This window comes from Pinibacter aurantiacus (genome assembly GCF_019130065.1).
GTDB lineage: Bacteria > Bacteroidota > Bacteroidia > Chitinophagales > Chitinophagaceae > Pinibacter > Pinibacter aurantiacus.
In genome coordinates this window covers 57,672-115,342 of record NZ_JAHSPG010000011.1, presented here as the reverse complement: position 1 = coordinate 115,342, position 57,671 = coordinate 57,672, and the positions used below count along the sequence as shown (strand labels likewise).

General features: G+C 41.5%; 38 protein-coding genes and 1 riboswitch (2 of these 39 cut by a window edge). Of the genes, 25 read left to right on the top strand and 13 right to left on the bottom strand.

From position 1 onward, the window contains the following. Positions 1-564 carry the 5' end (the start) of a sensor histidine kinase gene (locus KTO63_RS13865; protein WP_217791925.1) on the bottom strand. The gene continues 810 nt to the left of window position 1, outside the view, so the window shows 564 of its 1,374 coding nt (coding positions 1-564); it begins with the start codon at positions 562-564; its stop codon lies off the left edge, out of view. Between the two features lie 4 nt (positions 565-568). Continuing rightward, positions 569-1,246, bottom strand: a complete 678-nt coding sequence (locus KTO63_RS13860; protein ID WP_217791924.1) for a response regulator transcription factor — start codon at positions 1,244-1,246, stop codon at positions 569-571. Between the two features lie 303 nt (positions 1,247-1,549). Between KTO63_RS13860 and KTO63_RS13855 the strand changes: the two genes are divergently transcribed. Further along, positions 1,550-3,277 (top strand): tetratricopeptide repeat protein, encoded by a 1,728-nt coding sequence (locus KTO63_RS13855; protein WP_217791923.1) that lies wholly within the window; start codon positions 1,550-1,552, stop codon positions 3,275-3,277. A 71-nt stretch (positions 3,278-3,348) separates the two neighbouring features. On the opposite strand, the gene KTO63_RS13850 is transcribed toward KTO63_RS13855, so the two are convergent. The 6 genes from KTO63_RS13850 to KTO63_RS13825 all read right to left on the bottom strand — a co-directional run bounded on the left by KTO63_RS13850 (position 3,349) and on the right by KTO63_RS13825 (position 10,417). Further along, on the bottom strand, positions 3,349-4,095 hold the full coding sequence (locus KTO63_RS13850; protein WP_217791922.1) for a hypothetical protein: 747 nt from the start codon (positions 4,093-4,095) through the stop codon (positions 3,349-3,351). A gap of 66 nt (positions 4,096-4,161) precedes the next feature. Beyond that, positions 4,162-4,923, bottom strand: a complete 762-nt coding sequence (gene map, locus KTO63_RS13845; RefSeq protein WP_217791921.1) for a type I methionyl aminopeptidase — start codon at positions 4,921-4,923, stop codon at positions 4,162-4,164. Positions 4,924-5,160: 237 nt separating this feature from the next. Further along, positions 5,161-6,423, bottom strand: a complete 1,263-nt coding sequence (locus KTO63_RS13840) for a DUF4861 domain-containing protein (protein WP_217791920.1) — start codon at positions 6,421-6,423, stop codon at positions 5,161-5,163. 307 nt (positions 6,424-6,730) lie between these two features. Further along, positions 6,731-8,098, bottom strand: a complete 1,368-nt coding sequence (gene glmM / locus KTO63_RS13835) for a phosphoglucosamine mutase (RefSeq protein WP_217791919.1) — start codon at positions 8,096-8,098, stop codon at positions 6,731-6,733. Positions 8,099-8,193: 95 nt separating this feature from the next. Further along, complete coding sequence (locus KTO63_RS13830; RefSeq protein ID WP_217791918.1) at positions 8,194-9,111, bottom strand: sugar phosphate nucleotidyltransferase; 918 nt, start codon at positions 9,109-9,111, stop codon at positions 8,194-8,196. Between the two features lie 7 nt (positions 9,112-9,118). Next, positions 9,119-10,417 carry a sugar MFS transporter gene (locus tag KTO63_RS13825; RefSeq protein WP_217791917.1) on the bottom strand — a complete coding sequence of 433 codons (1,299 nt, stop codon included), beginning with the start codon at positions 10,415-10,417 and terminating at the stop codon, positions 9,119-9,121. A gap of 214 nt (positions 10,418-10,631) precedes the next feature. Between KTO63_RS13825 and KTO63_RS13820 the strand changes: the two genes are divergently transcribed. From KTO63_RS13820 to KTO63_RS13800, 5 genes are all read left to right on the top strand, one after another. Further along, positions 10,632-11,288 (top strand): carbohydrate-binding family 9-like protein, encoded by a 657-nt coding sequence (locus tag KTO63_RS13820; protein WP_217791916.1) that lies wholly within the window; start codon positions 10,632-10,634, stop codon positions 11,286-11,288. Positions 11,289-11,394: 106 nt separating this feature from the next. Continuing rightward, positions 11,395-12,942 carry a sulfatase family protein gene (locus KTO63_RS13815; RefSeq protein WP_232373175.1) on the top strand — a complete coding sequence of 516 codons (1,548 nt, stop codon included), beginning with the start codon at positions 11,395-11,397 and terminating at the stop codon, positions 12,940-12,942. Positions 12,943-13,041: 99 nt separating this feature from the next. Next, complete coding sequence (locus KTO63_RS13810; protein WP_217791915.1) at positions 13,042-15,207, top strand: polysaccharide lyase 8 family protein; 2,166 nt, start codon at positions 13,042-13,044, stop codon at positions 15,205-15,207. 227 nt (positions 15,208-15,434) lie between these two features. Continuing rightward, complete coding sequence (galB, locus tag KTO63_RS13805; RefSeq protein WP_217791914.1) at positions 15,435-17,984, top strand: beta-galactosidase GalB; 2,550 nt, start codon at positions 15,435-15,437, stop codon at positions 17,982-17,984. A gap of 112 nt (positions 17,985-18,096) precedes the next feature. Continuing rightward, positions 18,097-19,944 carry a glycoside hydrolase family 97 protein gene (locus KTO63_RS13800; RefSeq protein ID WP_232373174.1) on the top strand — a complete coding sequence of 616 codons (1,848 nt, stop codon included), beginning with the start codon at positions 18,097-18,099 and terminating at the stop codon, positions 19,942-19,944. Positions 19,945-20,014: 70 nt separating this feature from the next. On the opposite strand, the gene KTO63_RS13795 is transcribed toward KTO63_RS13800, so the two are convergent. Next, positions 20,015-22,477, bottom strand: coding sequence for an arylsulfatase (locus KTO63_RS13795; protein ID WP_232373173.1), 2,463 nt, complete (start codon positions 22,475-22,477; stop codon positions 20,015-20,017). Positions 22,478-22,778: 301 nt separating this feature from the next. Beyond that, positions 22,779-22,986, top strand: a riboswitch (cobalamin riboswitch). Between the two features lie 145 nt (positions 22,987-23,131). On the opposite strand from KTO63_RS13795, the gene KTO63_RS13790 reads away from it, so the two are divergent. The 10 genes from KTO63_RS13790 (at position 23,132) to KTO63_RS13745 (ending at position 33,468) form a co-directional block, all read left to right on the top strand. Further along, positions 23,132-23,722, top strand: a complete 591-nt coding sequence (locus tag KTO63_RS13790; protein ID WP_217791913.1) for a DUF6580 family putative transport protein — start codon at positions 23,132-23,134, stop codon at positions 23,720-23,722. A gap of 128 nt (positions 23,723-23,850) precedes the next feature. Continuing rightward, positions 23,851-24,357 (top strand): bifunctional adenosylcobinamide kinase/adenosylcobinamide-phosphate guanylyltransferase, encoded by a 507-nt coding sequence (locus KTO63_RS13785; protein WP_217791912.1) that lies wholly within the window; start codon positions 23,851-23,853, stop codon positions 24,355-24,357. A 49-nt stretch (positions 24,358-24,406) separates the two neighbouring features. Continuing rightward, the gene (gene cobT, locus KTO63_RS13780; RefSeq protein ID WP_217791911.1) at positions 24,407-25,468 is read left to right on the top strand and encodes a nicotinate-nucleotide--dimethylbenzimidazole phosphoribosyltransferase; all 1,062 of its coding nucleotides are present in this window, start codon (positions 24,407-24,409) and stop codon (positions 25,466-25,468) included. 244 nt (positions 25,469-25,712) lie between these two features. Next, positions 25,713-26,504 carry an adenosylcobinamide-GDP ribazoletransferase gene (locus tag KTO63_RS13775; protein WP_217791910.1) on the top strand — a complete coding sequence of 264 codons (792 nt, stop codon included), beginning with the start codon at positions 25,713-25,715 and terminating at the stop codon, positions 26,502-26,504. After that, positions 26,489-27,046 (top strand): alpha-ribazole phosphatase, encoded by a 558-nt coding sequence (gene cobC, locus KTO63_RS13770; protein ID WP_217791909.1) that lies wholly within the window; start codon positions 26,489-26,491, stop codon positions 27,044-27,046. The genes KTO63_RS13775 and cobC overlap by 16 nt, the downstream gene beginning before the upstream one ends. Before the next feature lie 179 nt (positions 27,047-27,225). Continuing rightward, the gene (locus KTO63_RS13765; protein ID WP_217791908.1) at positions 27,226-28,200 is read left to right on the top strand and encodes a phytanoyl-CoA dioxygenase family protein; all 975 of its coding nucleotides are present in this window, start codon (positions 27,226-27,228) and stop codon (positions 28,198-28,200) included. A 127-nt stretch (positions 28,201-28,327) separates the two neighbouring features. After that, positions 28,328-29,515, top strand: coding sequence for a XylR family transcriptional regulator (locus KTO63_RS13760; RefSeq protein ID WP_217791907.1), 1,188 nt, complete (start codon positions 28,328-28,330; stop codon positions 29,513-29,515). A 292-nt stretch (positions 29,516-29,807) separates the two neighbouring features. Beyond that, positions 29,808-30,680: a phytanoyl-CoA dioxygenase family protein gene (locus tag KTO63_RS13755; protein ID WP_217791906.1), complete on the top strand. Its 873-nt coding sequence runs from the start codon at positions 29,808-29,810 to the stop codon at positions 30,678-30,680. 6 nt (positions 30,681-30,686) lie between these two features. Beyond that, on the top strand, positions 30,687-31,502 hold the full coding sequence (locus tag KTO63_RS13750) for a sugar phosphate isomerase/epimerase family protein (protein WP_217791905.1): 816 nt from the start codon (positions 30,687-30,689) through the stop codon (positions 31,500-31,502). 46 nt (positions 31,503-31,548) lie between these two features. After that, entirely contained in the window at positions 31,549-33,468 is a 1,920-nt protein-coding gene (locus KTO63_RS13745; protein ID WP_217791904.1) for a right-handed parallel beta-helix repeat-containing protein, read from the top strand. Positions 33,469-33,607: 139 nt separating this feature from the next. Here the strand turns inward: KTO63_RS13745 and KTO63_RS13740 are convergent, their stop codons facing one another. Continuing rightward, positions 33,608-34,768, bottom strand: a complete 1,161-nt coding sequence (locus KTO63_RS13740; protein ID WP_217791903.1) for an MFS transporter — start codon at positions 34,766-34,768, stop codon at positions 33,608-33,610. Between the two features lie 334 nt (positions 34,769-35,102). Here KTO63_RS13740 and KTO63_RS13735 point away from each other — a divergent pair, with 334 nt between their 5' ends. Continuing rightward, a complete protein-coding gene (locus KTO63_RS13735; protein ID WP_232373172.1) occupies positions 35,103-36,707 on the top strand; it encodes a sulfatase family protein in 1,605 nt (534 codons plus the stop codon). A 136-nt stretch (positions 36,708-36,843) separates the two neighbouring features. On the opposite strand, the gene KTO63_RS13730 is transcribed toward KTO63_RS13735, so the two are convergent. Then, complete coding sequence (locus KTO63_RS13730; protein ID WP_217791902.1) at positions 36,844-37,575, bottom strand: GntR family transcriptional regulator; 732 nt, start codon at positions 37,573-37,575, stop codon at positions 36,844-36,846. Positions 37,576-37,889: 314 nt separating this feature from the next. On the opposite strand from KTO63_RS13730, the gene KTO63_RS13725 reads away from it, so the two are divergent. The 4 genes from KTO63_RS13725 (at position 37,890) to KTO63_RS13710 (ending at position 44,791) form a co-directional block, all read left to right on the top strand. Next, the gene (locus KTO63_RS13725; protein ID WP_217791901.1) at positions 37,890-41,114 is read left to right on the top strand and encodes a SusC/RagA family TonB-linked outer membrane protein; all 3,225 of its coding nucleotides are present in this window, start codon (positions 37,890-37,892) and stop codon (positions 41,112-41,114) included. A 12-nt stretch (positions 41,115-41,126) separates the two neighbouring features. Next, positions 41,127-43,043 carry a RagB/SusD family nutrient uptake outer membrane protein gene (locus tag KTO63_RS13720; RefSeq protein ID WP_217791900.1) on the top strand — a complete coding sequence of 639 codons (1,917 nt, stop codon included), beginning with the start codon at positions 41,127-41,129 and terminating at the stop codon, positions 43,041-43,043. A 13-nt stretch (positions 43,044-43,056) separates the two neighbouring features. Next, positions 43,057-43,839 (top strand): DUF3823 domain-containing protein, encoded by a 783-nt coding sequence (locus KTO63_RS13715; protein ID WP_217791899.1) that lies wholly within the window; start codon positions 43,057-43,059, stop codon positions 43,837-43,839. Positions 43,840-43,954: 115 nt separating this feature from the next. Then, positions 43,955-44,791: an endonuclease/exonuclease/phosphatase family protein gene (locus KTO63_RS13710; protein WP_217791898.1), complete on the top strand. Its 837-nt coding sequence runs from the start codon at positions 43,955-43,957 to the stop codon at positions 44,789-44,791. Positions 44,792-44,844: 53 nt separating this feature from the next. On the opposite strand, the gene KTO63_RS13705 is transcribed toward KTO63_RS13710, so the two are convergent. Together KTO63_RS13705 and KTO63_RS13700 are read right to left on the bottom strand one after the other, a co-directional pair. Next, on the bottom strand, positions 44,845-45,585 hold the full coding sequence (locus KTO63_RS13705; RefSeq protein WP_217791897.1) for an alpha/beta hydrolase: 741 nt from the start codon (positions 45,583-45,585) through the stop codon (positions 44,845-44,847). Between the two features lie 266 nt (positions 45,586-45,851). Next, positions 45,852-49,028 (bottom strand): GH92 family glycosyl hydrolase, encoded by a 3,177-nt coding sequence (locus KTO63_RS13700; protein WP_217791896.1) that lies wholly within the window; start codon positions 49,026-49,028, stop codon positions 45,852-45,854. Between the two features lie 497 nt (positions 49,029-49,525). Here KTO63_RS13700 and KTO63_RS13695 point away from each other — a divergent pair, with 497 nt between their 5' ends. The 4 genes from KTO63_RS13695 to KTO63_RS13680 all read left to right on the top strand — a co-directional run. Further along, positions 49,526-52,420 (top strand): glycoside hydrolase family 38 N-terminal domain-containing protein, encoded by a 2,895-nt coding sequence (locus tag KTO63_RS13695; protein WP_217791895.1) that lies wholly within the window; start codon positions 49,526-49,528, stop codon positions 52,418-52,420. Between the two features lie 174 nt (positions 52,421-52,594). Next, entirely contained in the window at positions 52,595-54,427 is a 1,833-nt protein-coding gene (locus tag KTO63_RS13690) for a class I mannose-6-phosphate isomerase (protein ID WP_217791894.1), read from the top strand. Positions 54,428-54,527: 100 nt separating this feature from the next. Further along, positions 54,528-55,415, top strand: a complete 888-nt coding sequence (locus KTO63_RS13685) for an ROK family protein (protein ID WP_217791893.1) — start codon at positions 54,528-54,530, stop codon at positions 55,413-55,415. Between the two features lie 79 nt (positions 55,416-55,494). Then, a protein-coding gene (locus KTO63_RS13680) for a GH92 family glycosyl hydrolase (RefSeq protein ID WP_232373171.1) crosses the window boundary here: on the top strand, positions 55,495-57,671 show its 5' portion. 166 nt of this gene lie beyond the right edge of the window; the window shows 2,177 of its 2,343 coding nt (coding positions 1-2,177); its start codon is at positions 55,495-55,497; the stop codon falls past the right edge of the window.

The window sequence follows — 57,671 nt, the reverse complement described above, 5'->3', positions numbered from 1 at the left end:
ATTTTGAATGATGTGGCGAATTGGATCTGCCACTTCTTTCGAAATCATTAAGCTCATGATGTACACAACGGCTATGGCCACCAATACGCCTACGATCAGGTTTCGTTTTAATTCAAATAATATGGCAGCTCCTTCCTCATCGCTCGCAGAAAGAACAATGCTATATGGTTTGTTCTGGTGTTCGTACAAAATGGCGTAGTAGTAAACATCTCCTTTTCGAAACTGCACCTTTTTATTTTGCGAGAGCTTAGATCTGAATGCCGCGCCGGAAGGAACACCGATAGAATCAAGCGATCCCAAAGAAGGCAATGCGTTGAAAACAAATTCTTTTTCATCAGGTAATCGCTGTAAATGTTTTTCACGCATTTCATTGTAGAATAGCAGGCTGCTATCGTTTGCTTCGAACTTTGCCCTGCCCGCCACGCCAGCCCTTACTTCCATGCGATGAAAAAAATTGCTTTCCACATACTGCTTCGTGAAAAAATACACGAGCACACTCAGCAGTATAGTGATAGCCGCTGTGAGTGAGGTAAACATGGAGGTGATCTTTCTGCGTATGCTCATATTGCTAATCAGATTTCAATACATAACCCATGCCTACCAAAGTATGTATCATTTTGTTTTCGAAATCTTTATCAATTTTTTTGCGCAGATAATTTACATACACATCCACCACATTGGTGCCCATATTGAAATTGATGCCCCAAACATGCTCGAGTATTTCCATTCGGGAAAGCACACGGTTAGCGTTTTTCATTAAATACTCAAGGAGCTTGTATTCTGTTGCAGTTAATGAGATGGGAGTATTGTTCCTGGTGATAATTTTAGAAACGGTGTTTAACGCCAAACTTCCAATTGAAATAATGCTGTCATCTTTTAATGGAGTGAACCGTCTGCGCGCAAGGGCGCGAATACGTGCGTACAATTCCGATAGCTTGAATGGTTTCGACATATAGTCGTCGGCACCACTATCAAGGCCGGTAATCACGTTCTCGGTGCTGCCCAGCGCCGTTAACATCAGCACGGGAGTATTGATATTTTCTCTTCGCAAGGTCTTACAAACTTCAATGCCATTCATTGCGGGCAGCATAATATCCAGCAGGATAACATCAAACTCATGTTCCCTCGCCATTTGCAAACCAGTTGCTCCATCCAGCGCCACACTTACAGAAAGGTTGTGTTCTGTAAGTCCTCTTTGAATCACCGATATAACTGCCGACTCGTCTTCTACTAATAATATATTCATACGTATAACTTCGAAAAATATAATCAAACAGGGAAACAGACCAACTTATGTTGTTAAAAAAATAAGAAAACGTTTAGAAATGACAGTAGGGTTACAAAGGGAAAATTGAAAGTTGAAAATTGAAAGTTGAAAATGAGGCAAAAGCTTTCTATGCAGCTGCGAGAAAAAAAATCAGCGCAAATCACTCAAATCAGCGTCATCTGCCTGCCCGAAAGAATTTCATTCAGGCGGGTGTGCTCCCTTCCCCCGTTTCGTTTTATAAATTAGCTTTTGTACATTAGATGAAATGCTAAAACTACCAGCATGAGAAAACTCTATTACTGCACCGTAGTGGTCTTGCTTGCCGCAAGTTGTAATGAAGCACCCAAAAAAGTTGACGACAAAGTTGCGTCTGCAAAACAAAACCCCGTTGGTTGTGCCGTCCCGCAAACCACCGACAAAGCCTGGTACACTTCGGGCACGAAAGCTCCCAAACTAAAAGGCCTTGAAGGAATTGATTTTAAAATTTCCACGAACAATAAAGAAGCGCAGGAATACTTCAACCAGGGCATGATGTTGTCTTACGGCTTCAACCATGCGGAAGCTGCAAGGTCATTTTTTGAGGCATCGCGTCTCGACTCCACTTGCGCCATGGCTTATTGGGGCTTTGCGTTGGTGCTTGGTCCAAACTATAATGCGGGCATGGAGGATGATAACTACCAACGGGCTTACAAAGCTTGCCAGAAGGCTGTTTCACTCTCCAACAATAGTACAGAAAAAGAGAAAGCACTTATTCAAGCATTGACCTATCGTTATGCGGTTGAGCCGCCTAAAGATCGGAGACACCTTGATAGTGCTTATTCGGCCGCTATGAAAAAAGTGTATGATAAATATTCCACCGATCCCGATATCAGCGCATTGTATGCAGAATCTGTAATGGACATGCATCCATGGGATCTGTATGATAAGAAAACAAGAGAGCCGAAACCATGGACACCGGAAATTGTTGCTGTACTTGAGAAGCTAATCAAATTATATCCTAAACATCCCGGCGCCCCGCATTTTTATATACATGCTGTCGAAGCGTCGAAACATCCGGAGAGAGGGCTTGCAAGTGCAAACCTGTTAATGACATTGGTACCAGGTTCGGGACACTTAGTGCATATGCCATCTCACATTTACATTTGGACCGGTGATTATCATCTTGGTTCTCTTTCGAATATTGAGGCCGTAAAAGTAGATAGCAATTATGTAACAGCCTGTCATGCCCAAGGGGCTTATCCGCTGGGCTATTATCCGCACAACTGGCATTACCTGGCAGCCACTGCAACGTACGAAGGAAACTCAAAGTTGGCCTGGAACGCTGCGCAAAAGCTGCAGGAAAATACTGCCACCAGCATTATGAAACAACCGGGGTGGGGAACGTTGCAACATTACTATAGCATTCCCTATTTTATTGCGGTCAAGTTTGGCATGTGGGATACTATTCTCAACATAAAACCATTGGATAAAGATCTTGTTTATCCACGTGCTATTTTACAATATGCAAGAGGCATGGCATATCTTGGAAAACGCGACATTGCAAAAGCAGAAAACGAGCTTTCGCAATTAAAGGAATTGGCAAAGGATTCTGTGCTAAAGCAAATTTCAATCTGGAACATTAACAGCGCAGAAGACATTGTGCAAATAGCGCTCAACACTCTTACGGCAGAAGTGTATCGAAGCAAAAAAGAATACGATCAATCGATTGTTGCATTTAAAAAAGCTATTGTATTTGAAGACAACTTGAATTATAACGAACCTCCTGATTGGTTTTTCTCCATCCGCCATCACGTCGGCGCAGCATTACTGGAAGCGGGAAAATATAGCGAAGCAGAAAAAATGTACCTCGAAGATTTGAATGGTTACAAGGAAAATGGCTGGGCCCTTATCGGTCTCTACCAGGCACTTCAAAAGCAGGGAAAAACTGCAGAGGCACAACTTGTAAAAGCGAGGTTTGATAAAGCGTGGAAGTATGCCGATGTGCAAATACAGTCGTCATCGAGTTTGTAGCGAGTTTGATTTTTAAACTGTAAGCAAACTTTCAAATAAAACAAAAGCCGGCAAATAGACTGCCGGCTTCATTATGCGGGGACTTCATGTCTTTTATTCATTAAATTTACCAAGACCATTTCAACGTACTCTTTGCCGTCTACATTAGTTAAATTAAGTCGTTCATCTGGCTGGTTCGCTTCGGCAAATACTGTTCCTTTCAAATAAATTTCTAAAATGGTTTGCGGCGTTTTTCCGCTTGTGTCTTGAACAACCTGCGCTTTTACAAGATCGTTGTAGTCAACAAATCCTAATTTTTTTGTCCATAACCCAGTTGTTGCAAGCTTTAGCGTTGCTGATTTATCGAGCAGCCCTTTTATTCCTGTATAGCCTATAAATATACCTCCCGCAGCCATACTAACTGGGATCAACACACTCTTTGATCCCTTAGTTGCTAACCACACGGAGGCAACAGTAAGGCCGACTCCCATAAGTGTTGAAGTTATTTTTTCTTTTGTTGAAAAGAAATATTCTTCTTCATACTGGCTCGGTTCGGTCATATTTATCTTGGTAGTTGGTACAATGTCTTTGATGTTATGAAAAGTTCCATCGGGCATTTTTAACCAGTTTCTACTGTTACGGGCAAACAGCAAGATGCCGGGAAATAGTGAAGCCATGTAGCCAAAGAACCCATCTCCCTTTGGAAGATAATTTGCAGAAGTTGCCAGATAGGTTAGACTGCAAAGGGAAGCTGACACAGCAATGGGCAACGCATAAACGGATAGCAAGAAGTTTTTCTGTCTTAACGATTTGTCTGTTTCGTCGTTAGTATAAATCATGTTTAAGGGATTGGGATTATGAAGTTAAATATCATAAATGTGGGTTTAGGTTGTTGGCGTATAACATCAATTCCAAACACCATTCCCTTCCGTCAAAATAATCGGCTTGCCATCAGTCACCACAATTGTGTGCTCGTGTTGCGCCATAAAGCCGCCGTTGTTTCCAACCATTGTCCAGCCGTCGCTTAGTGTGTCCGCATAAGAGGAGGTAGTTGAAATAAATGTTTCAATTGCAACAACGGAGTTTTTTCTGAATCTTGTTTGATTGTACTTGTCTTTGTAATTGGCTATTTCACTTGGTGCTTCATGAAGGCTTCTGCCGATGCCATGACCGGTCAGGTTTTTGATCACCTTGAAGCCACGTTTTTTCGCTTCCGTTTCTATTAGGTGTCCCACCTCAGAAATGCGAACACCGCCCTTGATATTGTAAATCGCTTTATGTAAAATCTCTTTTGAAGCGTCCACCAATTTTTGATGTTGATGAATGTCTTTTCCAACCACAAACGAATTACCATTGTCTGACCAAAAGCCGTTGAGTTCTGCTGAAACGTCTATGTTGATCAAATCGCCTTCTTTCAGTATTCTGCTGGATGGAATGCCGTGACAAAACTCATTGTTCACACTTATGCAGGTCCAACCCGGAAAACCATAGGTTTCGTAAGGCGCGGACTTTGCACCGAATTCCGAAAGGATTTTTGCTCCATACTCGTCCAGTTGTTTCGTTGTCATGCCGGGCTGCGCATAGCTGCTCATTGCCTTCAAGGTGTGCGCAACCGCCTCGCTAACTTTTTGCATTCCGGTGAGTTCTTCTTCCTTGGTTATTGACATGGTTTCTTCTGTTTTGATTTACTTGTCCAGACGCCTCGAAAACGTCGTCTACTATCAAATATACGCAATAACCCCAAGCTGGCAGCCTGACCGGGTTAACCCGCAAAGGGCGCAAAGGTTGCGCAAAGGAATCGAAGAATGCACAAAAAACACCCTTCTTTTCTTTGCGCAATCTTTGCGCCCTTTGCGGTTAAATAAGCCCTAGCCCCTCCATTTTCAAATCTTCAGATCTTCAAATTATCTAATTTCAATTGGGCTTCCCATCATCTCCACCTCTTTGTTGAAAAAATCCCTTACGCCTTCCTTCGAAGAAAATGCAGTGTTCGTTTTTTCCCATAGAGCATAAAACCGGAATGAGAGCTTGCCGTTATTAACCGGTTGGCTAACGAGCCATGTATCCTTTATTTCACTTTGCAGCGAGTTGGCATTAGTCATAGAGGTGTGGCTGCTATTTGCCACGCTTACTGCAAGCGCTAGTTTGTCTTTATTCTCGCTTTGTGCACCGTAGGAATAATAAATGTTTTGACTGTTGATTCTAATACTTTCCGCATTGTTCTCGTAAAAGTCAGCCATGCCTGTTACCAGTTCATCTGTGGCGCTAAGTCCCGAAATGGTAACATCCGACTGATAAAAATATTGGCCCTTCCAAATGCTGGTGCGTTCAGTGATCGTGAAAGGTTTGTTGTTGATGACGCAAGAGTATGTCATGTCAAACATAGCACGTAAAGGACCATCACTTACCACATGGAATGTTTCCGATTTTACCATGCTACCACCAACCCTGATAAGTGTGTCGGCATTGGATGATGTTTTGGTGCGAATAGCCAAAGCGCCTGCGCCCAGCGACTTTCCAACGCGTAGAATATCCATTCCCCAATTTGAAAAATTATGGTAGCTGTTTTTGGGATTGGCGCCCACCGTGTCCATTACCATACCGCCAATTCGTTTGCCATAAATGTCTTTGCAATTTCTTGCATCGAAATATAACCTGAACGCAACTTTATCATTCTCCCATGCCGGTCCTTCTGTGAGATATGGCGGCAACGCAACTTTTGAAAAATCTGTCGGAGGATTGTTGAAAGGCATCGTATCCTTTAACACCAGCGGACCGAAACGCTGATCAGCGTTTTTATGTTTTTGTCTTACATGAGCAAAAACGGGTTGTTGGTAGTCCGGTAGATTTTTGGAAGCCTGCAGTTGGAGCTTAATGCTCTCTTTAGCTGCGAAAGAAACAATCAATACTGCCTCATCCCATTTGCCGTCGCCATCTACATCATCAAACTGTGCCGGAATTGTTTTGCCGTTCGCTGAAAAAGTCAAATAATCACCCGGCTGAAGATTCTTCACTTTTGATGCGAGTGTGCTTCTCGTAACTACGATCAGTTCATTTTCCCTCGTCAGAGCGCTTTTGTTTTTTAGTACAAGGAGGGCCGGAGGCAACGCAAATAAACTTGTTGTGGATACTGCCACCGCAAAGGATGCAAGGATTTTTTTTATCATGTTGGTCGACAACTGTTTTGGTAATTCGATGCTGTTAAGATAAGTAAGTTGTTTAAAATTATTTGATTGAAGTGAAGATTGTTATTGTAAAGCGCGAGGGATCTGAGTTGTAATGTAACAACAACAAGAAATATGAGAGATACCCAGACCCCTCGGGCCCGCCCAGGGATGCACGCTGGCAGTGCAAGAGTTTTTTTACCACTGAGTCACTAAGGGCACTAAGTTTCACTAAGAGATGTCCTTAGTGCGGCTTAGTGTCCTTAGTGACTTAGTGGTAATCTTAGAGACGCAAGCATCTTTGCTGGTATTAGAAAATATTCATCACATCGTTCGCGAATTGCTCCGCGGTTTCTTTCGTTGTGGCTTCTGTATAGATCCTTATGATCGGCTCGGTGTTCGATGCTCTTAAATGGATCCAGCCTTCTTCTAAATCTATCTTCAAACCGTCTTCTGTATTTATTTTTTCATCAGCATAAGCGGAGCGGACTTTTGCAAGAATGTCTGTAATTTGAACGTCGGCTGCAAGGTCCACTTTCTTTTTTGCCATGTGGTAATCAGGGAAGGTTTTGCGGAACGCAGATATTGTTCCTTCAAATTTTGCCAGCGCAGAAAGAAACAGCGCTACGCCCACCAACGCATCGCGACCATAATGGAGCTCCGGCAGAATGATGCCGCCGTTTCCTTCACCACCAATCACGGCGTTTACCTCTTTCATTTTCTTTACCACATTTACTTCGCCAACAGCAGCAGCATAATAATTGCAACCATGTTCACGTGTGACATCCCTTAATGCTCTTGAACTGCTTAAATTACTTACAGTGCTACCTTTTTTTAATTGAAGCACATAGTTTGCCACAGCCACCAAAGTATATTCTTCTCCAAAGAAAGTGCCGTCTTCGCAAACAAAGCAAAGCCTGTCTACATCAGGGTCTACAGAAATGCCAAAATCTGCATTATGCAATTTCACTGCTTCATACAGCTGCGTTAAATGCTCCGGAAGTGGTTCAGGATTGTGTGCAAAATTGCCCGTGATTTCACTATTGATGATGATGGCATTTTCTACTCCCAATGATTCCAATAGTTGCGGAATAGCTATTGCTCCCGTTGAATTGATAACATCTACCACCACTTTGAATTGCTTTTTCCCGATGGCAGCTTTGTCGACATAGTTTAATTTAAGGATTGACTCAACGTGTTTGTCAATCAGCCCATTTATTTGAAACGACTTGCCCAGTGTGTTTACGTTGGCAAATTCAAATCTTTCATTTGCTGCTTTCTCAAGAATGTTCAAACCATCTTCGGCACTAATAAATTCACCGTGATTATTGAGGAGTTTTAAAGCGTTCCATTGCATGGGATTATGGCTCGCTGTAATGATGATGCCGCCATCCGCTTGTTCCCACACTACAGCCATTTCAACGGTTGGCGTAGTGCTAAGCCCTGCATCCAGCACATCTATGCCAAGTCCAAGCAATGTATTCACTACAAGGTGGTTCACCATTGATCCGCTCATGCGCCCATCGCGGCCAACAACAACTTTTTTCCCTTTACCTTTTTCCAGCAACCATGATCCATAGGCTGCAGTAAATTTTACGATATCTACAGGCGTGAAGTTTACTCCCGGCTTTCCGCCGATCGTTCCCCTGATGCCTGAAATACTTTTTATGAGTGACATGATCCTTTCTTTGACCTCACCCCAACCCCTCTCCAAAGGAGAGGGGCTAGAACCCCGAAAGGGCAAGGAGTTTTAATTTATTATAATAATATTGTTTATTGCTCAAGTGTTTTTTCCGGCCACAGCGCAGCAGGGTAACAACGGCTTTCCACCAAGCTGTTGATGCACTCCTGCACAATCGGTTTGTCCTCTTTGTAGGTAACGCCAAACCATTTCTCTGAAGTAGTAACGGCTTTGATCTTACCTTGTCCGGTTTTAATGAATTCATCAGCAACAGAAGGAATGTAAAATTCCGATTTAGCTTCATTCATGTGTTGGCCAAGAAATGTATCAAACATCGATGACAAGAAATCAAAAACGTTAGGAGCGAAGCACCAGAAGTTCATTGACGCTTTGGCTTTTTCGCTGATCGGAAACAATCCGTCTGCTTCTTCAAATACTATTTGATCTGCCTGGCGAAATACTTTTGTTCTCTCTGTTACCGAAGTGATATTTCCATCAGCATTGATTTCGCAAATACCGCGACTTACAGGCCCATGGTCAGAAAGTGTGTTGGGCAATTCGTAGCAGATGTTTGCCCACAAATGGTTTGATGATTCTTTTGTTAAGAATGCATATGCTTTCTTAAACGCATCTTTTCCATAAAAATCATCAGCATTAATTACTGCAAATGGGCCCTTCACCTGTTCGCGGGTGCAAAGCACAGCATGGCCTGTTCCCCAGGGTTTTGTGCGGCTTGCAGGAATGCTATGATTTCCGGTAAATGAATCAAGCGTTTGATAAGCATAACGAATGGTGATGCGATCTGCAAAACGTGGTTCAAATATTTCTTTAAAATCTGCTTCAAATTCCTGGCGAATCACAAACACCACATTGGTGAAGCCCGCTTCAATGGCATCATAAATTGAGTAATCAATAATGCTTTCTCCGGCAGGGCCGAATTTGTCAATCTGTTTAAGACTTCCATATCTTGATGCCATACCCGCAGCAAGAACTACTAATGTTGTTTCCATTACTTTGTTAAGTGTATTGAGGTTCTAGTGTAAGTTGTTGTTTTTGACCTGTCTTATATCCCTTTACAGCATAGTAAAGAATGAACAAATAGCATGTGGCCATGAGTACAAAGAAGACAGCCTGGAAATGATACACCTCTTTGAGGCTTGCGAATATTTTAGGAATGATGGCACCGCCTGCAATTCCCATGATCAATATCGCCGATCCTTTCTCTGTAAATTTTCCAAGGCCATTGATGGCAAGTGGAAAAATGGCGGGCCACATGGTGGCATTTGCCAAGCCAAGCAGGGCAACAAAGAACACGGAAACGTATCCGCTGGTAACAAATGCTGCACCGCTAAAGCATATACCCAAAATGGCTGAGTATTTCAATGCCGTTTGTTGCGAAATATATTTTGGAATGGTAAACAAACCGATGAGGTAGCCCAACAACATCGCGGCCAATGTATAAGAAGTGAAATATTTTGTTTCTTCTGTTGAAATGTGAAATCCTTTGCCATAAGTGCCAATTGCGTCACCCGCCATTACCTCTACGCCTACATACACAAATATGCAAACGGCACCCAACCACAAATGAGGAAATTCAAAAAGGCTGCTTTTTTCTTTAGTACCGGCTTCAACAGTTTGCTTGTTTTGTACAGAAGACTTTACTTCAGGAAGAGATGAATATAATATCCAGATTGCGAGAATCAATAGCAATACGGACATGCACAAATAGGGCGTGTATATTTTTTGAGAAAAGTCATCCAGGATAATACTGCGTTGAGCTGCATCTGTAGTCGCTTTTACTTTGTCTTCAAGTGTTGTTACGCCTTTTAGAATAAGGCCACTGATCAACATTGGACTGATGATGCCTGCCACTTTATTACAAATGCCTACGATGCTGATTCGGCGTGCGGCGCTTTCAATGGGGCCAATGATGCTGAGGTATGGATTGGATGCGGTTTGCAGTAATGAAAGTCCCGAGCCGATCACGAATAGTCCTGTCAGCGACATTGGATAATTGCGATGCGTAGCAAACTGGCCAAAAATAAAAGTACCTATTGCCATTACAAGCAATCCGAGGCTCATGCCTTTCTTCATGCCTGTTTTTTCCAATATCCATGAGGAAGGAAGGGCCAGGAAGAAATAGGCCATATAAAAAGCAGTGGTAACCATGAATGCTTTTGAATCGGAGTCTAATTCAAAGGCAAGTTTTACATAAGTAATGAGTGGCCCGTTCAGCCACGTTACAAATCCAAATACAAAGAACAGCAATCCCATAATTGCCATCACATTAGCAGAGCCTGGTTGTTTATTTTGCATACATCGTTATTTTCCAACCTAAAGTAGTCATAAGCACGATAGCAAATCATATCAACCGTTTGCGCAATTTTTAAATAAAAGATAAGAGTATGTTTGATAGAGAGGCAGGAGTGGTAGTTATTGAAAAATACATTTCTGCCCCATTGCCAGTTAAGCTATTACCAAATTTATCAGCGGTTGCTTATTTGCATTTCGCTCAAAAAATGATGCTATTATGAATGTCACTCCGGTAAAAGAAAAAGTAAAAGCAAGCTTTCTTTCTGTTGATTTTAAACGGGAAGGGATAAGAGAAGTCGCGGAGATTATGAATGGAATAAGTCGACATACAATGAAGTTTGCACCGTGGAAAGAATATGCCTACATGCCGCATGTTTCTTTCTCCATTGGTTATTCAAATGATTATATTTTCCTGAAATATTTCGTGAAGGAAAAAGAGATAAGGGCCCAGGCAAATCAGCTGCAGGGCTCAGTTTGGGAAGATAGCTGTGTTGAGTTTTTTGTATCCTTTGATAGCGGTGAAAAAGGATATTACAATTTTGAATTCAACTGTTTTGGTAATTTTCTTGCTGCCTTTGGCCCCTCAAAAACTGAAAGGCAATTTTTGGAAAAGGAGGTGATGAAAAGCATCGTTACACACGCCAGTATTATTCATCATGAAGATGATGACATTCAGTGGGAACTGACGGCAGCCATTCCGGTTAGCAGTTTTGTTCATTCATCTATTAACGCGTTGCAAGGCACCAGCTGTAGGGCAAATTTTTACAAATGCGGAGATCTGTTAAGCGATCCGCATTTTGTGGCTTGGTCAAATATTGAATCGGCAGCGCCTAATTTTCATTTGCCGGAATATTTCGGCAGCGTTGAATTTTAATTGCTCTGGCAAAGCAGCTGCATCGAACTGGTTGCAATTGACTGTGATAAAATAGAACATCATTGTGTCCTTAAAAGGGCGCATTTTTATCTTTTGCTTAAAAAAAATGCTCATAAATTCACGTGGATTTGCAAAGTACCACCCAATACATACCGACATGCGCAAATATCTGATTGTTTGTTTCTTTAGTTTATGGGCACTCGCAGGCTTTGCACAGCGACCCAATGTAATCTTTATTTATGTAGATGATCTTGGCTACGGCGACCTGAGTTGCTATGGTGCTACAAAATTACACACGCCAAACCTCGACAGACTGGCTGCGCAGAGTGTACGGTTTACAAACGCTCACTCCACTTCTGCTACGTGTACACCTTCCCGTTATGCATTAATGACAGGGCAGTATCCCTGGCGCAGAACCGGCACCGCCATATTACCCGGCGATGCGGCGTTGATCGTTCCAACAAATACCACCACATTACCAAAGTTGTTTCAAAAGGCAGGTTATACCACAGGCATTGTGGGCAAATGGCATTTAGGGCTGGGAGATGCGGTGGCAAAAAATTGGAACGAAGAAATAAAACCGGGCCCGAATGAAGTGGGATTTGACTATTCATTTATTTTTCCTGCAACGGCTGACAGGGTACCATCGGTGTTTGTAGAAAATGGCAAGGTCGTGGCTTTGGACAAAGCTGACCCAATTGCGGTGGATTATAAAAAGCCTATAGGCAACGACCCTACAGGTAAAGAGCATCCTGAGTTGCTGAAAATGAAATCATCGCCCGGTCAGGGACATGATAACACCATCGTAAATGGCATTGGCCGCATTGGCTATATGAGTGGCGGCCACACAGCTCGCTGGACAGACGAAGAGATGCCCCTTACATTTTTGACTAAAGCAAAATCCTTCATAGATAACAATAAAAGCAAACCATTCTTTTTATACTATGCTTTAACCGAACCGCATGTTCCGCGTATGCCCAGCACCATGTTCAAAGGTAAGTCGGGCCTTGGTTTTAGAGGCGATGCCATTCTGCAACTGGATTGGGCTGTAGGAGAAATCATGCAACAAGTGACTGCTGCCGGTATTGCAAAAAATACCATCATCATCTTTAGCAGTGACAATGGGCCTGTGCTGGACGACGGCTATGTGGATGGCGCGGTAACGCAACTGAATGGCCATACACCATGGGGGCCTTTGAGAGGCGGTAAATACAGTGCTTTCGAAGCGGGCACACGCATACCTTTGCTTGTAAGCTGGCCTGGCAACGTTAAGCCTTCCGTTTCTGATGCGTTGGTTTGCCAGATCGATTTTATTGCTTCGTTTTCCAAATTGTTGCAACAACCATTGGCAGCATCCGAAGCGACAGATAGCCAAAACATGCTTAATGCATTGACAGGAAAAACCAAACAGGGGCGAAGCTGGCTCGTGCTCGACAGTGATACTTACGCTATCATCGAAGGCAACTGGAAATATATTGCTCCCAGCAATGGCGCCGCACTGAACAAGCTGACAAACACTGAGCTTGGCAACAATCCCAAAGCGCAATTGTATGATCTGAGTAATGACATCGGGGAAAAAAATAACCTCGCGGAAAAGCAACCGGAGACAGTGAAAGCGTTAGGTGAGCTACTGAAAAAAATACAAGGTTATTGAGTTGAAAATTGAAAGTTGAAAATTGAAAATGTGGGAACCTGACACCGCTGATGCATCACTGAATTAGAAACTCATCACTCAAAACTCACTACTTCTTCCATGTTGCAAAACATAAAAATATTAAAGACGGTCATTTTTATTTGTTGGGTATGTTGCCTGCAGCCGGCCTATAGCGGGCCGCTGCATGGTGGCATTTTTGAAAAAACATCTGAACGTTTGCCGGTTTTCGATACGATTATGAACAGAGTGTGGCAACAGACAAAAACAGGTGCTGCTTCATCAGCAACTATTTACAAGCTGATCAGAAGTATTCAGCCAACTGGTAAATGGAACGATGTTGACTACACCGACCGCACGATTGCAAAATGGAAACCTGCCGCTCATCTCGAACGTCTCCGTGTTTTAGTAAATGCATATACCGCAGAAGGAGCAGTGTATGGTGACAGTCTTTTCAATGCTATTCAGCACGCGTTTGAATATTGGTACAGTGCAGACCCCAAAAGCGCGAACTGGTGGCACAATGAAATAGGCACTCCGCAGAATCTCGGCGAACTATTGATAGGCATGCGCTATGCAAAACAACAATTGCCGCAAAGCCTTGAAGACTCACTGATACAGCGGATGAAACGTGGCGATGTTTTCAAGCAAACAGGCGCCAATAAAACAGATGTTGCCCTGCATTATTTCTATCGTGCATTGCTAACGTCGGATACTGCATTGTTTTCACTGGCCGTGAGCCAGATTTTTGAACCGCTGACACTCGTGCATTACAAAGAAGGTTTGCAATATGATTTTTCGTACCTGCAACATGGCCCGCAATTGCAAATATCAAGCTATGGCAATGTATTTCTCACGGGCATTGTGGGCATGGCGTATTATGTGCATGGCACCATCTATGCATTGGATGAAAGCAGGCTTGCGTTGTTGTCTGGTTATTATCGTAACACTTATTTAAAAGCGATACGCGGAGCCTGGTCGGATTTTAATATCGAAGGCCGCGGAATCAGTCGCAAAAATGCATTGTACAAGCATGGCGAAGAGAAGCGTCTTGCGCTTATGAACGAAATCGATCCTTTACATAGTGAAGACTGGAACGCGGCAGCACAAAGAACATCAGGAGTTAAATCTGCATCGTTCGATGTAAAAGCATTCGACAGATACTTTTGGATAGCTGACTACACCATTCACTCGCGGCCTCAATATTCTTTCAATGTAAGAATGGTGAGCACAAGAACAAAAAGATGTGAAACAGGTAACCTCGAAAATTTATTGGGAAAATATTTGTCAGACGGCTCTACCAACATACAAAGAAGCGGGTTGGAATATTATAACATCATGCCCGTTTGGGAATGGGACAAAATTCCCGGCGTTACTTCAAGAGACTATGTCAATGACCGCCCAACAATTGTTCAGTGGGGAGAGCAGGGTAGCACTGCATTTGCCGGAGGTGTAAGTGATGGCGCGTATACAGCATCCGCTTATATGCAGCAGTACGACAGTGTGCAATTAAAAAAATCATGGTTTCTTTTTGATCGCGAAATTGTTTGCCTGGGCGCAGGTATTCGCAGCGAGGCTGATGAGCCGGTTACTACAACGGTTAATCAGTGCTGGCTTCGCGGAGATATTTTTACAAGTGATAAAAAACAAAAAGCATTGAAGAAAGAGCCGGTTATCATTTCTTCAAAAGAAGCTGCCTGGGTTTGGCACGATAGCATTGGCTATTACTTTCCCCAGGGCGGTGACATGCGTATTTCAAGTGCTGCGCAAACGGGCAATTGGAGCAGGATCAATAATTCGTTTGCTGATGAACCGCTAAGTGAAAAAGTGTTCAAGCTTTGGTTTAATCACGGTGCGAAGCCAATCAATGCCTCGTACAGTTACATTGTGTTGCCCGCCGTGAATAATGTGGCAGAGATGAAAGAATACAATGGCAAACAAATTCATGTTATTGCCAACAACGATTCAATGCAGGCTGTGCAACATGTAGGTTTGGGTGTAATTCAAATTGTTTTTTACAAAGCAGGGAAAATTCAAGTTGCAGGATTTTCTTTTAGTGTAGATAAACCTTGCATCACCATGATAAGAAATGCAGGTCAGTCAAATGCGACTATTTATGTTGCTGACCCAACACAGTCAGAAGCTGCAGTCAACATTACGGTGCAAAATATTAAAACAGGAAAACAAAAAAAACTGCATGTGGATTTGCCGGTAAAAGAAATGGCAGGATCAACTGTGTCTGCTACCTTTAGTAACGACATCAACTAACATAGGGCAGGCCACCGGAACACAAAAATTTAGTATAGGATGATGACAAACTAATGCAGAATAGTGATAAGGAGAGAATAGAAAAAGTACTGTAGAAGACTGCCCTGCCTTTACCAGAGCGGATTGAAACCATTGGTGACCTGTTGCCATCCGCTTACCAATACGTTGTGTCAACACCAATCTCCCGTAGATTATAATTATCATTGTAGTAAAATTTATTGCTTGTTATGAAATGCCGTTTTTTTACCATTTCGTTGTTTTCTGTCTTTTCTATCCATTTTTTATATGGCATCAACACTGCGGTTGCGCAAAAGCCCATTGGTAGAATGGGTGCAACAAATGCTATTTTGTTTGACGATGCCTGGCAGTTTTCGCGTTTTGGATTGCAGGCAGATGGTACCAAAAAGGACGAGCCGTCAGGGCTGGAATCTGTTTCATACAATGATGCCGGCTGGCAAAAAGTAGATCTTCCGCACGACTGGGCCATTACAGGTCCTTTCCGAATTGAATTGGACGGATCAACCGGAAAACTTCCATGGAAAGGAATTGGCTGGTACCGCAAACATTTTACTGTTCCCGCGGCTGATGCAGGCAAAAAAGTTTTTATAGATTTTGATGGAGCGATGGCCTATGCTAAAATATGGCTGAACGGGCATTATATCGGCACGTGGCCATATGGCTATACCTCATTTCGCATGGACCTTACGCCTTATCTCTTGCCCGGTAAAGAAAACGTGATCGCCGTGAGGCTCGATACAGAAAGCTGGGACTCGCGCTGGTATCCCGGTGCGGGCATTTACCGCCACGTATGGCTCGTAAAAACCAATCCTGTACACGTAGCTAACTGGGGCACTTATATTACCACTCCTGAAGTTAATGACAAGGCAGCAATGGTTAATCTCGCAGTAACCGTTGCCAACGAGTCTCAAAAGCAACAACAGGCAAGTGTGCGCACAGTTGTGTATGAACTGGACTCGTTCAATCGTTATAACAACAAGATCATATCTTCTACGTCTTCAAATATTGCTTTAAATGCAGGCGATGAAAAAGACATCGCATCACAGTTAACAGTAGCAAACCCTAAAAGATGGAGCCTGGAAAAGCCTCAGCGGTATGTTGCCATCACCACGATAAGTGTTGCCGGAAAAACCGTAGATACATACACCACACCATTTGGAATCAGAACCCTTGAGTTTACGGCCCGCAACGGGTTTTTGCTAAATGGCAAAAGGGTAGAGATACAGGGAACCTGCAACCATCATGATCTTGGGGCACTTGGCGCTGCGTTCAATTTAAGCGCATTGACAAGGCAGTTGGTCATGCTAAAAGATATGGGTTGTAATGCCTTGCGCACATCACACAATCCTCCTGCTCCTGAATTACTGGAGATGGCAGATAAAATGGGTTTCCTTGTTTGGGATGAAGCATTTGATGCATGGAAAAAAGGGAAACGTAAAAATGATTACAATAAACTCTTTGACGAATGGCATGAGAAAGACCTCAACGCACTTGTTCGTCGCGATCGTAACCACCCTTCCGTATTTATCTGGTCCATTGGTAACGAAGTAATGGAACAACAGAATGTTGAACTTACCAAACACCTCGTGGATATCGTGCATAAAACTGATCCTACAAGGCCTGTTTCCAATGGCTACAACGATCCGGATGGTGGCCGTAAGTCTGGTGCCGCAGTAGCGCTTGACATCATGGGCGTGAATTATTTCTTCAGCCAGCAACCGGTGTGGGATGCTGATCCACGTTATGCCAACAAGCCAACGATTGGCAGTGAAACATCTTCCTGCATCAGCTCCCGCGGTGAGTATTTTTTTGGTGGCAACGATTATCAAAACTGGCAGATATCTTCCTATGATCATGCGGAACCGGGCTGGGGATGTTCGCCTGATCAGCAATTCAGGACGAATGCAAAATTCCCTCACTTGCTGGGAGAATTTGTATGGACAGGCTTTGATTATCTTGGTGAGCCCACTCCTTATAATTCAGATGAAACCAACCTTTTGAATTTCCGCACCGATGCTACGAAGAAAGCGGAACTCGAAGCAGAACTGGAAAAGATCCGCAAAAAAAATCCGCCTTCCAGGAGCAGTTATTTCGGCATTATAGATCTTGCAGGTTTTCCTAAAGATCGTTTCTATAGTTATCAGTCGCACTGGCGGCCGTCTTTGCCGGTTGCGCATATTTTCCCTCACTGGAACTGGCAGGAAAGAATTGACTCCATTGTGCCCGTAAACGTGTACACTTCAGGCGATGAAGCGGAGTTGTTTTTAAACGGCAAGAGTCTTGGAAGAAAGAAGAAAACAGAAGGAGAAGATTTTCGTCTCGTGTGGAATGATGTAAAATATGTGCCGGGCGAATTGAAAGTGATTTGTTATAAGGACGGTAAGCAATGGGCTACAGATATAGTGAAAACCACTGGTGACGCGGCAAAGCTGGCGCTTCAGCCAGATCGCAAACAAATAAAAAATGACGGAACTGATCTGGCCTTTATTACACTAAAGGTTCAGGATGCAGCAGGAATGACAGTGCCGCGTTCTCATCCTGTCGTTACATTCGACATTGAAGGACCGGGAGAGATAGTAGCCACAGACAACGGCGATGCGACCAGTTTTGTTTCGTTCCAAAGCCACGAGCGGCCAGCGTATAACGGGATGGCATTGGTAATAGTGAAAGCTAAGAAAGGCCAGGCAGGAACAATCAAGGTAAATGCAAAGGGAGCAGGGCTCACGACGGCAACTACATTGATAACTGCAAAGAATTAGATCTGAGAATAACAGCAGGCAATCAGTTGAAGAATTACGATAGCCAAATAAAAAAGACTATAGTTTGATTTCAAGATATATCACTATTCCCCGGGTTATAATGTTGATAGCTATGAGCATGCTTGCGTTGGCAGGTAATGCACAGGATAGCCATTCCCTTTTTTCACCCAATGGAAAAATTAATTTTCAACTATCGGTTGTGAATGGAGGAATAAGTTACTCCGCTTTCTATCAAAAAAAAGAGATTATCAAATCATCTGCATTGGGAATAGACGGTTGGGATCATTTGAATTTGCATTCCGTTACTACCGCTAAAAAAGATACTTCGTGGAAGCCTGTATATGGCGAAAGAAATATAGTTCTCGATCATTACAACTCAGCTGTTTTTTCTTTTTGGAAAAACAATAATGAAAGACAGGTTATTCAATTAGAAGTAAGAGCCTACAACGAAGGTATTGCGTTTCGCTATTGCTTTCCGGAACATCCTGCTGGCAGTTCGGATATTGTGATCAGCAAGGATTTAACGGAGTATGCAATGCCCGAAAATACGAGCGCATGGTTTACAGATCATGCACAAGGCGAGTACCGGTTGCTACCTTTAAAAGACTGGCGCGGAGAAGCAGAACGACCGCTAACGTTGCAGCTGAACAACGGATTGTTTGTTTCGTTAGCAGAAGCAAAAGTGGTAGATTATTGCAGAACGAAGTTTGCATTACATCCAGCAAAGCCAAATACCATTGTGTGTTCCATGTTTGACAAAGTAGAGTTGTCTGCTCCTTTTGAAACGCCATGGCATGTAGCAATGATCGCAGAGAAAGCAACGGACCTTTTGCAGAATAACGACATTATCCTGAATCTAAATGATGCCTGCGCGATAAAAAATACGGACTGGATAAAACCAGGAAAAATTATCAGGGAAATATCTCTCTCAACACAAGGTGCAAAGGATGTAGTAGACTTTGCGGTGAAGCGTAAACTTCAATACATTCATTTTGATGCCGGATGGTACGGTTACGAGTATGATAGTACGTCGGATGCCACTGCTGTAAATGTGGACCCGCGCCGCAATCCGAAAAATGATTTGAACTTACCGGAGGTAGTTCAATATGCAAAACAAAAAGGCATTGGTGTTTTCTTATACGTCAACCAAATCGCACTGGCCAAACAGTTAGATACATTATTGCCGCTCTACGAGAAATGGGGCATTGCCGGTCTTAAGTTTGGATTTGTGAATGTAGGCTCCTTTCACTGGACGCAATGGCTTCACGAGGCCGTTAAAAAATGTGCAGCGCATCATTTAATGGTGGATATACATGACGAATACAGGCCAACCGGTTTTAGCAGAACATATCCTAATCTTTTAACGCAGGAAGGTGTAAGAGGCAATGAAGAAATGCCGGAAGCAAACAACAATGCCATTCTGCCTTTCACGAGATTCCTGTGTGGCCCTGCTGACTATACTATTTGCTACTACCACCGTCCGGAACTAAAACCAAGATTAGCAGAAACCCAGAATGCACGAGTGCTGAAAACAACTTCGATGCATCAAATGGCTTTGTCTGTTGTGTATTATAGTCCGCTGCAATTTATGTACTGGTATGATAAACCGGAAGATTCAAAAGACGAACCGGAACTCGAGTTCTTTGATCATTTGCCAACGGTTTGGGATGATACAAAAGTGCTGGATGGTGAAATAGGAAAGTACATAACCATTGCCCGCAAAAAGAACAGTGAATGGTTTGTGGGAAGCATCACCAACAATGATGCAAGGGATATTAAGATCGTTTGTTCTTTCTTGCCTGCCGGAAAGAAATTTAAAGCAACTATTTATTATGATGATCCAGCCTCAACAGTAAGAACAAAAGTCGCGATGAAGCAAATTGTAGTAAACAGCAAAACTGTGTTGGATGCGCATTTGCTCGGATCGGGTGGACAGGCAATTTGGATCAGGCCAATTTAACGTAATAAGCCCGACCTGCCGTATATGCGCTGTTTGCAATATGCGGCAGGCCGGGCTAAAATAGCTATAGTTAGTAGGACATCATTGCTCTTTTTGCCTCTGCCTCAAGATCGACATATGGTTTTCCTTCAACTGTAACACCTACAAATTGGATGGTTCCATTTTTAAATGCGCCTGGTGTTGTGTAGAGACCACTCACCGCATCTCCGCTGTCATAACCAATACACAAGCCATCACCTGAAAGGGTGAACTTGCCGGATTGGGTACGCATAGGGCCCTGTGCCACTACCTTATCGTTCACATATAATTTTAATGTGCCTGTAGACTCTCCGAATTTGCCTGTCGAATCTTTTGTAAACTCAACGCCCAAAGTATATTTACCGGGAGGTAAAGGCCCGGATGAAAATACCTGTTCTGGTTTAATGCCCAGGAAATTGTACACATAATAGAGCTTACGGTCTTTGATGAAAAGAGAATGGCCACCAAAACGCGAGCCGTGTGCGAAAATGACGCCGGAAGCATTTGCTTTTAGTTCGACATTTGCCAGTATTTTATAACTGCGCCCCCTTACATTTACAGCAACTCCTTCTGGTACAGGTTCTGTGCCGGGATAGTAAATATAGCGGTCCCTTGCCGGCTCCTGCGCAGGACGTTCAAGGCCCAATTGTTCAACAGCTGTGCGATCATCAAGGGGGAGGCCAAAATTCTTCTTGGCTTCTTCCAGCCAGAGATCTTGTAGCTCTTTTAGCTTTTCGGGATTTTGTTTGGCAAGATCAGTTGACTCTGAACGATCTTCGTCCGTGTGATAGAGTTGCCAGCTGTCTTTGTCAAAATTACCCTTGCCTGTTAGTGGAGCATGGACCGCAGATGCTTTCCATCCGTCTTTCCAAATGCCACGCGTACCCAGCATCACATAATATTGCACATGTTTTTGTGTGGGATCTTTTTGCTTTGCATCAAAACTGTATTTCATCGAAACGCCAGAAAGCGGGTACTGTTTAACGCCATGATACACATCGGGCATTTTAAGTCCGCAGATATCCAGTATGGTTGGAACAATGTCAACTGAATGATGATATTGATCCCTTAGTTCGCCCTTTGCTTTGATGCCTTTTGGCCAGGATATCACCAACGGGCAGGCAGTGCCACCTGAATATTGCGAATAGCGTTTAAACATCTGGTAAGGACTTGAAAATGCTACTGCCCATCCAGTCGGATAGTGGTTATAAGTGTCTGGGCCACCCAATGTCTTCATGTACTTCATATTCTCGGCAATATCATCGGGGTAGCCATTGAAAAATTTATTTTCATTTACAGAACCACTGGGGCTGCCTTCGCCTGAAGCACCATTGTCTGCAGCATAAAAAATTACTGTGTTATCAAATTGTCCTGATGCTTTCAAATATTGAATTACACGGCCGACCTGTGCATCTGTATATTCGGAAAAACCTGCGTATACTTCTGCCATGTGCGCAAACAGTTTCTTTTCATCTGCACTAAGCGTATTCCATGGTCTTACCATGTCAGCCGGATTCGCCGCATCCTGTGGCATCGGATTAATTGGTGTAAGTTTAGTGCCTTTTGGCAAAACACCTTTGTCTATCATCCGTTGCAAAACCCAGCTTCTGTAAGCTTCATAACCTTCGTCAAATTTGCCTTTGTATTTGGCAATATATTCGGCGGGTGCATGGTGTGGCGCATGATTGGCGCCGGGATTGAACCACATGAACCACGGCTTTGAAGGGTTGCTTCCTTTTTGATCGCTGATCATTTTAATGGCATTATCCGCCAGGTCTTTTGACAAATGATAACCTTCTTTTGGACTATAGGGCGGGTCAATAAAATCATTGTCTTTTACAAGATCCGGATACCACTGGTTGGTTTCTCCACCAAGATATCCATAAAAGCGCTCAAAGCCCATTTGTAGTGGCCACATTGAGCGGCCGGCGCCGGCAGCTATATCCTGTTCTGGTACATTATGATCTTTACCCAGCCAGTAGGTGCTCCAGCCGTTGTCTTTCATGATATCGGCGAGCGTGGCACACTGTTCGGGAATGCGACCACTTGCGCCCGGAAAACCATTGGCTGCTTCGGTAATCGCTGCCATGCCATTTAGGGTATGGTTTCTTCCGGTAAGAATGGTAGAACGTGTTGGCGAACACAACGCGCATGTGTGCCATTGTGTGTAAGTAAGTCCACCCGCAGCAAGGCTGTCGAGTGTAGGCATATTGATCGCGCCGCCATACGTGGACCAGGCAGATTCGCCTGTATCATCGTACAAAATAATTAAGACATTAGGCGAACCGGCAGGCGCCTGTTTTGGTACAAAAGGCGTCCAGTCGGCTGTGGAATTGCGCACATCCAATTCTATTTTCCCCTTAAATGCCGGCGAGCCGCTTGAATCGCCGACGGCAACTGCCGGTTGGTTACCCTTACTACCGTTTTGGTTACACCCGGTAGTTGTAAAAGCGGTGATCGCCCCAACCAATGCAAAAAACAAAAGCTTACATGATCCTAATTTCATGTTGTTCATAGTGCTGTTATTTGATTGTTAATGAGAAGATGATTGCTCCTGAAAAACACTGAAGGCGTGTATTATTTATTACACTATTTTTTATTTCTCCAGTAGTAGCCAGGGAATATTAAAAGAGGGGGGAGTTGTCAATCATCGAAGTAGTAACACCCAAGTTTGGTTTTGGTTCATAGATTTTTTGATCGTTATGTTGTGTTTTGTCTGTAGGGTAGACATTAATCCGATCTAAAAATGGAAAACATTCTTTTCGTATATCCGCAGTCGATGCGAAACAGTCTCAATAATTGTAGAACAATTTAATTAGTTTTGTCGCGAACTTGGTTGGCGCACGCGCCATTAAAAGGGAAGTCCGGTGCAAAACCGGCGCTATCCCCGTAGCTGTAAGCTTTGTGAGTAAGGATGCAAAATTATCTTTAGTCAATGTCGGAAACTTCAAGCCACTGTTTTTTTCACGGGAAGGCATTCAGACATAAGCGAGCCAGAAGACCTGCCAGGTTCAAACGGGATCACTGAGCTTTCGGGAGAAAAGCCGGAGATGCAGCTACGATGATTTTTTACAAGGACACGTTGTTGCTTTTCTACTCTTTCATTATTCGAAAGTTCATTCTTCGTCAAGCATTTTCAACAATAAATTTATAAACTAAACATCTACGAATGTCCATCGAAAAAATCAATCCCCGGTATCTAACGTTACTAGTCATTATTACGGTGGTGGCTTTGATCAGGATACTTACAAACTTCAGCACTGAAATGAGTCCCCTCGCCACGTTTACGCCCATCGGCGCAATGGCTTTGTTTGGCGGTACCTATTTTAGCGGAAGGCTTAAACCGTTTACATTATCACTGCTAAGCCTGTTTGCCAGCGATGTTATATTATCGCTTACTGTTTACAAGCAATACAATACAGGCTTTTTATACATGGGCTGGTATTGGACCTACGGCGCTTTTGTATTGATGACGCTTGCAGGTAAACTAATGGTGAAAAAAGTAACTGTGCTAAATGTACTCAGTGCAGCGATTGTTTGTGTGCTTATACACTGGATCGTTACGGACTTTGGTGTTTGGCTCGATGGTACTATGTACACTAAAGATTTTCAGGGATGGACGCTTTGCATGATTGCTGCGATACCTTATGAACTGAGGTTTGCGGCTGGCGCAATTGTTTACAGCGCCCTTCTCTTCGGTACATTTGAATGGCTGCAACAGCAATATCCGCAGCTAAGGCAAGTGAATGCAGTTGCTTAGATGTTTAACAATTACAAAAAAACGATTAGATAACAATCAGGCATTCCCCCGCAAGGACGGAATGCCTGATTTGTAAAGGTCACCACGTCAGGATATACTTCAACAAAGGCGCTAAACAGAACTTCCCAATGATTTACTTTATTACCGGCGGTGCCAGGAGCGGCAAAAGCAGCTATGCGCAGAAAGAGGCGTTGAGTCTATCGGACAATCCAGTATATGTTGCTACCGCAAATGTGATGGATGCTGAATTTGAACAAAGAGTAACAAGACATAAAGCAGATCGCGATGAAAGATGGACCGCGCTGGAAGAGCCAATGCATGTGAGCAAACTCCCCATAGCCGACCGTGTTGTAGTAGTGGACTGCGTTACACTCTGGCTCACCAATTTCTTTTTAAAATACGAACAGGATATTCACGCCAGCCTTGATGCGTTGAAAAAAGAAATAGATGAATTAGATAACCATCCCGGCACTTTCTTCATTGTGAGTAATGAGATCGGCATGGGACTACATGCAGATACTGAAATGGGCAGAAAGTTTGTGGATCTCCAGGGATGGGCCAATCAATATATCGCAGCCAAGGCGAAGAAAGCTGTATTTATGGTTGCAGGCATTCCTGTTTTCGTTAAAAGTTGAAGGCAGTATACGGTGTATTTTATCAATCTGATTTTTTAAAATAATAGGGATGAACAACATGAGACAAAAGTTACAAGATGTCATTGACAATAAAACTAAACCGCAAGGAGCGCTTGGATTACTGGAAGACATTGCGCTTCAGGTTGGCCTTATACAGAACACCACGTCGCCGTCTGTCATAAGCCCGACCATTGTTGTTTTTGCAGGCGATCATGGCATTGCAGCGAAAGGGTTGGTTAATCCGTTTCCACAAGCTGTTACTGCACAAATGGTACTCAACTTTGTAGCAGGAGGCGCAGCCATCAATGTGTTTTGCAAGCAGCATAACTTACAGCTTTTTGTAGTGGATGCAGGTGTAAACTTTGACTTCGATCCCCGGCTTCCCATCGTTCACAACAAAATTGCAAAGGGAACAGCAAATTACCTGGAACAGGCGGCAATGACTGTTGAACAGTGTAAAGAAGCTATAGCCTTTGGCAAACTGATGGTTGAAAGAATACGACACAACAATTGCAATTGCATTGGCTTTGGCGAAATGGGCATCGGCAATACTTCTGCCGCCGCATTGATCATGAGCGCCATTACGGGCCAATCAATTGAGCTTTGCGCAGGTCGGGGAACGGGAACGAATGATGCGCAATTGCAAACAAAAATTGAAACCCTGAAAGATGTATTTGCTTTGCACCAGCTACAAACACTTAAAGAGGACCCGATACAACTACTGGCCACGGTTGGAGGATTTGAAATCGCCATGATGGTAGGTGCGATGACAGCAGCCGCTGAAAACGACATGATCATAGTAGTAGATGGTTTTATTGCGACCAGTGCATTGTTAATTGCACAACAGCTGCACCCTGACATGTTGCGATACTGCATTTTTGCGCATCAGAGTAACGAGCAGGCACATGCGACTATGCTGCATTTTTTGGGAGCCAAGCCGCTTCTGCATCTGGGCATGCGTTTGGGAGAAGGTACTGGAGCCGCATTGGCAATGCCACTAATACAATCTGCTGTAAATTTTTTAAATCAAATGGCGAGTTTTGAAAGCGCGTCTGTAAGTGGCGCGAAGCAAGCAGAGAGGGCTGATGTTGAATTAATAATTAATAATTAATAAATAATAATTAATAGCGCAACATACTGTGTTAAAATAGACTTCAAGATTGAAAAAATAGTTGCAGCATGTTCAACCTGATTCATTGCCGTTTACTTTAGTCAACGAAAAAAATAGAAAATATAAAAATCATGAAAATCCACGTTCCATTTGAATTTATCTTTCGATGTTACAAACGAAGGGAAGATCAAATTTACAGAGAGGTAAAATATTAATTATTAATTATTAATTGTTAATTAGCACAATGTCTGTACCGCAACGACTTAAAAACGAACGCGATATTTTCCTCACCGCAGTAATGTTTTTTACGCGCATACCGGTGCCCCATTCAATTGGCCATGGACAAGATATGTTGCAAAAATCGGCGCGCTATTTCCCATGGGTAGGGCTGCTTGTAGGCGCCATTAACGCGTTGTCATTTTATTTTTTCCAACTTGTTTTTCCAATGCACCTGTCAATTCTGTTTATGATGATCGTAAGCATCCTAACAACAGGGGCTTTTCATGAAGATGGATTTGCAGATGTGTGTGATGCTTTTGGTGGCGGCTGGACAAAGGAAAAAATATTGATCATCATGAAAGACAGTCGCCTGGGAACCTACGGCGTTATTGGTCTTATCGCAATTCTCAGCAGTAAATTTTTTATAATGGAAATGCTGGCGACGCGACAATCGCTGCCTGTATTCCTTTTTATCATTGTTGCCGCGCATAGCAGTAGCAGGTTGGCGGCAGTTACGCTGTTGCAGCAATACGATTATGTAACTGACGCAGATCAAAGCAAGTCGAAGCCGGTTGCCGATAGAAAGCTTAATGCTGTGGAGTTGTGCATCGCGTTTGCCGGAGGCCTATTGCCGTTTTTATTTCTTCCGGCGGTAGATCTGTTGCCATTGCTATTGGTCATTATTGCGAGGGTTTTGCTGGGCAAATATTTTTACAAATGGATTGGAGGTCAAACCGGCGATTGTGCAGGCGCTACCCAGCAGGTTTGCGAAATTGCTTTTTACATCGGCATTGTTCTACTATGGAAATTTATTTGATTCGTCATACAACCCCCAATGTGGCCAAAGGCGTTTGTTACGGGCAAGCGAATATTGATGTAACCGAAACTTTCCATCAGGAAGCTTCGCAGATTAAGCCTCATTTACCCTTAGGCATACAACAGGTGCATTGCAGCCCTTTGCAGCGTTGTCGAAAGCTGGCTGAGGCATTGTTTCCGCAGGTCGCTGTTCAATTTCACGATGGGTTAAAAGAAATGAACTTCGGTGATTGGGAACTAAAAAAATGGGATGAAATACCTAACGATGAAACGCAGCTGTGGATGGCAGACTTTGTAAACGTATGCGTTCCTAACGGAGAAAATTATGTGCAACTTTACGAACGAAGTGTACAACTTTTCCATCAGTTTATCCAGCCGGCACCGGTTGCTATTGTTACTCATGGTGGCGTTATCAGAAGCCTATTGTCTTACCTCTCCAATACACCACTAAAAGATTCTTTCTCAGCTTTTTCCTTACCGTACGGTTGTGTTGTAAAAATCACAAAAGACAACAATCAATATACTTACAAAATATTTTCTTAGGGTGTAAGGCCTTTCCGGCGTACGCAAAATGACTGTTTTTTTCCGCAAACTGAAACCTGTCAAGCTATTTCTCTATGCTAACTTGGTAAAATGATTCTCAATTCAGGAGCAAGGCTAACAAAAAGGCTTGTGAGGATTTGAACAATAAAGCAATTACTTAGAAATAATAACGACGCTATATGAAGGAATTAACATCGCCATCGCTATCATTTGATCTTGCAGATCATAGCACGCCTGTTGCAAACCTTTTCCATCAACCATCAACTGCAGCGGAATGGGAACAATACATGCTAACAGAAGAACAGGTAAAGTCATTCGAGGAAAACGGATTTATTTCCGGCATCAAAATATTAACTGAAGAGCAGGTTGATTTGTTAAATAACGAACTGGTAAAACTGCAATCAGTAACTCCTGAAGAAAAAAAGTTGTTTTATCACTATGAGAGTAACGAATCAGTAGATCCCAGCAAAGTGCTTTTTCATGCAATTGGCGGCTGGCGGGTTACACCGGGGTTTCATGACCTTATTTGGTCGCCGGCCTACCGCATGGCAGCTTATCAACTGCTCGGAAAATCATTCAGGTTATTTCATGATCAATTGTTCTGCAAGCCCGCAAAACACGGTGGGGTTGTTGCATGGCACCAGGATTTTTCGTATTGGACATTTACCAAGCCAATGCATCACCTGACATGCTGGATAGGTTTGGACAATGCTACGACTGATAATGGTTGCTTGTATTATGTTCCGGGTAGTCATAAATGGGGTTTGCTTCCCATTACCGGACTAACAGGCGATATGGATGCGGTGACGCAGGTGCTGACTCAGGAGCAGAATAGAATTTTCGAATCCAAAGTTGCAAATGAATTGCCAAAAGGTTATGCAAGTTTCCATCATCCATTGACCATGCATGGCTCGTACGCAAACCATTCAGAGAGGCCAAGAAGGGCGGTGGTGATCAATTCAATGGCTGACGGAACGCTTGGCAATACGGCCAATTATGAACGTTTGGATGCCTTGCATGGCTTTCCTGCAATGGAACAGGACCAGGTGCTTGATAGCCGCTTTTTCCCACTTTTGTTTGACGGTGATAAAGAGTTGGGATCATTAACGAATGTGCCTAAAGTTGATTGGAAAAATTTGTATAAAGCCGGATAATTACAGTAGTAACTCAAAATTAAAAGTCAAAAGTCAAAAGATAAGCAGCCAGCCGAATTTTGAATTTTGACTTTTTAATTTTCATTTATCTTTAGAGAGATTTTCTTTACCATTAATAATCTCTCACTTGAATAAGAAGCTAAAGATTGCTGTGCTTGTGGATGTTTCCCGCGCCTATGACAGGGACATATTATTGGGATTTACCAATTTTAATAAGATACACAACAAGTTTATTTTCTTCGCCTTTTCTCCTAACTACATACATCGGGAAAATCAAAAAACGCTCATCGACCGCGTAATAGCGTGGAAGCCGGACGGTATCTTAACAAGAGAGATAGAAGGTTTTGAAAGACTCCTTGGTTTGGATATACCCCTTATCATTTCGCCTCACACTAATTTGTACAAAGACAAAATAAATTTATGGGGACGCAACAAAGCGATAGGAGAGACGGCTGCTGTATATTTTATTTCGAAGGGTTATAAGAACTTCGCTTTTTTGGGATTCAAAGATTTTCAATGGTCGCTGGAGAGGCAGGCGGGTTATATAGGGGAAGTTAACAGATTGGGTTTCAATGTGAATTCTTTTGTTTTTGACAACACAAATGTATTGTGGGAATATTTGCCGGAAAAACTTACAGGATGGCTGGCCGGCATAGAAAAACCTTGCGCAATTTTCTCGGTCAATGATGAATTGAATATTCATTTGCTGGAAGTGATAAAAGAAATGGGAGGAAGAGTGCCTGATGATTTTTCTGTGTTGGGAGTAGATAATGATACAATGATCTGTGATATGTCAAACCCTACACTGTCAAGCATTGAAACCAACGGAGAGCAATCTGGCTTTAAAGCTGCGGCGGCCTTAAGTTTGTGGATTGAATTTGAAGAAAAGCCGGCTTTTGATATTGTAGAAGAGCCTGGAAATGTTATAACCCGCAATTCTACAAATGCGCTCGCCATTGACGATGAGCAGCTGCGTACAGCTTTGTACTATATAACCAATACAGCACCAGTGAAAGAAATTTCGGTTGACGATGTTGTTAACGCTACACTTTTATCTCGCCGGAATCTTGAAAGGAAATTTCAGCAGGTTATCAAAAGTTCTATACTGGACGAAATAAAAAAAGTAAGAATCCAAAGAATTAAATTTCTGTTGGAAAACTCCGAGCTTACTGTTCAGCAAATAGCTGACGAAATGAACTTTAACAACACTGATAATATCACCAGGTACTTCAAGCAATTCGCAGGAACCACTCCCAAAGATTATCGCAACAATCTCTCCCAGGATAAATATTTAAAGAAACGCCCCTTGCACTAAATCTTTCAGGTTATTGAACATTACGTCACCAGTGTTATGTATGGAGTTTTACGGACCACTGTGTGTTTGTCACATGCCAGTGGCATGCGCAAATAGATTGTTTTTTGTCGCAAACTGACAGAATTCATCTTTTAATCGTGTTCTAACTTGTACTAATTTCTTTTGACATAATCTGAAATTAACCATGACTTGCCCAACGATGGAACCAATGGCCACGGGCGGAAGCGTATGGAGGCAAAAAAGAGGTTGTTACGGTTAAGTAAATATTATTCATCTCATAAATGTTTTTATTATGAATCACGAAAATGCTTATGTAGGTCGTGGAGGCATCACTAAAGAAAATATCTCCTTCTATGCAGTCAATGGCTTTTTGATTGCACCTGGACTTTTGACTACTGATGAAATTGTGGCATTGAAAAAAGAAACCGCCGCCATTTTTCGTGGCGAGCGCGGATATGTTGAAGGCATGGTTGATGTTAATAAAGACGAGACTGATAATGATGTGTTGAAAAAATACGTAGCCATTCATTTTCCTCATAAGTTGTCGGAACAGATCCATGCTTTTTTGTTTCATCAAAAAATTGTAGACGTCTTAACAGAAATTGTTAGCCCCAATATAAAGTGCATGCAATCCATGCTATTTGTAAAAGGGCCCGGCAAAGCAGGCCAGTCGTGGCACCAGGACGAATACTATATTCCTACCAGGGACAAATCACTTGTAGGTGCGTGGATAGCCATCGACGATGCTACGGTTGAAAACGGCTGTCTATGGATCATTCCGGGCCGACCGGGCCATATGATACAACGGGTAAAGAATAATAGCGACGAGTATGCTGACGTTGATACAGCAGATGTATCCGCATATTCCGACCAAATGATTCCTGTGGAGGTAAAAAGCGGCTCCGTTGTTTTCTTTAATGGTTATACATTACACAGTTCGTTAAGAAATAAAACAACTGATTGTTTTCGCACCGCTTTGGTGAATCATTACATGAGTGCTGAATCCATGCTTCCATGGGACCAGGATGGAAAACTTGAACCTACAGAGGATTTGAGGGATATAATTCTTGTTGCCGGCGAAGATCCTTACGCATGGAAAGGAACCGTAGATGCAAACAAACCATACTTGCGACCTGAAGTTTTGAAAATTAAAACCGATCTATAAATTACTATGCAAGTTCAATTTTTTTGCCCACGCTGGGGAAGCGAAAACATTCAGTGGGATGTTTTTTGTAAAAAAGTAAAAGAAGCAGGCTATGATGGAATTGAGTACGGTATTGGTAATACAGCGTCTGCGAAAGAACTAGATGAAGTTTGGAATGTTGCAGAGAAATACAAATTGAAAATTATTGCACAGAGCTGGGAGAATACCGAGGCTGATTTTTCGAAGCATCTGGAATGTTACCATGGATGGCTTGAAATGATTAAACCTTACCCCATTGTAAAAATAGATTCACAAACCGGCAGGGATTTTTTTTCGTTTGAGCATAACAGTGCATTGATTGCTGAAGCCACACGTTTCACAAACGATACCGGCATTCAAGTGGCGCATGAAACCCATCGAAATAAATTAATGTTTGCAGCACATATTTCAAAAGACTATCTGGAAAGGATACCCGAAATGAGAATTACCCTCGATGCTTCTCACTGGGTGTGCGTAGCAGAATCTTTTCTTGAAGACCAGCCAGCCGCAATACAACTCGCCATAGAAAAAACCATCCATCTCCACGCAAGGGTTGGCTATCCAGAAGGGCCGCAAATACCTGACCCGAGAGTAAAGGAGTGGGAGCCTGCGTTGGAAAAACATTTGGAATGGTGGGATAAAGTAGCTGCGTTAAAAACACAGCAAAATGAAGTGCTCACCATTACTCCCGAGTTTGGCCCATATCCCTACATGGTACACGATCCTGCATCTGGACAACCAATTGCTGATCAATGGTCGGTAAATGTATTCATGATGAATTTGTTGAAACAACGTTATCAGTAAAAGTCTATCTCACTTGTTGTGGCATTAAATCGATAAATCAACTTTTATGAAGAGAGTAATTGTGGTTTTGTTTTTTGTAACTGCTTTTATTACTGGATTCGCACAAAACAAATTGGGTCATGGTAAAGAGTTTCACGTCTCAGTAAGTGGCAGTGATGCCAATGATGGTTCTATATCCAAGCCACTTAAAACCTTAATGGCTGCCGCGAATGCAGCTATGCCGGGCGATGTGATCACTGTTCATGCGGGCGTGTACCGCGAGCAAATAACGCCTCCACGCGGTGGTAACTCAGGAAATGAACGCATCGTTTACCAGGCTGCCAAAGGAGAAAAGGTGGAAATAAAAGGTTCTGAAATAATTAAAGGCTGGAAAAAGTTGGATAATGATACCTGGGAAGTAAAAATTTCAAACAGCTTTTTTGGCAAGTTCAATCCTTACAGCGACACTATTCACGGCGATTGGTTTGTTCCCCTGCCTAAAGAGCGAAAATATTTAAGAGGTGCTGTTTACCTCAATGGCAGCTGGTTGATGGAAGCCGCCAAAAGAGAAGAAGTGCTTAACAAAGCAGACACAAAAAATCAACTCTGGTCCGCTTCGGTAGATGCTGACAGCACTACTATTTGGGCGCAGTTTGTAAATGTAGATCCTAATAAAGAGTTGGTAGAAATCAATGTTCGCGAAACTGTTTTTTATCCTGATAAACCATTCATTAACTATATCACTGTACGAGGTTTTACTTTAGAACAGGCTGCAACCAATTGGGCGCCGCCAACGGCTGAACAAATGGGCCTTATAGGCACACACTGGAGCCGCGGTTGGATCATAGAAAACAACACTGTGCAGTATTCCAAATGCGCAGGTATTGCATTGGGAAAATATGGTGATGAATTTGACAACAGAAATACGGAATCTGCTGAAGGTTATGTCGGCACCATTAAACGTGCGCTGGCATTTGGCTGGAACAAGGGAAGTATCGGCGGCCATATTGTTCGCAACAACACCATTGCTTATTGCGAGCAGGTGGGTGTAGTAGGCAGTATGGGTTGTTCGTTTAGCACAGTGCAGGGAAATACCATTCATGATATTTATGCACATCGTTTATTTGGAGGCGCTGAAATGGCCGGCATTAAATTTCATGGCGCGGTAGATGTGCAAATCAAAAACAACCGTATTTACGGTACAGATAAGGCCATTTGGCTTGACTGGATGGCGCAGGGAGCACAAATAACAAACAACCTGTTATATGAAAATGATCTGGACATATTCCTGGAAGTGAATCATGGTCCCACACTGGTAGCAAACAACCTCTTGCTTTCTAAGGTGAACGTACTTATGAACAGTAGTGGTGCCGCTTTTGCCCACAATCTATTTGCGGGTGCATTTAATGTTTATGGTTATGATCCACGGTTAACACCTTATCATAGCCCTCACTCCACTTACATGGTTGCATTACACGATAACCCAAGTGGAGATGTACAGTTTGTAAACAACCTGTTTGCGATGCAAGGCAACGCCATGCGTTATAACAAAGCTTTGCTTCCCGTAACAATGAGTGGTAATGTATATACCATGGGGACCAATCAAGGTGATCCCAAAAATAATATCAGTTGGGTAAGAGGTGTGAAAGACTCTATAAAAGCTTTGATGAAGGACAAGCAGGCCTATGGCGAATTGGATAAGCAAAATTTTGACGCAGCCGCCAGGTTTATCAAAGATGGTGATGCCTTTTACCTGGAAATAAGCCTCGATAAAAATTGGTTGACGGAACAAAAGAGACAATTGGTTACAACGCAAACACTCAAACCTGCCATCGTTCCCAATCTGCCATTTGAAAATCCTGATGGTTCTATGCTAAAAATGGATGCCGATTATTTGGGAAACAAACGCAATACATCCAATCCATCACCAGGGCCTTTTGAAATTTTAAAAACAGGAAAGCAAACGATAAAAGTTTGGACAAAATAATACAACGGATGGGCGTTTAGAGAATCTGAATTCTTATGTTGAATAACCTAAGAAAAAATAAAAAATAGGAAAATGATAAAGGGCGATCACAATCGCCCTTTAAAAATACGTTCATCAACGAATTGGTATTTGATTTACTCTATTTTACAGGTTCGCTTTTTATTTTTACTGAGCAAAACAGTAGGTACAGGACGCCGACGAGTATTACAAATATGGCACCGTTTTGTGTGTTAAATACATCTGCCGCATAGCCTGAAATTAGAGGAAGTATGGCTCCTCCGGCAACTCCCATTATCATTAAACCGGAAATTTCATTTGCTTTTGTTGGTTCTGTTTTGATGGCTGCTGAAAATATGATGGAGAATACATTTGCTATACACAATCCTAGTATGAAAATAAGGACTTGCAGCACTTTTAAATCATGGACGAATAGAAATAACAATAGGGTTGCGACAGCTGCTAACATGGTCATTCCTAAAAACTTGCGTTCAGATAACTTGGAAAGCAAAAAACTGCCTGCAAGTGAACCAATTGTACGTGCTGCAAAATATACGCTATTGCCTTTGGCAGCTTCATCTAGTGGTAGGTTGCATTTTTCCATTAATATGCGTGGTATACTTATGTTTAAACCTACATCGACACCAACCAATAACAGTATACCCAGAAATAAAACAAGTATAGCTTTGTCTGAGAGGAGTCCAAAACAATCTCCAAAAGTTGAAGTAGCAACCTGTGTTGTTTCCTTTTTAACAGGGGTAAGCAAAATCCAAATTCCCGCTAATATGGTGGTTGCGCCAAATACAGGAAATATGTATTTCCAGTCGCCCCAAATGCTTACAGCTTTTATGGCTACTATCGGACCAAGGAATGATGCTATCGCTTTTATAAACTGACCAAGGGTTAATGTGCTGGAAAGATTTTTACCACTTACAACGCCTGCCAGTAATGGATTTAATGATACTTGTACAATGGAGTTGCCTATACCCAGCAAAGCAAATGAAAGCAGCATCATTGGATAATTATAGGCTATTAACGGACAAAACAATGCGACAATTGTTATTGCAAGACTTATTAATACGGTTGCTTTTCTGCCTATTTTATTCATTAAAATGCTGGTAGGTATGGAAAATACGGCAAACCAGAGAAAAACCATAAAGGGTAGAATGTTGGCAATTTTATCTGTTAGCTGAAAATCCTGCTTTACGTAATTGGCAGAAATACCAACGACGTCCACAAAGCCCATTATTAAAAATGTAAACAAAATGGGAAGTACTTTTGAAATATTCGTGTTATTAGGCATACAGAACTAAAGATTTTAAAAAATGAAGATAGGCCGCTTTTTGATATGTTGGAACATATGAACATATTAATTTAAAAATATTGCGAAATATCATAAAATTTCAAGCTAAGACGAACAAAGATGTTATCGGAAAGCAATCTTTACAGTCTTACTGCCAGCTTTGGCATTGCTTTAAATATCAAGCGGCTCTTTCTGGTTTTGCATTTAGTCACGTGCTTTTATAGGATAGAAAAATTCAACAAAATCAACTGCCTGAAACTTAATGTGACTTAAATGTAAGAATGTATATACAAATAGTGTAAGTTTGAACTATGATCAACAAAATATCCGCTATATGAAAAGGTTGAACTTAAAAATGCTTTTGTTCTTTTTGCTTCTTACGTCAGTTGTTTATTATTTGGTTTCCTGCAGAACGGTAAAAGCCGCTGCTGGGGAAAGCAGCAAATCGCAAGGAGAGGCTCCGCTTGCTAAAAAACCGAATATCATTTTGATAGTTACAGATGACCATGCATACCAGGCAATCAGCGCATATGGATCAAAATTAAACGGTACTCCAAATATTGATAGGATTGCGAATGAAGGCGCACTCATGACTGAAGCTTGTGTCACAAATTCGGTATGTAGCGCCAGCAGGGCCGTTATATTAACAGGAAAGTATTCTCATATTAATGGATTAAAAGATAATGGCACTTTCTTTAACGGCGCCCAGGAAACGTTTCCGAAAATATTGCAGCGCAACGGTTACAGAACCGCTGTTATAGGTAAATGGCATTTATGGAGTGATCCTACAGGCTTCGATTATTGGAATATACTTCCTGCTCAGGGCCATTATTATAATCCGCCCTTTGTTAAAATGGGAAAGGACACTGCCTACAAAGGTTATATAACAGATGTTACTACCGATTTGTCTTTGGATTGGATTGAGAAGAATAAGAATAATCCTTTCTGCTTGCTATTGTTTCACAAAGCACCTCACCGCAATTGGATGCCGCCGCTTAAATACCTGGATATGTTTAACAACAAAAAGTTTCCATTGCCCGGGACTTTTTATGATAAGCATGAAAACAGGCTGGCGCTGCAACGTCAGTTAATAACCGTTAGCGACCATCTTGACGTGCGGTATGATAGTAAAATACCTTGCGATAGTTGCGCTGTTACTCCCATTAACGATTGGGCTCCCGGCGAATATCAAAAAGAAATAGAAAGGCTTACACCCGCGGAACGCAAAGTGTGGGATGCGGCCTACGCCAAAGAGTATGATGAGTTTAAAAAATTGAAAACAAAAGATGAAATAGTTCGCTGGCAGTTTCAAAGATATATGGAAGACTACCTGCGTTGCGTGCAATCCGTAGATGATAATGTTGGTCGTGTGTTACAATATCTGGATGATAGCAAACTTGCCGATAACACAATAGTGATCTACATGTCGGATCAGGGTTTTTACCTTGGCGAACATGGCTTGTATGATAAACGCTTTATGTATAAGGAATCGTTCCGCACACCAATGATGATTCGTTATCCGGCAGCCATACCCGCAAAACAAAAGTTGCCTGAATACACGTTAAATCTTGATATAGCGCCTACATTGCTTGACCTCGCCGGCATTCCTGTTCCTTCAGACATGCAGGGCGAATCAATGAAACCTTTGCTTGTAAAAGGAAGTAAGAAGGATAAAAAAGACAATTGGCGTAAAGAGGTTTATTATCATTACTATGAGGTGTCTTTTGGGCTCACCAAACATTATGGCATTCGCACCCCTGATTATAAACTTATTCACTTTTATGATCCTATTGACAGCTGGGAATTGTATGATCTTAAAAAAGATCCTGACGAACTGAAAAACCTGTACAATGATACTGCTTACAGTAATGTAATTGCCGATTTAAAAATGCGGTTAAAAAAACTACAGGAAAAATATAAAGATGATGTGAAGAAATGAGAAGAAAATAATTACAAACTATTGCAATAGCTTTTTATTTGTAAAACTATAGACGCTTCAGGAAGTTACGGTTGCTCATGGATGGGCAACCGTTGCTCTTTTCACCAGCAGCGTTTTTACAACGATAAAAACGCTTTTAATCCCGCCGGCTTTCCACTGTATATACAAAACTATCTGCCCTGTAATAGCCGAGATTGTACTCAATGGGACGATCTCCCTGGTCAAACACAAATCTTTTTCTCAGCAATACGGGGCTGTTTTGCTCGATTTCAAGTTTTTCAGCTATGAACTTGGTAGCGGCTTTTGCACTGATTTCTTCTTGCGATAAAGTAGCAATGATATAGTGCTCTTTTTCAAGAATTTCGTAAAGGGGGCGTTTGAAATCTTCTTCTCCTGTAAGTTCCACACGAGGATGGAAATAAGAGATGAAATACACGAAAGGACCTTCCGGCTTTCCTCTCAATCGTTCAAGTTTAAGCACTTTTTTATCGACACCTATACCAAAAAAGTTAGCTACCTGCTCGTCAGGATTAACCCAGCTAACATGCAGTTCAAAGTTCTTTATGGGAATGCCCCGGGCTTGCATTTCCTGTGAAAAAGAAAGCCAGTTGTTTGATTTTGAACTCACCGAACCTCCGGCAACCTTGGTGCCGATACCTTTTTTCCGGACCAGCAATCCTTCATAAACAAGCTTATTAAGAGCCTGGCGCAAAGTAGTTCTTGAAATAGCCAATTGTTTCGCCAAATCCACTTCGTTAGGTAAAAGTTTGCCATCGGCATATTCTGGATCATTAATAAGATTTCTTAATAACTGTTCTGCCTGTAAGTGGAGGGGTACATAACTCTTATGGTCTATGGAGAGCTTCATACGGCTGTTGTTTTATGAGTTTTATCAAAAATAGAAAAAAAATTTGTTAAGATATATATATGTATCTATGTTTGTACATATGATTGCTTATACTTCACAAAAAAAAATTGCCAAATGAAACCTCTAACCCTCAGTCCACACGGTTTTCTTTCAAATCCAGGTGCCGTTAAGTCATCTACACAGTTTAAAAAATTGCCCTCAACTTAAAATCAAAGCTATATGAAATAAACAAAATGAAGTTTTTCACCCATTCCGGAGTTGGCTTTATCTGCCCCTACAAAATCAACAACAAAAAGAAACCAAAAGTATGATCTATGAAATTGTTAAAAATACCCTTCGAAAAAAAGGAAACTGACCAGCCTGTAGTTTGTAAAAACAGTGCTACGGTGCTTGCTCTAAAAATATGTAAACGATATTGTATTGTTCCCTTATTGCTTGTTCTCGGTTTATTAATGAATGTTCCTGTACTTGCACAAAACGCCAGGAACATTACAGGTTCGGTTATGGATGACAAAGGCAACGCTTTGTCTGCTGTATCAATTATTATTAAGGGCTCTAAAAACGGTGCCAGCACAGACGAACTTGGAAAGTTTGCCATTAACGCAAAATCCAGTGACGTACTTGTTTTCACCATGACAGGTTATGGCACTGTAGAAATGCAGGTAAATAATCATACAACGCTTAGTGTGCGTTTAACACCTTCATTATCCTCACTGGGAGAGGTGGTTGTAGTAGGTTATGGCACTCAGAAAAAATTGGCACTTACCGGTGCGATTTCCACTATTAAAGGATCGGATATCGTAGCAACTAAAAATGAGAACGTGTTGAACTCATTGGCAGGTAAAGTGCCGGGCTTGAGAGTTGTTCAAAATACAGGTGAACCTGGTGACTTTAACAGCAGTTATGATATCCGCGGCATGGGTCAACCTCTATTAGTAATTGATGGAGTTCCAAGGGATGACATCGCTCGTATAGACCCTAACGATATTGAAAGCTTTTCAATATTGAAAGACGCTTCTGCAGCTATTTATGGTGTTCGTGCGGCTAACGGTGTAATCTTGATTACTACCAAAAAAGGTAAAAAAGGATTTGAGTTAAATTACTCAGGAACTTACGGTTGGCAAGTACCTAGCAGGCAACCTGCAAAATTAAGTGCAGCAGAATGGATGACACTTTATAATGAGGTATATAAGCACAACATAGCTAATATAGGCAAAGCACTTCCTTATGATTCAGCTACAATTGCTAATTACGCAAACGGCACCACTCCATCAACTGATTGGGATGATGCTGTACTAAGAACCTCTGCCCCGCAAACACAACATAATATCAGCGCTTCGGGCGGAAATGATAAAATTAGCTACTTCGCCAGCTTAGGTTACACACATCAGGATGGTATGTTTAAGAGCGGCGATTTGTTTTACAACCGCTATAACATGAGATCAAATGTTTCGGCTAAGCTTTCAAGCAACCTGACTTTTGATTTTAACCTGAGCGCCATCATGGATCAAAAGGATATGCCTTCAGGTGATAATGGCACATGGTGGGTATATAGAGATCTTTGGTACCAGACTCCACTTCAGCAAGCATATGCAAATGGTAACCCTGATTATCCAAGCACTACTATCCAGGATCCGTTAAATCCTATTGTGCATAGTACTTCAAAGTTTGCAGGTTATCAAAAGCTGAATAACAAATGGTTCCAGTCTTCTGTGGCATTGACTTATAATATTCCTCAGGTGAAAGGACTTAGCATAAAAGGTATGTTCAGCTATGACTACAACACTAACAATAATAAAATATACCAGAAGTCGTATAAATTGTATAGATACGATGCTGCTACCCAGGCATATATTACGACTTCAACGCAAAGGACCAGCCTTCTGCAAAGGTACTTTTATCAGAAACCTCAGTCTCTGAGTCAGCTATCATTGAACTATGCAAATAGTTTTAAACGACACAGTGTGACTGCGTTCCTGGCATTTGAAAATACAACCAGAACAGGAGACAACTTTGGTGCTCAAAGAAATATTTCTTTACCTGTTGATCAGTTATTTGCAGGAGATGATAATGATCAGCAGAAAGCACTTATGTCCAGCGATGCATCTGTAATGTACAAGTATATATATTCTTCTGTGATAGGCAGATTGGCTTATAACTACAATCAAAAATACTTTGCCCAGTTCAGCTTTAGAGAAGATGGTTCTTCAAGATTTGGGACTGGTAAACAATGGGGCTTCTTCCCATCAATGGAAGCAGGATGGAGAATTTCTGAAGAAGGTTTCTGGAAAAACACAGACATCTTGGCGCAGAATATCAACAACGTTAAGTTAAGAGCCTCTTATGGTATAACGGGTGATGATAATACAGCTAACCCTTATCAATTTTTAAGCGGCTACGATTATCCTTCCGGTGGTGCTGTATTTGGAGGGCAATATGTTGCAGCAGTTTCAAACAAAGGTATTCCTAATCCTAACTTTACATGGTACACAGCAAAAACATTTGACTTAGGTATAGATGTAGAAGCATGGAAAGGATTAGTGAATTTCTCATTCGATTACTTTGAACGCAACAGAACAGGTTTGCCAAGTACTCAGACAAATACATTATCTGAAGTAGTGGGAGTAAACCTACCACAACAAAACCTGAATGGTGATCGTACAAGAGGTTTTGATTTTGAAATTGGCCATAAAAACCACATAGGTCAATTAGGCTATAATGTACGAGCTACTTTCGGCTATGCACGTACTATGAAAACAAATGTAAATGCAGCCAGGGCGGGCAACTCTTATCTTAACTGGGTGAATAATCAATCTAATCGCTATAATGATATTTATACCGGTTATGGATCAAACGGACAATTCCAGTCATGGGAAGACATTCAAAACAGTCCTGTTTTTGTAAGTACTGCAACTGGTACAGGTACACTTCCCGGTGATTACATATATGAAGACTGGAATGGTGACGGACAAATCAATTCAGGTGATAGCCATCCTATTGCAACCCAGGGTATGCCGTTGATTACTTATGGAGTTACTCTTGGAGGCAGCTATAAAGGATTTGATTTGAGTATGGTGTTCCAGGGTGCTGCCAGAGTAAATGCAGCTTACACAGAGCAATTAGCACAACCACTTTGGGCTAATGCCGGTGGTTTGGAACAATTCATGAGCAGATGGCATCCTGCTGATCCTAATGCAAATCCTTATGATCCAAGCACGAAATGGGTTTCCGGATACTATGCTTATACAGGAACAGTTCCTTTTGTAAATACAATGTCTAACCTCCACAGCGCAGCTTATTGCAGGTTGAAGAGTATGGAAATTGGTTACACGATCTCTCCTAAATTATTGGAACGGATAGGCATCAAAAATATCAGAGCTTTTGTAAGCGGATATAACTTGTTAACCATTACTCCGTTGAAATATATTGATCCGGAACGTCCGTCTAATGTAGGAGCAACCGGTGCTACAGCAAGTAACTATGGTTACATGTATCCTGTAGACAAAATGTATACGTTAGGCTTAAATGTTAAATTTTAATTCTTGCAACTTATGAAATCAAAAATATTTTTTGCATTTGCATTTTTTGTTACACTCATTACAGGGTGTAACAAAAATCTGGATGTCGCACCGCCCAATATTCTAAATGAAAGCGATGTGTTTGGAACCACGAATGGTATCACGGCATATATGGCGAAAATGTATGCAGATTTACCAATGGAAGACTTTAGGTATGCACCTGCCAACAGCTTTAATTCTACAGATTGGAATCAAAGTCACTATGCTTCTGCAATGACAGGGGAAGCTCTCAGCCGTGGTCAGGGTAGTAACACTGAAACTTTTGACTATTTCGGTGGTGCATATACATTGATCAGAAGAGCTAACCTTTTCATACAAACAATACCTAAATATGCAAGCCTGTACAATGCTGCTGATGTGAAAAGCTGGATAGGTGAGGCACAATTTATCCGTGGAGTTACATACTTCGCTTTGGTAAAACGTCTTGGTGGTGTGCCTTTGGTTGATAAGGTATTGACAAAAGAGGGCGCTACTATTGATGATTTGATAGCAGAGAAAGAAAGCTTCAAAATTCCGCGTAGTAGTGAAGATTCTACGTATATGTTTGTTGCTAACGATTTAGATTCAGCGTACGCTAACATGGCAGCAACAAATACGTTAGGAAGAGCTACAAAATATGCAGCTGCAGCGTTCAAATCAAGAGCTATGCTTTTCGCGGCAAGTATTGCAAAGTATAACACTATATCATTGATGGATGGTACAAAAAGACTTTGCGGTATTGACCCAGGCAGGGCAGCATATTATTATAAAGCAAGCATTGAGGCTGCCAATTTATTAAACGGCCAATTTAGCTTGTATAAAAATTCCTGGTCAGCTACAGATAAAAATGCACAGTATCAAAACTTCGTGAATTTATTCTTTGACGCAGGCAGCAAGGAAAACATTTTCGTAAGACAGTTTAAGTATCCAAGTTTGGCGCATTCGTACGATTGGCAAAATGTGCCTCGTCAGTTGTGGGGAGGAACAGGTTCTTCTCAAACCTGTCCTACATTGGATTTTGTTGAAATGTTTGATGGATTACCTCTGGATGCAAACGGAAGATTAAAAACAACAACCGGCGATGGTCAAACCGGTACTTATAATTTGTATACCAATCCTATGGATCTGTTTGCAAATGCAGAACCTCGTTTGAGAGCTACTGTTGTTTTACCGGGAGATATGATTAAAGGTCAGCCTTTTGATGCTCGCAGAGGTTATTATTATGGCGCTGCCGGAGGGCCTGCTGCACCATTCACTCGTCCTGCCAATGCTACTGCACTATCTGTTAAACCATTGGATACCGTAGCGGGATTATCTCCAAGAACGTATGTAGGTGGTACAAGCGGATATTTCTCTGATTATACAAACCCAGGTTCTCTTACCGGATTTTCTATTCGTAAATATATAGTTGCTGATAAAGCAACAGCTGATGTTACAGGAGGTAAATCAGATCAAACATGGATAGAAATGAGATATGCAGAAGTTCTGTTAAACCGTGCTGAAGCAGCATTTGAATTGTCATCACTAGGTGAAGGATCTTACCTGGCACAAGCGCTTACAGATATTAACGCGATACAAGACAGAGCGGGTGCTTCTAAAACTGCATCAGGAGATCTTACCAGAGACATCATCAGAAAAGAAAGAAGAAAAGAACTGGCCTTTGAAAATAAAACATGGTGGGATCTTATCAGATGGAGAATAGGTGATAGCAATACAGAACAACCATCAACAGGGCGTGTGTATAGAATATTAAATCCATTTTTCTCTACATTGGATCAGAAGTACTTTTTCGAAACAAAGTCTGATGAAAAGAACACCATATATAAATTTAATAGTCAATGGTATTATAAAAAAATACCTCAGGCATCAATAGACAAGAGTCCTAATTTGAAACAAAATCCTGGATATTAAAACATGTAATTTCATGAAAAAAGTATTATATATGATAGTAGGGACGGCAATCATCGGATTGGCCTCCTGCTCAAAGAATATAGATAGCTACGAGGGCCCAACTGAAACATTGCAAGGTACATTTACAAGTAAGTTATCAGGTAAGCCTGTGCAAAGCGATGTTGGTCAGGATGGTTACGGATCTGGTGGTTCAGGTACCAATGGTAACGGAACCAGAATCCAACTTAGGGAACTAAGCTGGAGCGCTAACCCAACTTCGCAATATGTGACCGGTAAGCAAGATGGTACGTACATAAATACAAAGCTATTTACAGGCAGATATGAGCTTACACCGATAGGAGCATTTGTGCCTTTCACTACTCTTGACACTATGGATATTAAAGGTGGTACAACTACTAAAAATTTTGTGGTTGAACCATTTTATGAAGTAGAATGGAACAGCGCCCCTGTTGTGCAGGCTGACGGAACTATTCAGGCAAACGCTACCGTAACCAGAGGTACAAATAATCCTGCATATCAGCTGAATATGAATGATATATGGTTGTTTGTGAACGCTTCGCCGTATATAGGGGAGGTGACATTCAATGGTACTTATTCATATAGTCATCCACTAACAGCAGACCCGGGAAAGTGGCCATATGGTCAGCAATACACTTTCAAAACTAAGCCTGGTGTAAAAATACCTTCAGGTACCTGGTATATCAGAGTTGGTGCAAGAATGAATGTGACTGTTGGGGGTAAAGTTCGCTTCAATTTCAGTACACCTGTTCAAGTAACTATTCCTTCGGCAAAGTAAGATTTAGGAAACGTATCATGCGATATAGTTCAAAAATTAAAAGAGGCTGTCAGCATTTTGACAGCCTCTTTTCTTAAAAAATAGTAGAGCCAAATAAATCGTTAATTAAACTTTTATGAAACAAAAAATCGTAGTAGCAATTTTATTATTCCTTGCCACACATGTTCATGCGCAAAACCAGTTAACAGTAGGCACTTACAACCTAAGATATCAACATAACGAAGTGGACACACTTGATAATTGGAAATACAGGTCGCCTATTGTATTTAGTTTAATTGAGTTTTACGATTTCGACATAGTGGGTTTGCAGGAAGGATTTAAAACCCAGTTGAACGATATAGTAAACGCAATGCCCAATTATCAATTTTACGGCACAGGCAGGGAAGATTGGAAGGACAAAGGAGAATGCTCGGCGATTTTATTTAAGAAAGATAAGTTCTCTTTAATTGATACCGGCAGCTTTTGGTTGTCGGAAACCCCACAAACACCAAGCTTCGGATGGGATGCGGCTTGTACGAGAGTATGCTCATGGGTGAAACTAAAAGATAAAAAAAGCAAGAAAATATTTTATTTTTTCAATACGCATTTTGATCATGTTGGTAAAGAAGCACGCGTAAAGAGTAGTACGCTGATCACAAAGAAGATTAAAGAAATAGCAGGTACAAATCCAGTTGTACTTACCGGCGACTTTAACGCCGGACAGACCAGCGACTGCTATTTGAATATGGCACAATGCGGATGGCTGTTTGACGCGTATAAACTAAGTAAAATGCCTTTTGCTTTTAATGGATCTTTTAATGGTTTCGGCACTACCGTAAAAAAGAAGGAAATAATTGATCACATATTTTTGAGTGCTGCTTTTACAGTGGACAAGTACGGAATACTTTCCGATACTTATTATGGAAGATATCCTTCCGATCACTTTCCAATACTCGTGAAGATAAAATACTAGTATTATTTCAATGGAACTGAACCTGCTGCGAACGCTTTGTGTAAGCAGCAGGTTCAGTTTTCTTTTTTAATAAATTCTACCATGTATTTTAAGGTTGCTGCTTGCTGTTGCTCCCGACTGATATTTGCAACATGGTCGCCCAATTGAAAACCATAATAACCAAATTGGGAATGATTCGCGCCTTCAATGCTGATAAATTTTGTTGAAGGAGGCAGGTTAGCTTTATTGCGCATAATGGAGCTTGTCTTTGCAACGCCGTCGTTCGAACCGTAAATTTTAATAACGGATATTTTACTATTTGAGAGAGATATGTCTCTTGGATGTGAACTTCCTATCAGGATTAACCTGTCGATTAAGTTTGGATTTTCATAAATGAATTGTGCCGCCATTTTCGCGCCTTCGGAATGCCCTGCCAAAACATAGGTTTTCGTCGTATCGGCCAACAGTAATAATTCTTTTGGCTTGTTATAACCCTTTGAAGCAAGACGGAAAGGCATTTTGATTAAATAGACTTTTATGTTGTTGTCAGCAATTCTTCTGCAAAGCGGTACATAAGCTTTAGGGTCCACCATTGCTCCGGGGTAGAAGAATAAAACTTGTTTGTATGTTGCCGTTGGTGTAAACAAATAAAAGTCGCTGCTTTCCTGTACTTGGGTCTGCTCACTATTCTGAAGAAATGATTTGCTAACGCCATGTGCCTGATAAGAATAAAACAACCATGTAAAAAGGATCAATCCTCCCGTTATCCAAATAACCCCAATAATCTTTTTGAACGTCCATTTCTTGTTTATCATATTTCAATTGACAATATCAGATAGTGGTGATTTTAATTTCTGCAGCGCCTGAATGAATGACGTTGAGCAAAACTGACAATAAAATTATTAAGAATAGAATTAAGACAATACGCAAAATAACGTAACTGCTGACGCTCGCTGACCAAAGCTAATCAAAGTCGTCTTCCGTTTTTAGCATTACTCAAGAGATTTTTGATACGCCTCAATAAAAAAGAAAACCCTTCAACCATTGCTGGTTGAAGGGTTTATTATAAAAAATACAGAGCTTAGTTTACACCCCACTTTTCATTTGGTTGGCTTCCCATTTCCAACTCTAACGCACCGCCCTTCAAAAGCTCAGCAGCCGGGAATTTGAACGAATTTAATGCTCGTCCGTTCAAGGTTGCTTTTTGTACGTATATGTTGTTGCGTGAAGCGCCTTTTGCAACGATGGTGAATTTTTTTCCTCTTCCAAACTTTTGGCCAAGGTCTATTTCTACCTTTTCAAAAAGCGGGCTGCCTATTTCATACACAGGGTTGGCATTACATCCGCCGTCAGTTTGGAATAAGCCAAGCGATACCATTACAAGCCATGCGCTCATTTGTCCCTGGTCTTCATCGCCAAGGTAGGCGTTGCCCACATTGTAGCCGTAAAAACGTTCAAGTATAGAGCGGCTCCATTTTTGAGTGCTCCACGGCTTTCCTGCCCAGTTAAACAAAAATGCAAAATGCATAGATTGTTGATTGCCCTGCACCACAGGATAATCCCAATACTGGTCATTCATGCCATTATAACGCCACGGATCGCTTAATTTAAAGCCCCATTCAAGCCTGTCTATAAATCTTTGCTTGCTTACTTTGTTTACAAGAGCAGGCACATCTTGCGGAACAAAGAATGTGAGCTGCCATGCATTGCCTTCTACGTATTGGTGATTGGCACCGCTTTTGAACGGATCGAATTTTGCACTCCATTCTCCATTGCTCAGTTTCATATGGCAGTAGCCTGCGCTGTCAATAGCATTCTTCCACCAATATCCTCTGTCGTTGAATTGATTGTAGATATCAGTTTTGCTGAGCGATTTTGCCAGTTGCCCCACTGTCCAATCGTCGTAAGAATATTCCATTGTGTTTGAAAAGCGGCCGCTATCAGATGGCACATAATGATGCTTCAGGTATTGAACCAAATCTCTGTTGCCTGCAAAACCCTTAAATACTTTTTGCGGCGGCGTGGTTTGCATTTTTACAGCAGCACTCAACACTTTATTTGCATCAAAACCTTTTATGCCCATTTGATATGCAGATACCATTAACGGTATTTCATGTTCGCCTACCATTACCGGCACATAATTCATTCCTGCTGGGCCTTTAGCTGTCCAGCCATAGGCATCGTACATTGCTAACTGTGAGTTTACCCAGCGGTTGCTCCATTCCGGAGTAACAAGGTTCCACATTTGGTTTAAGTTCCAGAAGGTATTCCAAAAGGCATCACAACCGAGCGCTACATCATCTTTGCCTTTTAGTTGCTGTACATTACCGTCTGTACCGCGCCATTGGCCATTTACGTCGCTAAAGGTATTGCGGCTGCAAATGGATCTGTACATGGCATTATAGAAGCGCACTTTATCAAGCTTGTTGCTGGTAGATATTTTTACGCGACTAAAAATGTCGTTCCATGTATTCAGCTGGTTTTGGCGAACAGCATTAAAGTTCCAGCCAAAAGGTTGTGCAATTTCTGTTTTCAGGTTCATGTCAGCATTTTCAATACTAACCAGCGAAATAGCTGAACGTATTTGTACAACATCATTTTTCTTGGCATCAAACTGTACAAACAATCCGGCATTTTTAATATCCTTTGCTTCGTAAGTATCGCCGTATTGTATTTGTTTATTGATCCAGCCGCCAATGTTTTGAATAGGTTTGTCGAATTCAACCACAAAATAAACTGTGTAATCCTGGTCCGCGTCATAGCTCCATACACCGGGCGAGAATTGATGTGAGTAACCTTCAATTCTGTAATCACTGACCTTCCTGATCTTTATTTCTTTTAGTTGGTAATCATATTCAGCAGGCACATGCAGGTCAATTAATACACGAGCGCTGTCACGGTCCTTCGGAAAAGTAAATCGTTCAAAACCGCAGCGTGTTGTGGCTGTTACTTCGGCCTTAATATTATAATTAGTGAGTTGTGCTTTGTAATAACCAATAGGTGCTTCCTCTGTTCTTTTATCAATAGCAGAGCGATAACCAGAACCTTCATTCAACTCGCTGCCAATATTTGTTTTCAAGTTTCCGTTCGATGCAAAAATGCCCAGTCCGCCAAGTGTCCATTCATGAATATGGCTGAACGTGCCAATGCTTCCATAGCTTGGCTGATAGCCTGCCTGCCAGCCGGCATTCTGGTTATCCGGACTCATTTTTACCATGCTAAACGGCATCCACGGGCCAGGCGCAATCATCCAGCGGGAATGCGCAGTGCCTATGCGCGTGTCCACATAGTCTGCAAGCGTTTGTACTTTTTGGGCAGCTCTTGTTATCGTTCCTTCTTCTATAACTTTACCGTTTTCCAGTATTTGATATTTACTGTTTTTTTGAGCCTTTACCGCCGGCATTTTTGCCTCCAGCAAATAGTCTCCTTTTTCGAGCGTTTCAGAAAAAATAGATTGGCCATCAAGTGTAACACCTAGCTTAGGAAGGTTTTTTAAATGCCTTACATCTATTAGCAGCGGCTGTGTTCTACTGCCGTTTTCAGAAAGTTCATAAGTTGCAGGCTTAACACTGCCAACAAAAACATCGCTTGACGGCTGTAACGGAGTATTTGTGTTTCCTTCAAGGCTTACCTGGTCAAACAAAATCCACGATCCCTGTGTAACAGTAATGATCACACTATTTCCGCCCTTTCTTAATGTACTTTTATTTAAAGGGATTTCAATAGTTTTAGCCGTTGCAGATGATAGATTGCCCGTAATAGAGGCTGTATCAATAAAAGGCTCGTTTTGTCTGGGATATGGTTGTTTGTTTACATCATACCCATTTGCAGTCAGCTGAATTTTTTCATCCTGATTGTTGATGCTGATTTTAATAAGAGGGAGAAATTTTTTAGCATAGTCTGCCAGTTTTACCACCAATTTGTAATTACCGCTTGCGGGCAAATCTTTGATGCTAAATAAAATATTTACCTGGTTGGTTCTCCAGCCCGCAGTAGGCCAGGTGCCGCCCCACGTATCAACCGGGCCAGGAAGCACATAGGGAAAATCTTTTTTTTCTGTAGAATAACCGACGAGGTAATATTTATCCTCATAACCAAAATCGGCGCCTACAAAATTTCTAAAACCATTTGGGGCTAAAGCAAATTCATCAGCAGAATTATCAGCTTTACCAACGCGCCAAACTGTTTGCGAGTTTTGCTGGGCGATCGTCAAAATGCCCAACAAATTTAAAACGAGTAACAAGCAACTTTTCTTCATTAGTTCTCTATTAGTGGTTTAATAAACTGTGGTTTTCCTTATAACTGCATACAAAAGTGCATTCAAGTTCTTTATGGTATCAACTGTGTTGCTACTATTAAGCATCTGTTGTGTCACTTCCCGATTCGTTTCCTCATCGGGATTCCGATACGAAGTGCAATCGGAACTTGTACGGAAGTAATGCTATTTAACAAAGTGCTATTTCCATGAACCCATATACAAACTCATCAATGTACAGGGCAGACATATCAATTCTCCATCATTTTATTTTGAAGAGCCGATGCCTGAATAACAAAAAGTAAATGTATGTACATTGTAACAAAATAAGTTATGATCCGCGAAATTTTTTTGCATAATTTGATTTGATTATTTATTGATAATTATCATAAAATGCTGATAAACATCATTTAATAAGATTTTTTTCGAAATTTGATTTTTTGTCAAATGAAATTCTATATGTTTGTACATATTTACATGACGGTAAAATGGTTTGTATTATGAAAAAGGGCATAAACTTCTTTTTTTATTTGTTAACATGCTTTCTTATTTGTTTTGAATGCAATGCGCAAAACGGATTGTCAATAAAATATGATGTTAAGCCCTATTATAAATACAGGAAAGACGGTAAAGCCGGCAGAGAAATTAGTTTTTACAATAAAGAGAAAAGATTTTCCGGAAAAGTTGTCGTAAAAATCAGCTGCGAAGGAAAGGAAGAAACAACAACTTTTAATGTAGATAAACCTGCAGACACGCTTACTTTATTACTCCCTTCTGATATTGGCATTACCAGGGATTGCAATTTGAATGCAAATATAACCACAGCAGAAAATAATTATCAGATTACAGTACCGATTCCTGCAAAACGGCAATGGACGGTTTATATATATCCGCATTCACACGTTGATGTGGGTTATACCAATCTGCAGGATATAGTGCAGAAGCTACACGTGCGTAATGTAGATGTTGGAATTGATATTGCTAAAAAAACAAAAGACTATCCCGGCGGTGCAAAATTTGTTTGGAACCCGGAAGCTACATGGGTGGTAAGCAGCTATTTGAAAACAGCAATGCCGGAGCAAAAAAAATCTTTCATAGAAGCAGTAAAAAAAGGTTGGATAAAAATTGACGGAGGCTTTGCAAACATTAATACTTCGGTATGTTCCGATGAAGAGCTGCTTCATATGTTTCATGCATGCAATGAGATAAAAAAAATTACCCGAAAGCCCATAACCACCATGGTACAGTTCGACTTGCCTGGTGGAACTTGGGGACTCGTGCAGGCTGCTGCACTTAACGGCATTAAAGGTTTTATTAGTTTTCCAAACTGGTACGATATGAGGCTTGTTCAGGAACACAAACCCTTTTATTGGGTGTCGGCTGATAAAAAGAATCGGATTTTTTTCTTGCAGGGAAGTCCTTACGGAATTGGATACCAGGTTAAGGGCAGTAAATATGGCTTGGGAAAAATTCAGAAGTTCGCAGCAGAGTACGACCGGCTCAGTACAGATAAACCACTTGAAAATTTTATAGATCCTTTTATTTTTAATGAAACCGCAAAGCTGGAAAAAGCGAATTCTCCTTATGACATTTTTGCGATGACATGGTCAATGGCAGACAATTGCCTTATTGACGCTGATCTTCCGGAAGCTGTAAAGCAATGGAACAATATATATGCATACCCGAAATTGGTTATTGGAGGCGCCCAGGATATAATGGATGCTTATGAAAAAAAGTATGCATCAATTATTCCTGAATATAGCGGTGACTTTACTGAGTATTGGAATGATGGCTTGTGTTCTGATGCAAAAAGCGTAGGGAAGGTGAGGAGGGGAAAAGAAAATCTTGTACAGGCAGAAACATTGTTTACTCTTTTGGATAAGAAAAATGAAACCCCAATAGAAGACTTTATTAAGGTCTGGGAAAATTCATTACTTGCTGCCGAACATACCTGGGGATATCAAGATCCAGCTGCTCCATTAGCGAAAAAAGTGGAAGCAGGTAAAGCAGCTTTTTTTGACAATACTGAGAGCCAAAGCAATGAGCTTATCGCAAAGTCATTATCTCCAATAGAAAAAAAAGGTACTTCTTCTTTTGCTGTTATCAACACGCTTTCATGGGATAGGAATGGGCTGGTTACGCTTTCAGCACAACAAAGCAAAGCTGGAGATAAAGTGCTCAATGCAAAAGGCGAAGAGATGCTAGCACAAAGGCTTTCGACGGGAGAGCTGGTTTTTCAAACAGGTATTGTGCCAGCATTAAGCTCCCGGTTATATAAAGTAGTAGCAGGAAAATCGGGTGCAGTATCGCCGTTAAAAGTTCAAGATAATACCATAAGCAACGGATTGATTTCGTTAACTGTTGATAAAACGAACGGTGCCATCAAAAGTATTGTAGAGGCTGCATCCGGTTATCAGTTTGTGGATACATCTTCCTCTTTTTTACTGAATAGTTTTTATCATTTACCAGGAGTGTACGATGGCAGAAATGTTATTGGTACTCCAACTACAACAAAAAACGTAGTAATTGAAGTAAAAGAAAACGGTCCTCTTGTAGCATCGTTACTGATAACTTCAAAAGCTGATGGCTGCAATTGGCTTACGCGAGAAGTGAGATTGATAAAAGACAGGCCCGTTGTAGAATTGGTGAATATAATGGACAAGATTGCCGATAGAAAAAAGGAAGGAACACACTATGGTTTTGCGTTTAATATTCCCGGTGGAAATACACATATGGATATGCCGTGGGTTGTTATGAAGCCTGAAGAAGATCAGTTGCCGGGCGCAAATCGCAATTGGTACACAACGCAGCGCTGGATTGATATTTCCAATAATGATCATGGCATTACATGGAGTTCCATAGAAGCGCCCATTGTTCAGTTTGGTGGCATTACAGGAACCATACTCGATGGCGCAAGGCAAGTTTCACTCTGGACTAAAAAACTGCCACAAACGCAAACAATCGTTTCATGGGAAACAAGTAACCACTGGGCTACCAATTTTCCTTTGGTGCAAAGCGGAATAATTACGTCACACTACCAAATACTGTTACACGGCACTTATGAGGTGGCCGCAGCCAATCGTTTTGGTGTTGAACATAGTCGTCCGTTTATTACCGTAGAAACAGATGTTAACCCCATAGAAGCTGCGCCTGTAACAATAGACAATCCAAACGTAACGATCTCAACATTTAAAAGAAGTGAGGACAACAAGGCTTATATACTTCGTTTGAGATCAGTTTCCGATAAAAAGGAAGCCGTAAATATTAAGTGGGCTTCGACGTTGAAGGCCTCCGTTTCATATTGCTTGCCGGATGAAAAGCCAACAGGTAAATGCAATAATAAAATTGAGTTGTTGCCCTATGACAATATAAGCTTACGGGTTACTTACAAATAAGAAATGAAGCATTCGTGATGGAAGAATTTGAAAGCAATAAATGCTGAATTGAAATACTAATGTACAAGAGTGCGACGCAACCAAAGCACAATAGCAGCACTGCTGCCGGAACCATAAAAAACATTTGAGAACTATAATGTTCAACCCTATTTATACAAGATTAAATTAAAAGATATGCAAGTATCGTCAGCTAAGAAAACAGAAGAGAAAGAAATTTCAACAAAAGAAAAAGTGGCAACTCAGTTTACAATGCCACAACATGTTGATGTGACTAACAAACTTAATGAGTATGACATATTCCCATTTCACTCACTTGGTTCAAAAAAAATATTTAGCGGTTACAATAGCCTTGCGAAGTGGATGGCAGGACACCGCCAGATTATAATTGATGGTTACAGTGGTGTTATGTGGAACGAGGTAACAGCATGCCTGCAACAAAGTTTTGCCGAACTTGGATGCAACGTTAAATGGATTAGTGTTGAGGAGTGTATGAAAAGTACGGATGAAATACAGGCAATGGTGGCTCCGTTTTTGGGATCGCCTGGTTCTGTATGGGGAACAAGAAGCAATATCAATCTTCAACAGTTTTTTGAAACGGAAAAGCTTGCAAAAGTTCAGCCGGATGATAGTTTTGATATTACCATAGCATATGGAACAGGAGCGGGTTTATTAAACTGGAACGCGCCAGTTGTGTTTCTTGATGTTCCGAAGAATGAAATACAGTATCGTATGCGTGCCTCTGAGACAGGCAATCTTGGAACAGATGTGATAAGCAAAGCATCAGAAACGTATAAGCGCTTTTATTTTGTTGACTGGGTTGTGTTGAATGCGCATCGGAAATCCATCTTTAATAAAGTATTGGTAGTTGCCGATACCCAGTGGAGAAACGAAATTAACTGGATAGCTAAGAAAGATTTGGAGGAAGCTTTAGAAAAATTAAGCCATTCTGTAATGCGTGCCCGTCCTTGGTTTGACCCAGGTGTATGGGGTGGACAGTGGATGAAGGAAAGAATAAAAGGACTAGATAAAAGAAAAGTGAATTATGCCTGGTCGTTTGAATTAATTGTTCCTGAAAATGGGGTTGTTTTTGAAAGTGATGGCAAGCTGCTTGAAGTGCCATTTGATATGTTGATGATGTGGCACAACAAGGAAATGATTGGAAAACATGCTTCGTTTTTTGGAGAAGAGTTTCCCATTCGTTTTGATTTCCTGGATACATGGGATGGCGAAAATCTTTCTATACAATGCCACCCTTCGCTTGAGTATATTCGCAAGAATTTTGGCGAGCATATTACGCAGGATGAAACCTATTATATGCTTGATTGTAAGAATGGAGCACAAGTTTATTTGGGTTTCCAGGACAGTATTGAGCCAACTGAATTTAAAACGGCTTTGGAATACAGCCAAGAAAACAAGGTTGAAATTGATATCAAAAAATATGTACAGTCATTCGAGGCCCATAAACATGATTTGTTTTTAATACCAAACGGTACTGTGCATAGCTCCGGCGTTGATAATCTCGTTCTTGAAATAAGTGCGACACCTTACATCTTTACGTTCAAAATGTATGATTGGGTAAGACTGGATCTTAATGGCGAGCCTCGTCCCATCAATATAGATCATGCTTTTAACAACCTTAACTTTGACCGTAAAGGTGATCGCGTTGAACAAGAGTTGATTTCAAAGCAAACGGTAATTGACAAAGGGGCCGATTGGCAACTGGTGCATTTGCCAACTCATGCTGACCATTTCTATGATGTAGAACGTGTTGAATTTGATACAACAGTTACGCTTGATACAAATGATAGTGTGCAGGTGTTGATGCTTGTAGAAGGCTCTGCTGTATCAGTAACTACAGAAGATGGATCAGTTGCAACATTCCGTTATGCTGAGACATTTGTGATACCGGCCGCTGCGAAAACTTTTTCAATTACCAACAATGGAAAAGAAAGAGCGAAAGTAGTACGTGCTTTTCTTAAAGAAAATATTGATCGTTGGAAAAAGTAAGCAGTTATTTGTATTCCCGGTCAATTTAATAAAAACATTAATCGCGATTGGCAACGTGCCATTCGCGATTAAAATAATGAATAACTAATATTCTTCAAATATGCGATTAGATAATCTTGTAGTTTGCGCAGATGTGGGTGGTTCGCACATCACATCATGCTTGCTTGATCTTGAAACGAGACAGCTTGTAAAGTCTTCTGAAGTGCGATTGCACATAGACTCGCATGCGGAAGCAGATAAAATTATTGCTGACTGGAGCAAGTGTATTGCACAGTCAATCGGTAGTCATAATGTAAAAAAAGTTTGCCTGGCAATGCCCGGTCCGTTCGATTACGAACAAGGAATTTGCCTGATACAAGGACTTGATAAATATCCTCATTTATATAACCTTAATGTAAAAGACCTGCTTGGAAAATCGCTTGGATATTCTGCGAGCGATATTTATCTCAATAATGATGCAGCGTGTTTTTTGCAGGGTGAAGTATTTAGCGGTAGTGCAAAGGGCTATAAAACAGTAATTGGTGTTACACTGGGCACAGGACTTGGCACGGCTGTTTGTCGAGACGGTTCTGCATACAGTGCAGATCTGTGGAGCTTTCCATTTAAAGGCACAATAGCAGAAGAATACATTTCTACGCGCTGGTTTGTAAAAAGATATTTTGAGCTGACAGGGAAAGAAATTACCGGCGCCCGTGAGCTTTCTACATTAATTCCAAATGATCAAAATGCCAGCATGATTTTCGAAGAGTTCGGTCATAATCTTGGAAGTTTTCTTACAGCGTTCATGGAAAAAGAACAACCTGAAGCCATAGTGATTGGAGGAAACATAGCCAAAGCATATGCTTTTTTTGGCGATACAATGGAAAATGAAATAAGAAAGGTGAATAAAGATGTGATGGTTACAACAGCAATTTTGGGTGAAGATGCAATGATGATAGGCGCAGGTGGCGGTTGGTATATGCAGTTACAGCAGCTTGTGAATAGTTAATGGCGGAACCAGTCTTATTAACCCATAGCTTTCCAAATAATTTTTTAACGAGCGGTACTTTAAAAAATGTCTTGTCTTTATGAAATTTAAAATCATGTTGTTTTGCACAGCAATATTTATAAGTTCAATACAAATATTGCGTGCGCAGGAAAAGCAAAGCCTTATTCAATATGTTGATCCCAACATTGGCACCGCGCATTGTCGTTGGTTCCATTACACACCCGGCGCATCTCCTTTTGGAATGGCCAAGCCTGCACCGTCTACAAACGGCAGTTACGGCAATATGCACGGTTGGGATGCTACAGGTTATGATTTCCGCCACACTTCCATTGAAGGCTTTCCTAATTTTCACGAGTTCCAGGTAGGGGGAGTTGTGTTTGCGCCAATTACGGGCCCATTGCAAACAACACCGGGCAAACTTGAAAACCCTGATAATGGCTATCGTTCACGTTTTGATAAGAAAGATGAAGTAGCAACTGCAGGTTATTATTCTGTTCTGCTAAAAGATTACAACATTAAAGCAGAACTAACTTCTACAAAGCGTGTGGCCTATCACCGCTATACATTTCCTGCTTCGAATGAGTCGCATATTTTATTTGATATAGGCAATGTGCAAGGTGAGAGCGGTCCGGTAAAAGATGCAAAAGTTACCATACTGCCTGATGGAAGAATAGAGGGCTATGTAATAACGTTGCCGGTGTATGTACAGAAATACCAGGCAGGTGCTGAAGTAACAATATATTTTTCCGCGGTACTTGATAAAAAGCCAACAGCATACGGCGTGTTTCGTGGGAATGAAATAACGAAAGGCAAAACAGAAATTTCCGGCAAAGGGGCAGGTGCGTACCTTTCATTTTCAACAAAGCAGAATGAGGCTATTACAATAAAAGCCGGATTGTCTTATACTTCCATTGAAAATGCCAGATTGAATCTTAAAGAAGAAGCCGCTGGTCTTACATTCGACAAGGCCAAACAAAAAGCACAGGCGGAGTGGAATGAGTACCTCGGAAGAATTGTAGTAGAGACACCTGTCAGAGAGAATAAAGTGAAATTCTATACAGGCCTTTATCATGCTTTATTGGGCAGAGGCCTGGCGAGTGATGTAAATGGGGCTTATCCCAAAAATGATGGAGGTGTTGGGCAAATACCTTTAGGGAAAAATAATAAGCCTTTATATAATCATTATAATACCGATGCGGTGTGGGGAGCATACTGGAACCTTACGCAGCTTTGGTCCGTTGTTTATCCTGAATACTATTCTGACTTTATTAAAAGCCAGTTGCTGGTATATAAAGATGCCGGCTGGCTGGGCGATGGTATAGCAAATAGCAAATATGTTTCAGGAGTGGGCACCAATATGGTGAGTATTATTATGGCGAGCGCCTATAATGTTGGTATTAGAGATTTTGATGTGAACCTTGCATATGAGGCATCATTGAAAAATGAAATAGGCTGGCAAAACCGTCCAAACGGTGCAGGCAAACTTGATGTGGATCGCTTTCTGAAATACGGATATGTAAACCATCTGGACAAAGGCAAAGGCGGCGGCGAACTCTGGCAGTTTTCCGCTTCGCATACACTTGAATATGCGTTTAGTACATATGCTGTAGCTCAATGGGCAAAGGCATTAGGAAAAGAGAACGATTACAATCAATTAAACGGTTTATCAAATGCATGGCAGCAGATATTTGATCCGCAATTGAAACTCATGCATCCCAAAGATGCCGAAGGAAAGTTTATCAGCAATTTTGATCCGTCCAAGCCATGGCGCGGTTTCCAGGAAGGTAACGCTTATCAGTATACCTATTTTGTGCCACATGACCCTGTTACTTTAATTGCCAAAGTTGGAAAAGATGAGTTCAATAAGAGGCTTGACAGTACGTTCATCATTTCGGATAAACAATATTTTGGAGGCGGAGATAATATCGACGCGTTTGCCGGTATCGAAAGCGTTTATAATCACGGTAATCAGCCTAACCTGCATATTTCGTGGATGTTCAATTTTTCTGATAAGCCATCCTTAACCCAAAAATGGGTGCGGGCTATATGCGATAAATTTTATGGTACTGAAGGAATTCATGGCTATGGATTTGGGCAAGATGAAGATCAGGGACAATTGGGCTCCTGGTATGTGATGTCTTCAATAGGGTTGTTTGACATAAAAGGCCTTACTGAACCACAGCCATCATTTGGCATTGGAAGCCCTTTGTTTGACCGCATTACCATTCAGCCAAGCAAGAAATATTATAGCGGAAA

What these genes read in the sequence shown, in the direction of transcription:
- KTO63_RS13860 (WP_217791924.1), bottom strand. Translation starts at nt 1,246, where the DNA reads ATGAATATATTATTAGTAGAAGACGAGTCGGCAGTTATATCGGTGATT.
- KTO63_RS13855 (WP_217791923.1), top strand. Translation starts at nt 1,550, where the DNA reads ATGAGAAAACTCTATTACTGCACCGTAGTGGTCTTGCTTGCCGCAAGT.
- KTO63_RS13850 (WP_217791922.1), bottom strand. Translation starts at nt 4,095, where the DNA reads ATGATTTATACTAACGACGAAACAGACAAATCGTTAAGACAGAAAAAC.
- map (WP_217791921.1), bottom strand. Translation starts at nt 4,923, where the DNA reads ATGTCAATAACCAAGGAAGAAGAACTCACCGGAATGCAAAAAGTTAGC.
- KTO63_RS13840 (WP_217791920.1), bottom strand. Translation starts at nt 6,423, where the DNA reads ATGATAAAAAAAATCCTTGCATCCTTTGCGGTGGCAGTATCCACAACA.
- glmM (WP_217791919.1), bottom strand. Translation starts at nt 8,098, where the DNA reads ATGTCACTCATAAAAAGTATTTCAGGCATCAGGGGAACGATCGGCGGA.
- KTO63_RS13830 (WP_217791918.1), bottom strand. Translation starts at nt 9,111, where the DNA reads ATGGAAACAACATTAGTAGTTCTTGCTGCGGGTATGGCATCAAGATAT.
- KTO63_RS13825 (WP_217791917.1), bottom strand. Translation starts at nt 10,417, where the DNA reads ATGCAAAATAAACAACCAGGCTCTGCTAATGTGATGGCAATTATGGGA.
- KTO63_RS13820 (WP_217791916.1), top strand. Translation starts at nt 10,632, where the DNA reads ATGAATGTCACTCCGGTAAAAGAAAAAGTAAAAGCAAGCTTTCTTTCT.
- KTO63_RS13815 (WP_232373175.1), top strand. Translation starts at nt 11,395, where the DNA reads ATGCTCATAAATTCACGTGGATTTGCAAAGTACCACCCAATACATACC.
- KTO63_RS13810 (WP_217791915.1), top strand. Translation starts at nt 13,042, where the DNA reads ATGTTGCAAAACATAAAAATATTAAAGACGGTCATTTTTATTTGTTGG.
- galB (WP_217791914.1), top strand. Translation starts at nt 15,435, where the DNA reads ATGAAATGCCGTTTTTTTACCATTTCGTTGTTTTCTGTCTTTTCTATC.
- KTO63_RS13800 (WP_232373174.1), top strand. Translation starts at nt 18,097, where the DNA reads ATGAGCATGCTTGCGTTGGCAGGTAATGCACAGGATAGCCATTCCCTT.
- KTO63_RS13795 (WP_232373173.1), bottom strand. Translation starts at nt 22,477, where the DNA reads ATGAACAACATGAAATTAGGATCATGTAAGCTTTTGTTTTTTGCATTG.
- KTO63_RS13790 (WP_217791913.1), top strand. Translation starts at nt 23,132, where the DNA reads ATGTCCATCGAAAAAATCAATCCCCGGTATCTAACGTTACTAGTCATT.
- KTO63_RS13785 (WP_217791912.1), top strand. Translation starts at nt 23,851, where the DNA reads ATGATTTACTTTATTACCGGCGGTGCCAGGAGCGGCAAAAGCAGCTAT.
- cobT (WP_217791911.1), top strand. Translation starts at nt 24,407, where the DNA reads ATGAACAACATGAGACAAAAGTTACAAGATGTCATTGACAATAAAACT.
- KTO63_RS13775 (WP_217791910.1), top strand. Translation starts at nt 25,713, where the DNA reads ATGTCTGTACCGCAACGACTTAAAAACGAACGCGATATTTTCCTCACC.
- cobC (WP_217791909.1), top strand. Translation starts at nt 26,489, where the DNA reads ATGGAAATTTATTTGATTCGTCATACAACCCCCAATGTGGCCAAAGGC.
- KTO63_RS13765 (WP_217791908.1), top strand. Translation starts at nt 27,226, where the DNA reads ATGAAGGAATTAACATCGCCATCGCTATCATTTGATCTTGCAGATCAT.
- KTO63_RS13755 (WP_217791906.1), top strand. Translation starts at nt 29,808, where the DNA reads ATGAATCACGAAAATGCTTATGTAGGTCGTGGAGGCATCACTAAAGAA.
- KTO63_RS13750 (WP_217791905.1), top strand. Translation starts at nt 30,687, where the DNA reads ATGCAAGTTCAATTTTTTTGCCCACGCTGGGGAAGCGAAAACATTCAG.
- KTO63_RS13745 (WP_217791904.1), top strand. Translation starts at nt 31,549, where the DNA reads ATGAAGAGAGTAATTGTGGTTTTGTTTTTTGTAACTGCTTTTATTACT.
- KTO63_RS13740 (WP_217791903.1), bottom strand. Translation starts at nt 34,768, where the DNA reads ATGCCTAATAACACGAATATTTCAAAAGTACTTCCCATTTTGTTTACA.
- KTO63_RS13735 (WP_232373172.1), top strand. Translation starts at nt 35,103, where the DNA reads ATGAAAAGGTTGAACTTAAAAATGCTTTTGTTCTTTTTGCTTCTTACG.
- KTO63_RS13730 (WP_217791902.1), bottom strand. Translation starts at nt 37,575, where the DNA reads ATGAAGCTCTCCATAGACCATAAGAGTTATGTACCCCTCCACTTACAG.
- KTO63_RS13725 (WP_217791901.1), top strand. Translation starts at nt 37,890, where the DNA reads ATGAAATTGTTAAAAATACCCTTCGAAAAAAAGGAAACTGACCAGCCT.
- KTO63_RS13720 (WP_217791900.1), top strand. Translation starts at nt 41,127, where the DNA reads ATGAAATCAAAAATATTTTTTGCATTTGCATTTTTTGTTACACTCATT.
- KTO63_RS13715 (WP_217791899.1), top strand. Translation starts at nt 43,057, where the DNA reads ATGAAAAAAGTATTATATATGATAGTAGGGACGGCAATCATCGGATTG.
- KTO63_RS13710 (WP_217791898.1), top strand. Translation starts at nt 43,955, where the DNA reads ATGAAACAAAAAATCGTAGTAGCAATTTTATTATTCCTTGCCACACAT.
- KTO63_RS13705 (WP_217791897.1), bottom strand. Translation starts at nt 45,585, where the DNA reads ATGATAAACAAGAAATGGACGTTCAAAAAGATTATTGGGGTTATTTGG.
- KTO63_RS13700 (WP_217791896.1), bottom strand. Translation starts at nt 49,028, where the DNA reads ATGAAGAAAAGTTGCTTGTTACTCGTTTTAAATTTGTTGGGCATTTTG.
- KTO63_RS13695 (WP_217791895.1), top strand. Translation starts at nt 49,526, where the DNA reads ATGAAAAAGGGCATAAACTTCTTTTTTTATTTGTTAACATGCTTTCTT.
- KTO63_RS13690 (WP_217791894.1), top strand. Translation starts at nt 52,595, where the DNA reads ATGCAAGTATCGTCAGCTAAGAAAACAGAAGAGAAAGAAATTTCAACA.
- KTO63_RS13685 (WP_217791893.1), top strand. Translation starts at nt 54,528, where the DNA reads ATGCGATTAGATAATCTTGTAGTTTGCGCAGATGTGGGTGGTTCGCAC.